This is a genomic window from Streptomyces sp. NPDC055632 (assembly GCF_053618675.1).
The window spans coordinates 1-50,771 of the sequence record NZ_JBSHHY010000041.1 but is presented as its reverse complement, the minus strand read 5'-3'; the positions used below and the strand labels follow the sequence as shown (position 1 = coordinate 50,771).

The following is a 50,771-nucleotide window of genomic DNA, read 5'->3' as shown; positions in this document are numbered from 1 at the left end:
GGGGGGGGGGGGGGGCCCCTACGGTTGTTACACCCCGCGGGGGGGCCGCCGCGGCCCCCGGCGGGGCCCCGCCCCTCTGCGGTTTTACCGGCCCCCCGCGCAAGCCCTCCCGATCGCGTCCAGCACCTCGCGCCCCGCGTCCACCAGGTACATGTGGTCGCCGGGGAACTCGACGTAGTCGAAGGACGCGGTGGTGGCCGCGTGCCACTGGCGGGCCTCCTCGGACGTGACCAGGCCGTCGACGGCGCCCCGCAGCGAGGTGATCGGCACGGGGAGCGGGTCGTCCGTGCTCGGAACGTAGTTCTCGTGCATCTCGCAGTCGGCCTGGAGCACCGGGAGGATCAGCTCGCGCATCTCCGGGTGGTCCAGGGCCTCGTGGCGGAAGCCCGCGAACTCCTCGACCCGGGCGAGGAACTCCTCGTCCTCCAGGCCGGAGGCCCGCCGCTCGCGCTGGGTCCACGGCCCCGGGGAGCCGCTGACGACCAGCCGCTCGACGCGCACGCCGCGCGCGCCCAGCAGGTGCGCGAGCTCGTAGGCGAGCACGGCGCCCAGGCTGTGCCCGAAGAGCACGGCCCGGGAGCCCTCGCCGAGGTCGGCGACGATCTCGTCGATCGAGCCCTTGGCGGCCTCCTGGACGTTCCGGTACGGCTCCTCCAGGATCCGCCGCTCCCGGCCGGGCAGCTCGACGGACGTCACCCGCCAGCGCCCCGCGGCCAGGTCGCGCCACGGGTGGAAGAACGACGGTCCGGCCCCTGCGAACGGCACGCACAGCAGCGTCGGGGCCCCGTCTTCCGCGGACTTGCCGGGCTCTGTCATCCCGACCCACCTCTTTCGTCGTTTTGAGCGTTCGCCGGGCGGCTACGCGAGTTTGCGGCCGAGGACCTCGAACATCTGGGCCACGGGTGCCGGCATGTGCATCTCGTGGTGCGTGACGCGCACGTCGTGCACCTCCAGGGAGCCGAGGACGTACGGGCGCCACAGGTGCGCGTACGACGTGTCCTCCAGCGTGGCGTTGAAATACACCACGTCGCCGCGGTAGACGGGCGACTCGTAATCCATCATCAGGGCCGTGTTGTTGGCCAGGATCCGCGCCATGGTGTCGAGGAACTCCTGCCGGTTCCCGGTGCGGATGTACTGGCCGAAGTCGTCCTCCAGCTCCGCCCGGAAGTCCGAGGAGTCCTTGCCGGCGTGGACCTCGGCGAAGCCGTGGCCGCCGGGCTGGGCGTCCAGGATCGCCACCAGGGCGACCTCGTGGCCGCGCCGGTCGAGCGCGTCGGCGACGGCCTGCACGACGGAGCCGCCGTAGGACCAGCCGATCAGGTTGTAGGGGCCCTCCGGCTGCACCTCCAGGATCCGGGCGACGTAGTCCTCGACCATCTCCCGCACCGAGGACGCCGGCGTCTCCACGCCGTCGGAGCCCCGGGACTGCAGGGCGTAGGCGGCCCGGTCCGGCAGGTGCAGGACGAAGCTGTAGTACGCCCAGCCGAGCCCGCCGCCGCCGTGGAAGAACCACACCGGGGGCTTGCCCGTGCCCGGGTCGGCGTTCAGGGGCAGCACGACCGCGAAGGAGTCGGCGTCGTCGTCGGGGACGCCGCCGGCGAGCATCAGCGCGGCCAGCTCGGCCACCGTGGGGTAGCGGATGATGGTCCGGATGGGGATGTCGATGTCGAACTCGTTGCGGACGCGGACGCTGAGCCGGGTGGCCAGCAGCGAGTGCCCGCCGAGGGCGAAGAAGCCGTCGTCGATGCCGACCTTCTCGCGGCCGAGGAGTTCGCCGAAGAGCTCGCACAGCCGCTTCTCGTAGGCGTTGCGCGGGGCCCGGCCGGCCTCGGCGTGCGCGTCCTCGGCGGGGAGGGCGCGCCGGTCGAGCTTGCCGTTCGGGGTCAGCGGGATGTGCGGCAGCGGGACCACGGCGGACGGCACCATGTAGTCCGGCAGGCGCTCGCGCAGGTAAGCGGTCAGGGCGGCGAGCCCGTCGGTGTCGAAGGCGGCGTCCGGCTGGGGGACGACGTAGCCGACGAGGCGCTTGTCGCCGTCCTGGTTCTCGCGGACCAGGACCGCGGACTGCGCCACGCCGGGGTGTCCGGCCAGGGCGTGCTCGATCTCGCCGAGCTCGATCCGGAAGCCCCGGACCTTGACCTGGGAGTCGGCGCGGCCCACGTACTCCAGGTGTCCGCCCCGGGCCCGGCGGACCAGGTCGCCGCTGCGGTACATCCGCTCGCCGGGCGCGCCGAAGGGGCAGGCCACGAAGCGCCCGGAGGTCAGTCCGGGGCGGCCGTGGTAGCCGCGGGCCAGGCCGTAGCCGGCCACGTACAGCTCCCCGGTGACGCCGTCGGGCACCGGCCTGAGGTCGGCGTCGAGGACGTGGGCGCGCAGCCCGGGGACGGCCGGGCCGATCACGCTGGCCCGGTGGCGGGCGGCGAAGTCCGCGTCCAGGTCGACGCGGGTGACGTGCACGGTGGTCTCGGTGATGCCGTACATGTTCACCAGGACCGGCGCGTCGGAGGGGTGCCGGGCGTACCAGTCGGTGAGGCGGTGCAGGTCGAGGGCCTCGCCGCCGAAGACCACGTACCGCAGGGCCAGCTCCCGGCCGGGCTCCTCGGCGTCGGCCTGGACGAGCTGGTAGAAGGCGGAGGGCGTCTGGTTGAGGACGGTGACGCGCTCGCGGTCCAGCAGCCGCAGGAAGTCGGCCGGGGAGCGGGAGACGTCGTACGGGACCACGACCAGGCGGCCGCCGTGGAGCAGCGGGCCCCACAGCTCCCAGACCGAGAAGTCGAAGGCGTAGGAGTGGAAGAGGGTCCACACGTCGTCCGCGCCGAAGCCGAAGTCCCGGGTGGCCTCGAAGAGGCCGACGACGTTGCGGTGCGGGATCAGGACGCCCTTGGGGCGGCCGGTCGACCCGGAGGTGTAGATCACGTACGCCGGGTGGTCGGCGGACAGGGGGGCGCGGCGCTCGGCGTCGGTGAGGTCGGCGCCGGACGCGGCCGGGTCGTCGTCCTCGTCCTCGTCGAGGTGGACGAGGGGGAGGTCGCCGGCGAGGTCCCGGGCGGCGGTGTCGGCGCTCGTGGTCACGAACAGGACGGGCCGGGCGTCCTCGACGATGTGGGCGACGCGGTCGGCCGGGGAGTCGGGGTCGACGGGCAGGTAGGCGCCGCCCGCCTTGAGCACGGCGAGGAGGGCGACGACCAGGTCGGCCGAGCGCTCCAGGCGGACGCCGACCAGGGACTCGGGGCCCACGCCCCGGGCGACCAGGCGCCGGGCGAGCCGGTTGGCGCGGGCGTTGAGCCCGCCGTACGTGAGGGAGGCGCCCTCGAAGACGACGGCGGTCTCGGCGGGCCGCAGCGCCGCTTGCCGTTCGAAGAGCTCGACCAGGGTGGTGTCGGGGACGGCGGGGGCGGCCCCGGCGGCCCGCTCGAGGTCCGCCCGCTCCCCCGGGGTCAGCACGTCGACGTCGCCGACGCGCATGCCGGGGTCGGCGGCGAGCTGCTCCAGGACCCGGGCGAGGCGGGCGGCGATCAGCTCGGCGGTCTCGCGGTCGAACAGGTCGGTGGCGTACTGGAGGTCGCCGCGCAGCGCGCCCTCGGCGTCCAGGGCCATGAAGAAGGTGAGGTCGACCATGGCGGTGGAGGGGATGGCCTGCTCGAAGCCCATGGTGAGGCCGGGGAGTCCGAGCTCGGGCTTCTCGTAGCTCTGCCAGGAGAAGATCACCTGGAACAGCGGCTGGTAGGCCGCGGAGCGGTCGGGGTTGATGGTCTCGACGACGACGTCGAAGGGCACGTCCTGGTTCTCGTACGCCGTCAGCGACTTGTCGCGGACCTGGGCGAGCAGCTCGGTGAAGACCGGGTTGCCGGAGAGGTCGGCGCGCAGGACCTGGGTGTTGACGAAGCAGCCGATCAGGTCGGTGAGCGCCTCGTCGGTGCGCCCGGCGATCGGCGAGCCGATCGTCACGTCGTCGCCGCCGCCGAGCTTGCGCAGCAGCACCGCGAGGGCGGCTTGGAGGACCATCGACAGGGAGGTGCCGCGCTCCTGGGCGAGCCTCTGGAGGCCGGCGGCCACCCCGGCCCCGACGGCGAGGCCGACCCGGTCGCCGTGCGAGCCGGCCTCGGCGGGGCGCGGCCGGTCGAGCGGCAGGTCGAGGGGTTGCGGGACCCCGTCGAGCTCCTTGCGCCAGTACTCGACCTGGGCGGCCGCGAGGCTCTCCGGGTCGGACACCTCGCCGAGGACGTCGCGCTGCCAGAGGGCGTAGTCCTTGTACTGCACCGGCAGCGGCTCCCAGTCGGGTGCCGCGCCCTCCTTGCGGGCGGTGTAGGCCCGGATCAGGTCGCGCATCATCGGCGCGCTGGAGCTGCCGTCGGAGGCGATGTGGTGGATGACCAGGACGAGGACGTGCTCCTCGGCGGAGCGGCGCAGCAGGCTCGCCCTGAGGGGGAGTTCGGCCGACAGGTCGAAGCGGTGGGCGACGGCCTCGTCGACGGCGGCGGCGAGGTCGTCGGGCGCCGCCTCGGCGAGGCGCAGACCGGGCGCGGCCTCCTCCGGGGAGAGCAGCACCGAGTACGGCTCGCCCCGCTCGTCGGTCCGGTAGACGGTGCGCAGGATCTCGTGCCGTTCGGCCAGGTCGCGCACGGCCGCGCCCAGGGCGGCCGCGTCCAGGTCGCCGGTGAGCCGGAACGCCGCCGAGATGTTGTAGGTGGCCGCCCCGCCTTCGAGCTGGTGCAGAAGCCACATGCGGCGCTGTGCGTAGGACAGGGGAATCATCGCTTCACTCCTTGACTATCAACGGGCGCAGGCTGCGGCGGGGCGGAGCAGCCGATTCCTCGGACCAGGCGGCCAGCGCGGCGGGCGTGGGCAGGTCGAAGATCTTGCGGATGGGGATCTCGACGCCCAGCTCGGTGCGGGCGCGGGTGATCAGGCGGGTGGCGAGCAGGGAGTGCCCGCCGAGCTCGAAGAAGCCGTCGTCGACGCCGACCCGGTCCACCCCGAGCACCTCTTCGAAGAGCGCGGTCAGGGCCTTCTCGCGCGGGGTGGCGGGGGCCCGGTAGGCGGTGCCGGTGAACTCCGGTTCGGGGAGCGCGGCCCGGTCGAGCTTGCCGTTGGGGGCGAGCGGCAGCCGGTCGAGCACGACGAAGGCGGACGGGACCATGAACTCCGGGAGGCGTTCGCCGGCGAAGGCGTCGAGCTCCTTGGGCGTCGGGGCCCCCGCGCTCCCCGCGTCCTGCGTGTCCGGGGTGCCCTGCGCGTCCGGGGCGGGTACGACGTACGCCACCAGCCGCTTGCCCGTGCCGCTCCCCGGGGCCTCGCGGGCGACGACCGCGCACTGGCCGATCCCGGGGTGGGCGGTGAGGACGGCCTCGACCTCGGCGGGCTCGACGCGGAAGCCGCGCACCTTGACCTGGGCGTCGCCCCGGCCCGCGTACTCCAGGTGGCCGTCCCCGTTGATCCGGGCCAGGTCGCCGGTGCGGTACATGCGGTCGCCGGGCGGGCCGAAGGGGTCGGCCACGAAGCGCTCGGCGGTGAGTCCGGCGCGGCCGTGGTAGCCGCGGCCCACGCCGCCGGCGACGTACAGCTCGCCGACGGTGCCCGGGGGCACGGGGGCCAGGCCGGGGCCGAGGACGTAGCCGCGCATGTTGCCGAGGGGGGTGCCGACGGGCGCGCTGCCGGCCCGGTCCGCGGCGGTGGCGGGGGTGGTGTCGGAGGCGGTGTGGGTGGTGGCGTAGAACGACTCGCTCTGGCCGTACGCGTTGACGACGCGGACGCCCGGGAAGGCCCGGCGGGTCTTCTCGACGAGCGACGCGGGCAGGGCCTCCCCGGCGAAGACGACCGTCTCGACGCGGACGCGGCCGGTGATGCCGTCGAGGAGTTCGGCAAAGGCGGAGGGCACGGTGGAGACGACGGCGCCGCTCCAGCCGTCCCGCTCGCCCAGGACCAGGACGTCGCGGACCACTTCGACGGTGCCGCCGGAGGCGAGGGTCGTGAAGATCTCGAAGGCCGAGACGTCGAAGTTGACCGAGGTGCCCGCGAGGAGGCGCTTGCCCGGCGCCATGCCGACGCGGGGGGCGAGCCGCAGGACGCCGTTGACCACGTTGGCGTGGGTGATGGCGACGCCCTTGGGCTTGCCGGTGGAGCCGGAGGTGTACATCACGTACGCCAGCTGCCCCGGGTGCACGGTCCGGGCGGGCGGGGGGACGTCCCGGGACGGGTCGAGCGCGTCGAGGAGGAGGTCGGGGGCGTCGTGCTCCGGCAGCGCTCCGGCGGTCGCGGAGTGCGTGAGGACCAGGCTCGGCCGGGCCTCCTCCAGGATCGCCCGGAGGCGGGCTCCGGGGTACTTGGGGTCGACCGGCAGGTAGGCGCCGCCCGCCCGGAGGACGGCGAGCAGCCCGACGACCAGGTCGGCCGTGCGCGGCAGGGAGACCGCGACCAGCGACTCGGGGCCCACGCCCCGGTCGGCCAGCTCCCGCGCCAGGCGGTCGGCCCGGGCGTCCAGTTCGCGGTAGGTGAGCGAGGTGTCGTCCGCGACGACGGCGAGCGCGTCGGGGGTGCGGGCCGCCTGGGCCGCGACGAGGCCGTCGACGGTGGTCGGCGGGGTCGGGACGGCGGTGTCGTTGAACGCGTCGAGCAGCCGGTGGCGTTCGGCCGGGCTCAGCAGGTCGAGGTCGGCGGTCTTCGCGCCGGGGTCGTCGGCCAGCGCGCGCAGCACGCGCGCGAGGCGGTCCGCGTACTCCCGCACCGTCTCCCGGTCGAAGACCCCGGGGGCGTACTGGAGGGTGAGCCGCAGGTGCGGTTCGACCAGCGCCATCAGGGCCAGCGGGTAGTTGGTGCCGGTGGCCAGGCGCAGGCCGGTGAAGGTGATGCCGCCCGCCGCGTCGGTGGCGGCGCCCAGGCTCCGCCGGTCGACGGGGTAGGACTCGAAGACGACCAGGGTGTCGAAGAGGGACGGCAGGCCGGTGGCCCGCTGGATGTCCGTGAGTCCGTGGTGGTGGTGGTCCAGGAGCGCGGCCTGCCGGTCCTGGAGCCGGAGCAGGACCTCGGCGAGGGTGTCGCCGGGGGCGTGCTCGACGCGTACGGGAAGGGTGTTGATGAACATCCCGACCATCGACTCGACGTCCGCGACGGCGGGCGGGCGGCCGGAGACGGTGGCGCCGAACACCACGTCCCGGCGGTTGGTGAGGCCGCCGAGCAGCAGCGCCCAGGCGCCCTGGACCAGGGTGTTGACGGTGACGCCCGTGCGGGCGGCGGTGTCGGACAGGGCGCGGGCGAGGTCGGCCGGGAGGGCGACCTCGACCTCGTCGAGCCCTTCCCCGTCCGCGTCCCCGGAGCCGGGGGCGAGCAGGGTCGGCTCCTCCAGGCCGGCCAGTTCGGCCGCCCAGGCGCGGTCCGACTCCGCCGGGTCCCGGCGGGCGCGCCAGGCGAGGAAGTCGCCGTAGTCGCGGGTGGCCGGCAGGACCTTCGGGTCGCCGTGGGAGCCGTGGAGGAGCAGCAGGTCGCGGAGGAGGAGGGGGGTGGACCAGCCGTCGAAGAGCACGTGGTGGGCGGTCATGACCAGTTCGGCCCGGTCGGGCGCGAGGACGACGAGCGACAGCCGGAACAGCGGCGGGGCCTCGCGGTCGAAGTGGTCGGCGCGGTCCCGGGCGAGGAACCGCTCGAAGGCCTCGGTGCGCTCCTCCTCCCCGGCGGCGGTCAGGTCGAGGTGGTGCCAGGGCAGCTCGGCGGTCTCCGGGACCACCTGGACGACCTCGCCGTCGGCCCGGGTGGTGAAGGCCGCGCGGAGGTTGGCGTGCCGGGCCAGGAGGGCCTGTCCGGCACGGCGCATCCGCTCGGGGTCGACCGCGCCGGAGAGGTGGAAGACCATCTGCATGTGGTAGGCGTCGAACGACGTCCCGGACAGCAGGGTGTGGAAGAGCATGCCGGACTGGGCGGGGGTGACGGGCCAGACGTCGGCGAGCCGGCCGAAGCGGGCCTCCCAGCCGTCGATCTCCGCCTGGTCCACCCCGGCCAGGGGCGCGTCGGAGGGGGTGAGGCCGCCGGCCCCGGGGGTGCGGGCGTGCCGGGCGAGGGCGGTCAGCGCCTCGACCCACAGCCCGGCGAGTTCGGTGACCTCCTCGCGGGAGAGGATCCCGGTGGGGAAGCCGAAGTGGGCGGTCAGCTCCTCGCCGGTGTCGCCGGGGGCGGCCACCGCGTTGATCTCCAGGGCGGAGAGGGCGGGCATGTCCGGGTCGGGGGCGGCGATCAGGTCCCGGCCGGCGGGGTCCGGGGTCCAGCCCAGGCCGCGCAGCTCCTCGGGGAGGTCGGCGGCGGAGGCGCGGCCCAGGTAGTTGAAACCGATCCGGGGCTCCGGCAGCGCGGCGAGCACGGGTGCGGTCTCGGGGTTCAGGTGGCGCAGCAGGCCGTAGCCGATACCGTTGTCCGGCACCGCCCGCAGCCGTTCCTTGACGGCCTTGACGGCGCGGCCGGCGGCGGGGCCGCCCGCGAAGGCGTCGGCCAGGTCGACGCCGTCCAGGTCGAGCCGCACCGGGTACATGGCGGTGAACCATCCGACCGTGCCGGACAGGTCCGCGCCGGGCACCACGTGCTCCTCGCGGCCGTGGCCCTCCAGGCGGACCAGGGGGGAGCCCCCGGTCAGGCCCCGGTCGCGGTGCCAGCGGGCGAGGGCGAGGGCGAGTCCGGCGAGGAGGCCGTCGTCGACGCCGCCCCGGAACACCGTCGGGAGGGTGTCCAGGAGGGTCGCGGTGACGTCGGCGGGGACGCGGACGCGGACCGTGTCCACGGTGGCGGCGACGTCGACGGCGGGGTCGGGGTCGCGGGCTCCCAGGACGGGGTCGCCGCCGTCGAGGATCCCCTGCCACAGGGGCAGTTCGGCGACCCGGCCGGGGGCGGCGGCCTCGTCGGCGAGGGCGTGCGTCCAGCGGCGCAGGGAGGTGCCGGGGGCGGCGGGCTCCGGGGCCGGGCCCCGGCGGACCCGCTGCCAGGCGGCGGCCAGGTCGGGCAGCAGGATCCGCCAGGACACGCCGTCGACGACCAGGTGGTGGAGGACGATCAGCAGCCGGTCGGGGCCCGTTCCGGAGGTTCCGGAAGCACCGGAGGTTCCGGAAGTGACGGAGGCTCCAGAGGTTCCGGAGCCTTCGGAGCCTTCTGAGGTGAACCGTACGAACTGGGCCATGACGCCCGCGTCGGGGTCGAGCCGGTCGGCGGCGGCGTCCAGCTCGGCCTGCGGGTCGGCGTCGTGGCGGACCTCGCGCAGCAGCGCGGCGGCGTCCACGCCGCCGGCGGGGGCCGTGTGGAGCTCCCGCCGTTCCCGGTCGAGCCGGGAGCGCAGGGCGTCGTGCCGGTCCAGCACCGACCGGAGGACGGCGAGCAGTCCGGCGCGGTCGGCGTCCTCGGGCAGGGTGAGGAGCGCGGACATGGAGAACCGGCCGAGGCCGCCGCCGCGTTCGAGGACGTGCGCGGCGGTGGGCGGCAGCGGGGACCGGCCGACGCCGCCGCCGGGCAGCTCGGCGAGGCCCGCCGGTTCCTCGTCCCGGCGGCCGTCGACCAGCTCCGCGAGGCGGGCGACCGTGCGGTGCTCGAAGACCTCCCGGGTGCCGATCCGGACGCCGCGCGCCTTGGCGCGGGCGACGACCTGGATGGAGCGGATGCTGTCGCCGCCCGCGGCGAAGAAGTCGTCGTCGACGCCGATGCCCGGGGCGTCGAGCACGTCCGCGTACACCTCGGCGAGGATCCGCTCGGTCCCGCCGCGCGGGGCCCGGTAGGCGGTCGCGGCGAACTCCGGCTCGGGCAGGGCGGCCCGGTCCAGCTTGCCGCTGGGGGTCAGCGGCAGGCGGTCGAGGACCACGAGCACGGCGGGCACCATGTAGTCCGGCAGCCGCTCGGCGGCGAACCGCCGCAGCTCCTCCGACGAGGGGGCGGTGTCGCCGGACGGGGTCACGTAGCCGACGAGCCGGGCGGTCCCGGCGCCGTCCTCGCGGACGGTGACCACGGCCCGGCCGACGGCGGGGTGGCGGCCGAGGGCGGTCTCGATCTCGGTGGGCTCGATCCGGATGCCGTTCACCTTGACCTGGGTGTCGGCGCGCCCCTCGTACTCCAGGCGGCCGTCCCGGTCGAGCCGGGCGAGGTCGCCGGTGCGGTACATGCGGGCGCCGGGCGGGCCGGCGGGGTCGGGCACGAAGCGCTCGGCGGTGACCGGGGCGTTGCGGTGGTAGCCGCGGGCCGTCAGGCCGCCGACGTACAGCTCGCCGGTCACGCCGGGCGGGACCGGGGCGAGGTCCGGGCCCAGGACGCGGGCGCGCATGTGGGCGAGCGGGCGGCCGACGGGGACCGCGCCGGTGCCGTCCCGCCCCTCCGGGAGGACGTGGGCGGTGGCGTAGAAGCTCTCGGTCTGCCCGTAGGCGTTGACGATCCGTACGCCGGGCAGGTCGGCGCGGATCCGGGCGGCCAGGTCGGCGGGGAGGGCCTCGCCGGCGAGGACGACGGTCTCCACGTCGAGCCGGTCGGCGGCGGGGCCCCCGGCCCCGAGCTGGTCGAGCAGCGCGGCGAAGACCGTGGGGACGGCGCTGACGGTGGTGCCCGACCAGTGGTCGCGCTCGGCGAGTTCGAGGACGTCCCGGACGACCTCGACGCTCGCTCCGGAGGTGAGCGCGGTGAAGATCTCGAAGACGGACACGTCGAAGGTGACGGAGGTGGCGGCGAGCGTCCGGGAGCCCTCGCCGACCCGGACGGTCCGGCGCAGGTCCCGCAGGCCGTTGACCACGGCGGTGTGGGTGACGGCGACGCCCTTGGGGGTGCCGGTGGATCCGGAGGTGAACATGACGTAGGCCAGGTCGTCCGGCCGGGCGCCCGGTCCGGGGAGCGGCGCGGGCGCGGGGCCGTCGAGCGGCAGTCCGTCGAGGTGGAGCAGGGGGAGGCCGGTCCCGGCCGCGACGGCGGCGGTGGCGCGGTCGGTGAGGACGAGCGCGGGGGCGGCGGCGTCGAGGAGCAGGGCGATCCGGGCGGCCGGGTGGCCGGGGTCGACGGGCAGGTAGGCGCCGCCGGCCTTGAGGACGCCGAGGAGGGCGACGACCAGGTCGGCGGTGCGCGGCAGGGCGACGGCGACCAGGACGCCGGGTCCGACGCCCCGGTCGCGGAGTTCGGCGGCGAGCCGGCCGGCCCGGTCCTCCAGCTCGCGGTAGGTCAGGACGGTCCGTCCGGAGACCACGGCGGTGGCGTCGGGGGTGCGGGCCGCCCGCGCGGCGACCAGCTCGTGCACGGTGGCCGCCCGGTCGGGCGCGGCGGTGCCGTCGAGCCCGGCCAGCAGCTCCCGTTCGGCCCCGCTGAGGACGTCGAGCCCGGCGAGGCGCGTGCCGGGGTCGGCGACGACCTGCCGCAGGACGCGGACGAAGCGTGCGGCGATGCCCTCGGCCGTGTCGTGGTCGAAGAGCTCGGTGGCGTACTCCAGCCGGCCGTAGGCGCCTCCGGAGGCGTCCGGGACGACGTTGAGGAACAGGTCGAACTTGGCGGTGCCGGTGTCGGCGGCGACGGGGGTGGCCCGCAGGCCGGGCATCTCGATGCGCGGCCAGACGAACTGCCAGGCCAGCATGGTCTGGAACAGCGGCTGGTACGAGGTGGTGCGCTCGGGCCCGAGGAGTTCGACCAGGCGCTCGAAGGGCACGTCCTGGTTGTCGTAGGCGGCGAGGGCCTTCTCGCGCACCTGCTCCAGGAGGCCGGCGAAGGTCGGGTTCCCGGTGAGGTCGGCGCGCAGCACCCAGGTGTTGACGAAGAAGCCGATCAGGTCGTCGAGCTGTTCGTCGGCGCGGCCCTCGATGGGGCTGCCGACGGTGACGTCCGGGCCGCCGCCCAGCTTGTACAGGAGCACGGCCAGGGCGGCCTGGGCGGCCATCGGGGCCGTGGCGCCGTGGTCGGCGGCCAGCCTGCCGAGGCCGGTGAGCAGTTCGGGTTCGAGGGTGAAGGAGACGTGGCCGCCGCGGTGGTCGGAGACCGTCGGGCGGGGCCGGTCCAGGGGCAGCGGCACCGGCTGCGGCACCCCGTCGAGCTCGCGGCGCCAGTGGTCGATCTGCTGGGCGGCGAGGCTGTCGGGGTCGGCCTCGTCGCCCAGGAGCTGCCGCTGCCACAGCGTGTAGTCCTTGTACTGGACCGGCAGCGGCTCCCAGTCGGGCGCCGTGCCCCGGCGGCGGGCGGTGTAGGCCGACACCAGGCCCTGGAGGAAGGGCGCCATCGAGGCGCCGTCCACGGCGATGTGGTGGAAGGCGAACACGACGACGTGCTCCTGCGGGGACACCCGCAGGACGGTGGTCCGCAGGGGGAGTTCCGCCTCCAGGCGGAACCCCTCCCGCAGGGCCTCGCGCACGGCCGCGTCCACCGCGTCCGCCGCGACGTCGACCACCCGGAACGGGTGGACCGCCTCCTCCGGCGGCAGGATCCGCTGCTCGGGGGTGCCGTCCTCGTTCTCGACGATCAGGGTGCGCAGGGTCTCGTGCCGGGTGGCGACGTCCTTCACGGCCGCGGCCAGGGACGCGGTGTCCAGCGGCCCTTCCAGGCGCAGCGCGAACGGGATGGTGTACGTCGGGGACGGGCCCTCCAGCCGGTGGAGGAACCAGAGCCGGCGTTGGGCGAACGACAGCGGGATCATCGGCTGTACTCCTCCACGGTCATCTGGCGCAGCTGCGGGCGGGCGGCCTTGCGCCGCCGGGGGCTGTCCGAGGAGGTCAGCCCGTCGATGTGGGCGGCCAGCCGGGCGACCGTCGGGTTCCGGAAGACCATCGTGACCTTGGAGTCGACGCCGAACTCGTTGCGGATCCGGCCGCTGAGCCGGGTGGCGAGGAGGGAGTGCCCGCCGCAGGCGAAGAAGTCGTCGTCGACGCCCACCCCGGTCCTGCCGAGGAGGTCGGCGAACAGGCGGCAGAGGATCTCCTCGGTGGGGCTGCCCGGCGCGCGGCCGGGCTCCGCCGCGCCCTGGTCGGGCGCGGGCAGCGCGCCGCGGTCGAGCTTCCCGCTCGGCGAGGTCGGGAACCCGGGGAGCGGGACGACGGCGGACGGGACCATGTACTCGGGCAGGCGCCCGCGCAGCAGCGCCGTCAGCTCCGCCGGGTCGAGCGAGGCGGGGTCGGCCTTGCCGTTCGGCACCGCGTAGGCGACGAGGCGCTGGTCGCCGGGGCGGTCCTCGCGGACCACGGCGACCGCCTGCGCCACGGCGGGGTGCTCGGCGAGGACGTGCTCGATCTCGCCGAGTTCGATGCGGAAGCCGCGGACCTTCACCTGGAAGTCGCTGCGTCCGATGTACTCCAGGCGCCCGTCGCGGCCCCGGCGGACCAGGTCGCCGGTGCGGTACATCCGCGCGCCGGGCCCGCCGAACGGGCAGGCGACGAACCGTCCGGCGGTCAGGTCGGGCCGGCCCTGGTAGCCGCGGGCCAGGCCGTCGCCGGCGATGTACAGCTCTCCCCGGACCCCGGCGGGGACCGGGCGCAGCAGCTCGTCGAGCACGTAGACCCGGGTGTTGCCGATGGGGGCGCCGATCGACGGGGTCCCGGAGCCGGGCGCGACCGGGGAGGTGGTGGACCAGACGGTGGTCTCGGTCGGGCCGTACATGTTGGTGACCTCGGCCGCCTGGTCGGCCAGGGTGGCGGCGAGCTGCGGGGGCAGGGCCTCGCCGCCGACCAGGATCCGCAGGCCGCGCGCGCCCTCGGGCTCCTCCATGAGGAGCATCTGCCAGAAGGCCGGGGTCGCCTGGACGAGGGTGACGCCGTGGCGGCGGACCGCCTCGACGACGGCCGAGGGCCGGGTGACGGTCTCCTTGCCGGCCAGGACGACGGCCGCCCCGGAGATCAGCGGGAGGTACAGCTCCAGGCCCGCGATGTCGAACGCGACGGTGGTTACGGCGAGCAGGCGGTCCTCGGGGGTGAGCGCGAACCGGCGCGCCATGGAGGCCAGGAAGTTGTCCAGGGCGCCGTAGGGGACGGCCACGCCCTTCGGCCTGCCGGTGGAGCCCGAGGTGTAGATGACGTACGCGGTGTTCTCCGGGCGGACGGCGACCCGCGGGGGTGTCGCCGGGTGGCGGGCGAGGTCGGCCGCGGCGAGCGCGTCGGCGTCGAGCACGAGGGCCGGGCGGGAGTCCTCCAGGATGTGGTCGATGCGGGTGCCGGGGTGCTCCGGGTCGATCGGGACGTAGGCGGCGCCGGCCTTGAGGACGGCGAGGAGGGCGACCACGAGCTGCGCGGTGCGGGGCAGCCGCACGGCCACGAGCGATTCGGGGCGCACGCCGCGGTCGATCAGCCAGTGGGCGAGCCGGTTGGCGCGCTCCTCCAGTTCGGCGTAGGTCAGCGTCCCGTCCTCGGCCGCGACGGCGAGGGCGCCGGGGGCGGCCTCGGCGCGCCGCCGCACGGTCTCGACCAGGCCGGCTTCGAGGGTGGGCCCGTCGGTGGCGTTGGCCCCGTGGAGCAGCAGGTCGCGTTCGCGGGCGTCGAGGACGTCGACGTCGCCGAGGCGGGTGTCCGGGTCGGCGAGGAGCTGTTCGAGGACCCGGACGAGCCGGGCGGCGATCTCCTCGGCCTCGGCGCGGTCGTAGAGGTTGTCCTGGTAGTCGAGGGAGAGGCGCAGGTAGGGGTCGGCGGAGTTGAGGGTGAGCGGGTAGTGGGAGCCGGCGAAGGGGCGGATCCGGTCGATGGTGAATCCGGCCGAGTCGTGGGCGTCGACCATGCCCTCGCGGTCGATCGGGTAGTTCTCGAAGACGATGAGGGTGTCGAACAGGGCGGGCAGCCCGACGTCGCGCTGGATGTCGGCCAGTCCGTGGTGGTGGTGGTCGAGCAGGGCGGTCTGGCGGTCCTGGAGGGCGGAGACGACCCCGCCCATGGTGTCGTCGGGCCGGCAGAACACGCGGGTCGGCAGGGTGTTGATGAACAGTCCGACCATCTCGTCGGAGCCGACCAGGTCGGCGGGGCGGCCGTTGACGGCGGCGCCGAAGACCACGTCCCGCTGCCCGGTGAGCCGGGCGAGGAGGATGGCCCAGGCCCCCTGGAGGAGGGTGTTCAGGGTGACGCCGAGTTCGGCGGCGCGGCGGGCGAGGCCGCGTCCCTGGTCGATGGAGAGCGGCACCTCGACCCGGCCGAGGGCGGAGGCGGTGCCCCGCAGGGCGGCGTTCGGGGCCACCAGGGTGGGCTCCTCGAAGCCGTCGAGCTCGGCCTTCCAGCGGGCGGCCGACGCCTCCTGGTCCTGGGCGGAGAGCCAGCCGAGGTAGTCGCCGTAGCTGCGGACCGGGGGGAGGCCGCGGGTGTCGGAGTAGAGCCGGACGAGGTCCGTGATCACCATCGGCGACGACCAGCCGTCGAAGAGGGTGTGGTGCGCGGTGACGACGAGCTTGGCCCGCTCCGGTCCGCAGCTGAGCAGGTGCAGGCGGAGCAGCGGCGGGCGGGCAGGGTCGAGCTGGTCGGCCCGGTCGTCGGCGAGCGCCCGGTCGAGTGCCGCGTCGGTCCCGGCCTCGTCGAGGCCGCCGAGGTCGGTGTGGCGCCAGGGGATGTCGACGTGTTCGGCGACGATCTGCACGGGTTCGCCGTCGGCGCCGGTGAGGAACGCGGAGCGCAGGTTGGGGTGCCGGTCGAGGAGGGCCTGTCCGGCCGCCCGCATCCGCTCCGGGTCGACGTGCCCGGACAGGTGCAGGACGAACTGCATGTGGTAGACGTCGAAGGTGCCCTCGGCGAGGGCCGCCTGGAACTGGATGCCGGACTGGCCGGGGGCCTGCGGCCAGATCTCGGCGAGCCGCCCGTAGCGCTCCTCCCAGGCGTCGATCTCGTCCTGGCCGACCTTCACCAGGGGGGCGTCGGAGGGGGTGAGGCCGCCGGTGCCGGGGCGGGCGGCGTGGGCGGCCATGCCGCGCAGCACCTCGGCCCACAGGTCGGCCAGTTCGGCGGCGCGCTCGCGGGTGAGGACGCCGGTGGGGAACATGAAGGCGGCCTGGAGGGCCGGGCCGTCCTCGGTGTCGGTGACGACCGAGTTCACTTCGAGGGCCGACAGGGCGGGCAGGTCCGGGTCGGGCGCCGGGACCAGCTCGGCGGACCAGGGCGCGGGCCCCCAGCCCTCGGCGCGCAGGTGCTCGGGCACGTCGGTGCTGGAGATGCGGCCGAGGTAGTTGAACCCGATCTGCGGGGCCGCGTAGTCGGCGAGCTGCGGGGCGGTCTCCGGGTTGAGCCAGCGCAGAAGCCCGTATCCGAGGCCCTTGTCGGGGACGCCGCGCAGCTGCTCCTTGACCAGTTTGACGGCCCGTCCGGCGGCGGCGCCGCCGGACAGGACCTCGTCGAGGTCGACGTCGCGCAGGTCGACGCGGGCCGGGTACATGCTGGTGAACCAGCCGACGGTGCGGGAGAGGTCGGCGCCGGGGACGGCCTCCTCCTCGCGGCCGTGGCCCTCCAGGCGGACCAGGGTGGAGCGGTCGTCGCCGCGCCAGCGGTTCACCGCGAGGGCGAGGGCGGCGAGCAGGACGTCGGTGCCGGTGCTCCGGAACGCGGCGGGGAGCCGGGTGAGGACCGCCTCGGTGTCCTCGGCGGAGAGCCGCACGCGGACGGTGTCGAGGGTGGACATCAGGTCCACGGCCGGGTCGAAGGAGCGCTCGCCCAGCGGGAGGTTGGGAGATTCGAGGACCTCGCGCCAGTAGTCGAGCTCGTCCTCCCGCTCGGGGGTGAGGGCCTCGGCCTCCAGGGCGGCGGCCCAGCGGCGGGCGGAGGTGCCGACCTCGGGGAGGTCGGGCTCCTCGCCGGAGCGGACGGCCTGCCAGGCCTCGGCGAGGTCCGACACGAGGACGCGCCAGGAGACGCCGTCGACGACCAGGTGGTGCAGGACCACGAGGAGCCGGCCGGCGCCGGATTCGGCGGCGAACCAGACGAAGTCGGCCATGGTGCCGGCCCGGGGGGCGAGCCGTCCGGTCGAGGCCTCCAGCTCGGTCTTCGCCGCCGCCAGGACGGCCGGGTCGTCCCAGTCGCCGGTGACGGGGACGCGGTGGAGGAGCTCCGCGGCCCGTACGGCGCCCTTCGGGCGCACCAGGAGGGTGGGCTCGTCGCCGGGCACGAGCCGGGCGCGCAGCAGGTCGTGGCGGTCCAGGACGGCGTCCAGGGTCGCGGCGAGACCGGCCTCGTCGATGCCGGCGGGCAGTTCGAGGACGATCGACATGGCGAAGCGGTCGATGCCGCCGCCGTGCTCGAAGACGTGCCGCGCCACCGGCTGGAGCGGCAGCGCGCCGACGCCGCCGCCGTCGAGCTCTTCGAGGACGGGCGTCCGGTCGCGGCGGTCGGCGGCGACCTCGGCCAGCCGGGCGGCCGTGCGGCACTCGAAGATCGCGCGGGTGGTCAGCTCCAGGCCGCGGGCGCGGGCCCGGGCGACCACCTGGATCGACCGGAGGCTGTCGCCGCCGACCGCGAAGAAGTCGTCGTCGACGCCGACGCGGTCCACGCCGAGGACGTCGGCGTAGGCCGCGGTGATGATCTTCTCGGCCTCGGTGCGGGGCTCGCGGTAGGCCTCGCCGAGGAACTCCGGCTCGGGCAGCGCCGACCGGTCCAGCTTGCCGGTGGGGCCCAGCGGCAGGGCGCCGAGGGCCACGAAGGCGGAGGGCACCATGTAGTCGGGCAGCCGGGCCGCGGCGAACCTGCGCAGCTCGGCGGCGGAGGCGCCGGCCTGCACGTCGACGTCGCCGATGCCGCCGGCGCCGTCGTCGCCGACGGCGCCCTCGCCGATGTGCACGACGTAGGCGACGAGCCGCTTGCCGCCCTGGGGGACCTCGCGGGCGACGACCACGGCCTCGCTGATGCCGGGGTGGGCGGTCAGCGCCGCCTCGACCTCGGCCGTCTCGATGCGGAAGCCGCGCACCTTGACCTGGCCGTCGCCGCGGCCGACGCACTCCAGGCGCCCGTCGGCGTTCCAGCGGGCGAGGTCGCCGGTGCGGTACATGCGCCCGCCGGCGGGGCCGAAGGGATCGGCGACGTAGCGCTCGGAGGTCAGGGCCGGGCGGCCGTGGTAGCCGCGGCCGAGGCAGGCGCCCACCACGTACAGCTCGCCGACGACGCCCCGGGGCACCGGGACCAGGCCGGGGCCGAGGACGTAGGCGCGCATGCCGCCGAGCGGGGTGCCGATGGGCGAGACGTCGCCCTCGGGCCACTCCTCGCCGGCGCCGAGGGCGAAGGCGGTGGCGTAGAAGCTCTCGCTCTGTCCGTACGAGTTGACGATCTGCGCGCCGGGCAGGGCCTCGCGGACCTGCCGCACCAGGCGGGCGGGGAGCACGTCGCCGGCGAAGACGACCGAGCGGACGTCGGGCGCCTTCTCCAGGTGGCCGAGGAGTTCGCCGAGGACCGAGGGGACGCCGCTGAGGACGTGGCCGTCCCAGGAGTCGCGCTCGGCGAGCGCGAGGGCGTTCTCCACGATCTCGGCGGTGCCGCCGGTGGTCAGGGTGGTCAGCAGCTCGAAGACGGAGACGTCGAAGTTGACGGAGGTGCCGGCGAGCATCTTCCAGCCGGCGGGGGCGTCGAGGACGCGCACCAGCTCCCGCACGCCGTTGACGAGGTTGCGGTGGGTGATCGCCGCGCCCTTCGGCTTGCCGGTGGAGCCGGAGGTGTACATGACGTACGCCAGGTTGTCCGGGTGCGGCCGCGCGGCGCGGGCGGATTCGCCGGGGGCCCCGGCGGGCCACTCGGCGCGCCGGTCGAGGTCGACGACCGGCAGGCCGTGCTCCGGCAGCTCCCGCGCGGTCGCGGTGTCGGTGACCACGAAGCGCGGGCGGGCCTCGGCGAACACGGTCGGGGCCCGGCCGGCGAGGTACTGCGGGTCCAGCGGCACGTATCCGGCGCCGGACTTGAGGACGCCGAGCAGGCCGGCGACCAGGTCCTCGGTGCGCGGCAGGGCGAGGACCACCAGGTCCTCCGGTCCCGCGCCCCGCCGTGTCAGCTCCCGGGCGACGGCGTCCGCGCGATCGTCGAGCTCCCGGTAGGTCAGCGTGCGGCCGCCGGAGACGAGCGCCGGGGCGTCCGGCGTCGCGGCGGCCTGGCGCTCGAAGAGGTCGGGGACGGTCGGCTCGGACGGCCCGGTGGCGCCGGGGACGGTGTCGAGGCCGGTGAGCAGCAGCTCGCGCTCGGCCGCGTCGAGCACGTCGACGCCGTCGACGCGGCGGCCCGCGTCGGTCACGAGCCGGTCGAGGACGCGCACGAACCGCTCCCCGAGGGTCTCGGCCGTGCTCCGGTCGAAGAGGTCGGTGGCGTACTCCAGGCGCACCCCGGCCCCGCCGGACGCGTCCGGGATCATGTTGAAGAACAGGTCGAACTTGGCCGTCCCGGTCTCCAGCGTCTCGGACGCGACGTCCAGACCGGCGAACTCCAGCCGCCCTAGCGGCTCCTGCCAGGCCAGCATGACCTGGAAGAAGGGGTGGTAGGCCGTGGAGCGGTCCGGGTTGAGCAGCTCCACCAGCCGCTCGAAGGGCATGTCCTGGTTGTCGTACGCGCCGAGGGAGCGGTCCCGCACCCGGCCGAGCAGCTCGTGGAAGGTCGGGTTGCCGGAGAGGTCGACGCGCAGCACCCAGGTGTTCACGAAGAAGCCGACGAGGTCGCGCAGCTCCTCGTCGGTGCGGCCCGCGATGGGCGCGCCGATCGGGATGTCGTCGCCGCAGCCGAGGTGGCGCAGGAGCACGGCGAGGGCCGCGTGCATGACCATGGAGACGGTGGTGTCCCGCTCGGCGGCCAGCTTCTCCACGGCCGCGAGCAGGTCGGGCCCGATCCCGAACGTCACCAGGCCGCCGTCGGAGCTCGTCCGCTTCGGGCGGGGGCGGTCCGTCGGCAGGGCCAGCGGCTGCGCCATGTCGGCCAGCGCCCCGCGCCAGTACTCCAGCTGGTGGTGGGCCAGGCTCTCCGGGTCGGACTCGTCGCCGAGCACGTCCTGCTGCCACAGGGTGTAGTCCGCGTACTGGACCGGCAGCGGCTCCCAGACGGGGGCCCGGCCCTCCCGGCGCTCGGCGTAGGCCGCGGCCAGGTCGCGCAGCAGCGGTCCGAGGGACTCGCCGTCCAGGGCGATGTGGTGCACGACGAGGACCAGGGTGTGGTCGGCCGGTCCGGTCCGCACGAGGCGGGCGCGGATCGGCACGTCGGCGGCCAGGTCGAAGGTCTCCCTGGCCGCCGCGTCGACCTCGGCGGCCCGCCGGTCCGGCGCGGCCTCGACGACCGACAGGACGGACGGCGCCCGGTCGGCCGCCAGCACCTGCTGGTGGGGGACGCCGTCGTCGCCCTCGACGATCACCGTGCGGAGCACCTCGTGCCGCTCCACGACGTCGTGGAGCGCCGACCGCAGCGCCGCCACGTCCAGCTCACCGGTCAGCCGCAGGGCGAAAGCGCCGTTGTAGGTCGGCGAAGGGCCTTCGAACCGGTCCACGAACCACAGCCGGCGCTGCGCGAACGACAACGGGATCATTGTTTCTCCAAATCGGCGGAACCAGGGAGCGGATCGGCGCTCAGCCCTGGTCGAGCAGGGTCAGAAGTTCGTCGTTGTAGAAGTCGTCGATGGAGCACGCCCCCGACAGCGTCGAGAAGTAGCGGTCGATGTGCTCCTGGTGTCCGACCAGCTTCCGCAGCATCTCGGTCCGGCCCTCGGGCTTGAGCTCGGCCACGTTGAGCGCGCCCTGGTAGTGGTTCAGCGCCTCGTCGCCGAGGTCGTTCTCGTAGCGCCGCAGCGCCGATTTGAGCCGGGCGTCGTCGTGCAGGCCGTCCCCGATGTGGTCGGTGAGGCTCTGGGCCTGGACGAAGGCCTCGGTGATGCCGCGGGCGGTGATGGAGTCCTTGTGGTTGACCGCGTCGCCGACCAGGACCCAGCCGGGGCCGTACGCCCGGCGGAAGTAGTTGTCCTGGTGGCCGGTGCCGTAGAGCTGCTCGACCCGCTCCCCCTCCCGCATCCGCTCCCACAGCTCGGGGGCGGTGGTGCGGAAGGCGTCCAGGTAGGCGGGCTCCACGTCCTTGCGGACGGCGCCGAAGTCCGCCTGCGGGAAGTAGGCCATGAGCAGCGTCAGGTCGTCGTTGGTGGGCAGGACGCCGATCCAGCGCCCCGGGCGCTCGTACAGCTCGAAGTCGGAGGGGACGCCGGCCCAGTAGCTGTAGTAGGTGCAGGTCATCCGCGGGTGCTCGATGACGTTCTCCGCACCGACCTTGCGGGCCACCAGCGAGCGCATGCCGTCGGCGCCGACGACCAGGCGGGCCCGGTCCGTCGCCTCGGCGCCGCCGGGGGTGGTGTAGCGCACGCCGACGACCCGGTCACCTTCGTGGACCAGGTCGTTGACCGCGCAGCCCTCGCGGAACTCCACGCCCGCCTCGACGGCGCCCTCGGCGAGGAGCGGGTCGAGGACGTAGCGGCGCGGCGCGTACGTGGCCCGCAGGCCGTCCATCGGGAGGGAGAAGCCCTCGATGCGGACGCCGGGGCCCTCGTAGACCTGCTTGGTGATGGGCCGGCAGCCGGCCGCCCGGAGCTTCTCCAGGAGCCCCCAGCGTTCGAGCAGCGCCACGCCCTGCATGTGCAGGTAGTGCGAGGACAGGGTGTCCTGGGGGAACTTCGCCTTCTCCAGGAGCAGCACGCGGTATCCCTGCCGCGCGAATAGCATGGCCGTCGGAGCACCCGCACAACGGGCCCCTATGACAATCACGTCGTACACGGCGCCTCCGCCTCTCCTAACAGGTGGTTTTCCATGGTTCCGGCGGAACCGGAGCGCACCGGGCGCCTCCGGCCGCCGCACGTCAACGGGCGGTCGCGCCCTGGGACTCGAGGTACGCGGAGAGCGAGGCCACGGTCGGGTTGAGGAACAGCTGGTCCATCGGGACCTCGGCCCCCAGCTCCTCCAGGAGGGCCCCCTGGATCCTGACCATGACCAGCGACTGGCCGCCCAGGGCGAAGAAGTCGTCGTCCACCGCTATGTCGTCGGTCCGGAGTTCCCGGCACCAGATGGCGCGCACGTCGTCGGCGATCATCACGTTCCTCTCGGTATCTGTTCGGGGGTCGCCGTCACGTCGCCGCCCCGCTTCCGGCGAATCGGCTGCGGAATTCGGCGAGGAGCGCCGGGCGGTCCACTTTTCCGTGCGGGCTGAGCGGAAGGTGCGGGACGTTCACGAAACGGGCCGGGACCATGTTCCGCGGCAGGTCCCGCAGGAGGCCGGAGCGCAGCTCCTCCTCCGCGGGCTCCGCGCCCGCCGGGACGAGGAACGCGATCAGCTCGGCGTCCCCCGTGTCGTACGAGACGCCCACGGCGGCCTCGCGGACCCCGTCGAGCCGGGCGAGCGCGCGCTCGACGTCGGTGGGGTCGATGCGCATGCCGCGCACCTTCACCTGGGAGTCGATCCGGCCGAGCACGACGAGGTCGCCGGCCGCGTCCACCCGGCCGCGGTCGCCGGTGCGGTAGATCCGGCGCGGCTCCCCGTCGACCTCGATGTGGGTGAACCTGGCGTTCTCGGGGCCGTTGCCCAGGTATCCGGCGCCGACGCCGAGGCCGGAGATGCAGATCTCGCCCTCCTCCCCCGGTCCGACCGGGCGCAGGTCCCCGTCGAGGAGGTGGATGTCGGTGTTGTGGGCGGGGGTGCCGACCGGCGGGATGTCGTGGACGCCGGGCCGGTAGGCGGCCAGGTCGTAGGAGGTGGCGACGTCGGTGCACTCGGCGACGCCGTACTGGTGCAGCAGGACGCAGTCGTTGCCCTCGCGCGCCGCCCACGCGGCGAGCCGCTCGACCTTGAGGGCCTCGCCGCCGAAGAGGATGTGGTCGAGCCGGGTCAGGGCGTCGCCGCCCCGGGCGGTCTCCCAGTCCACCAGCAGGTACAGCGTGCTGGAGGCGCAGTGCACGACGCGGATGTCGTGCCGGTCGAGGATGCGGTGGGCGAGCAGGGCGTCGAAGTTGCGGCTCGCCATCAGGTGCTGGGTGGCCCCGCAGAACAGCGGGGTCATCAGGCTGCGCTGGGACAGGTCGAACCCGAAGGCGCTGACGACCAGGTGGTGCGACCCGCTGTGCAGGCCGTACTCCAGGGTCAGCCAGTTCATCAGGTTGAACCAGCCCTCGTGGCGCACGGCGGTCAGCTTCGGCGTCCCGGTGGAGCCGGAGGTGAAGACCGCGTAGCAGACGTCGTCCCCGGTGACCTCGACGCCGGGGGCGGTGGCGGGCAGCTCCGCCAGCTCGTCGGCCAGCAGCTCCAGGTCGACGACCTCGGCGTCCGCCGAGGCGACCATGGCCGCGGTGGCCGGGGAGGCGGTGATCAGCGCGAGGTCGGGGACCTGGCCGAGCAGCAGGCCCAGCCGCGCCGCCGGGTACGCCGGGTCGAAGGGCACGTAGGCCGCCCCGGCCTTGAGCGTGCCGAGGACGGCCACGAGCAGGTCGATCGAGTAGTCGAGGCAGACGCCGACCTTCGCGCCCCGGCCGATGCCGCGCGCGACGAGGTGGTGCGCGAAGCGGTTGGCCCGCGCGTCGAGCTCCGCGTACGTCAGCCGCCGGTCGTTCCAGACGACGGCGACGGCGTCGGGGGCGGCCGCGACGTGCTCCTCGAACCGCTTGTGCACGACGGGCACCGCGGGCAGGGCGACCCGCTTTCCCTGAAGGATCATCAACTGGCTCCGATGTGAGTGGTGTCCGGTGCTGCGGGCCGCCGGGCACGCCGTGCGCCGCTCCGCGGAGCGCGTCGCGCGGGCCTGCCGGCGCTCAGCCCGCGGCCATGGACTCCCGCAGGCTCCGGGGACGCAGGTCGGTCCAGTTGCGCTCGACGTACTCCAGGCACTCGGCCCTGGAGGCCTCGCCGAAGGCGACCCGCCAGCCGGCGGGCACCTCGGCGAAGGCCGGCCACAGCGAGTGCTGGTCCTCGTCGTTGACCACGACGTTGAAGCGGCCGTTCTCGTCGTCGAAGGGGTTCGTGCTCACCTGGCACCGTCCTTAGCAGTCATGGGGTGGTCCGGCGTTTCGAGTGGTGTCGAGTGGTGCCGCGGCGGGGACCCGTGCCGTCCGGGCCGGCGCCGTGCGCGTACGGGCCCGCCCGCCCGTGTGGCCGGGCGGGAGACTCGTCGCACTGTATCCACGGGCCCGTGGGGGCCCGGTCGAGTCCCGCTCAACGCTGCGGGACCCGGCCGGGAGGGGGCCCGTGCCCCGCCCCCGGCGGATGGGCCGGGCCGTGGCCGGGTACGGGGGCCGGGTGGTGGTCCGGCACGATCTCCGTGCCGGTGCCCCCGTCGGTGAAGACCTGCGCCAGGACCGCGTGCTCGACCCGGCCGTCGATGACGCGGGCCGTGCGCACGCCGTTGTTCACGGCGTACAGGCAGCCCTCCGCCTTGGGGATCATCCCGGCGGAGAGGCGCGGGGCGAGCGCCGTCAGTTCGGCGGCGGTCATCCGGGGGACGACCTCGCCGTGCGGCCAGTCCGCGTACACGCCCTCGACGTCCGTCAGGACCAGGAGCGTCTCGGCCCCGAGGGCGGCGGCGAGGGCCGCGGCCGCCGTGTCGGCGTTGACGTTGAACACTCCTCCCCCGGCCGCGTCCTTGGCGTCCTCGGACCGGGCGACGGAGGAGATCACGGGGATCCGCCCGTCCTCCACGAGGGTCCGCACGATCCCGGTGTCGACGCGGGCGACCTCGCCCACGCGGCCGATGTCCACGGCCTTGCCGCCGGCCTCGGCGTAGTGCCTGACGGCGGTCATCAGGCGGGCGTCCTCGCCGGTCAGGCCCACGGCGTGCGGGCCGTGGCCGTTGAGCAGTCCGACCAGCTCGCGCTGCACCTGCCCGGCGAGCACCATCCGGACGACGTCCATGGTCTCGTCGGTGGTGACGCGCAGGCCGGCCTCGAAGCGGGACTCCAGGCCCAGCCGGTCGAGCTGGGCGCCGATCTGCGGGCCGCCGCCGTGCACCACGACCGGCTTGAGGCCGGCGTGGAGCAGGAAGAGGACGTCCTGCGCGAAGGCCGCCTTGAGCCGCGCGTCGACCATGGCGTTGCCGCCGAACTTGATGACGACGGTCCGGCCCCGGTGGCGCGCCAGCCAGGGCAGCGCCTCGGCGAGGACGCGGGCCTTGGACAGGGCGGTGCGCTCGGTGTGCTCGGTGTGCTCGGCGGGGGTGGAGGAGCAGGAGCAGGGGGCCGCCGGGGGCGGGGGTGAGGGCGGTGCCGGGGGCGGTGCCGGGGCCGGGGCCGGTGCCGGTGCCGGGAGGAGGGGAGACGGAGGAGCGCTCATGAGGCGTACTCGCTGTTCTCGTGGACGGGGTCGGCGGGGTCGTACGCGTGCGCGGCGGTCTCGTGGACGCGGGTGGCGTCGTCGTGGACGTGCGCGGCGGTGGGGCGCGCGGCGGTCACGGTGCGGTTCCGGTCGTGGGGAGGCCCAGCGCCTCGGGGAGGCCGAGGGCGACGTTCATGCTCTGGACGGCCCCGCCCGCGGTGCCCTTGGTCAGGTTGTCGATGGCGCTGATCACGACGATCCGGCCGGCCGCCGGGTCGAGGACCGCCTGCACCTGCGCGCCGTTGGAGCCGACGACGGACGCCGTGGCCGGCCACCGGCCCTCCGGCAGCAGCCGGACGAACGGCTCGTCGGCGTACGCCTTCTCGTACGCGGCGCGGACGTCCTCGGCCGTGGTGCCGGGCCGGGCGGCGGCGGAGCAGGTGGCGAGGATGCCGCGCGGCATGGGGGCCAGGGTCGGGGTGAAGGAGACGGTGACGGGCCGGCCGGCGGCGGCGGCGAGGTGCTGCTGCATCTCGGGCGTGTGCCGGTGGCCGCCGCCGACGCCGTACGGCCGCATGGAGCCCATGACCTCGCTGCCGAGCAGGTCGGCGCGGGCCGCCCGGCCGGCGCCGGAGGTGCCGGACGCGGCGACGACCACCGCCTCCGGCTCCGCGAGCCCGGCCGCGTACGCGGGCAGGAGCGCCAGCAGGACCGCGGTCGGGTAGCAGCCGGGGACGGCGATCCGCCGGGCGCCCGCGAGGGCGGCCCGGGCGCCGGGGAGTTCGGGCAGGCCGTAGGGCCAGGTGCCGGCGTGGGGCGAGCCGTAGAACCGTTCCCAGTCGGCCGCCCGCGCGAGGCGGAAGTCGGCGCCGCAGTCGACGACGAGCGTCTCCTCGCCCAACTGCTCGGCGAGCGCGGCGGACCGGCCGTGCGGCAGGGCGAGGAAGACGACGTCGTGGCCCCGGGCCGCCTCGGCGGTGGTGGGCAGCACCTCCCGGTCGGCGAGCGGGGCCAGGTGCGGCTGGAGGTCGCCCAGCCGGTGCCCCGCGCCGGAGTGCCCGGTCACCGCGCCGATCTCCACCCCGGGATGGGCCAGGAGCAGGCGCAGGAGCTCGCCCCCCGCGTATCCGGTCGCTCCCAGCACGGCCGCTCTGACGGACATGGACCCTCCTGGTCGACGGGCGTGCGGTGGTTCCGCGCCCCGCATCAGCGGGTGCGCGGGGCCGAGTCGCAGAACTCGGCGCTGAGGATGGGGAGGAGGTCGTCCGCCCGCCAGTCGCTGTTGTAGTTGAACGTGAACTGGCGGCGGCCGTCCTCGGTGAGCGCGACCATCGAGAGCCAGCCGACCGTGCCGCCGTCGCGGTACCAGACGGTGGTGCCGCAGCCGAGCGTCAGCCGCTCGATGCCGAGGCCGTAGGCCGCGATCGGGACGTCGGGGTTGACGACGGTCGTCTTCATCGCCCGGAGCTGCTCGGGCGGCAGCAGGGCCCCGCGCATCAGGGCGCCGTAGAACCGGTTCAGGTCCGCCGCGCTGGAGATGATGTCGAGGTTGCCCCAGTTGTGCGAGCCGTTCAGCTCGGTGACGTCCTCGATCCGGTCGGGCTGGGTGAGGAAGTAGGGCTTGGAGTAGCCGCGGCCGCTCGGCCGGGGCAGGTGGACGCTGTCACCGGGGGTGGTCGTCGCTGTGAGGCCCAGGGGCTTGACGATGCGGCGGCGCACCTCCTCCTCGTACGTCCTGCCGCCGGCCTTCTCGACCACCATCGCGGCGATGACGTCGTTGGTGTTGGAGAACCCGTGCCGGGTGCCGGGCGGGAAGAGCGGCGGGTGGGCGAGGGCCACCCGGACGCGCTTGTCGTGCGGCATGGTCTCGTAGCGGTGCGCGAAGAACCCGTCGCCGAGGACGTACGTGTCGACGTACGCGGCGTCGGAGAAGTAGTCGGGCAGACCGCTCGTGTGGTTGAGGACCTGCCGGACGGTGATGGCGCGGCCGTCGTTGCCGTTGCCCGTGACCAGGCCGGGGAGGTGGCGCTCCACGCTGTCGTCGAGGTCGAGCTTGCGCTCCGCCTCCATCTGGAGGAGGACCGTGGCCACGAAGGTGCTGGTGAGGTGCCCGACGCGGAACCGGTCGTTCTCGCCGCGCGGTGCGCGCGTGGTCAGGTCGCCGACGCCCGCGGCGGTCTTCCAGACGCCCCGGGAGTCGCGCGCCTCGGCGGTGATGCCGGGGATGCCGGCGGCGACGGCGGCGTCGATCGCCCGCCGCGTCGCCTCGTGGCCGCCCGCGGCGGGCCCGGTCGCCCGCGACGCCTGGGCGGACCCCGTGAAAAGGGTGGCCGTCAGGGCGAGGGCGAGGAATCCGGCCGTCGCCGTTCCCGGTCTCTTCCGCATCGTCCGCATCGTGTTTTCCCCGTTCTGAGAATCGTCTGAGGGAGGCCCGTCGGGCCGGTTCCGCGTTTTCGGGAACACCGGCGGCGGGGCGATTCGCCCGTGCCGCGCACGCATTGATCGACAGGGGCCGCGAAAAGGCGGCGCCGGGCCGCGACGGCCGAATCCGACCGGGCCGAGGACGTCTTTCCGGCCGGAAATCACCGAATGGAGAAGGGCGCCCGGTCCACGGCGGCTGCGCCGGCCTCGCGGCGTCCTGTCGACGGTACATCTCGTTGGCCGATTCCGTATCCCCGTACGGGCTCGAACGCTGCTCCGGCGCCGTTCCAGCCGGGGCGACGAAACTTCTCGCCGGACATGTGGACCCTTCTCATGGAGGCATGATGGCGCGTCAGGCCGGTCGGACCGCGGGGTCGTACGACGGTCCGGAGGACCCCCTTCCGCAGACCGCGACGCAGTCCCCGGCCCCGTCCCCGGCACAGCCGCCGGCACAGGTCCCGGCGCGGCGGCCGCGCCACGACCGGCAGGTGCTGACGACCAGGGTCGGCCTGCAGATGCCGGTCTCCATGGCCTACGACGAGTGGGAGCGGACCGGGCTCCGGCTCGCCGGGGTCGTCGACTCCTCCTGCTGGTGGCTGGGCGACTGGCTCGTCTACGGCAAGGACCACTACGCCGACCGGTACCAGCGCGGGATCCGCGCCGTGGGCCTCTCGTACCAGACCCTGCGCAACTACGCCTGGGTCTCGCGCCGCTTCGGCCTGGACCGGCGGCGGTCCGCGCTGAGCTTCCAGCACCACGCCGAGCTGGCCTCCCTGCCGCCCGAGGAGCAGGACGCCTGGCTCGACCGGGCCGAGCGGCTGCGGTGGACCACCAAGCAGCTGCGCGGCGCCCTGCGCGCCGGGCGCGGCACCGAGCGGCCGGCGCCCGCCGCCACCGCCGGGCCGAGCGGGCGCCTGGAGCTGCCCGGCGGGCGCCTGGAGTGGTGGCACAGGGCCGCGGAGCAGGCGGGGATCGGGTTCGAGCAGTGGGTGACGAGCGTCCTGGACAGCGCGGCCGCGGACGCGCTGGACGGGCCGGCGGAACCACGGGACGAACGGCCCGGGGCCTCTCTCGGGAGCGTTCCCGGGATCGCTCCCGAGGCCGTTCCCACGCCCGTTCCCACGCCCGTTCCCGAGGCCGTTCCCGGGGCCGCCGAGACCTCCGGTCAGACCCTGGTGGCGGCGGCCGTCGCCGGCTGACCCCCGGCCGGACGGGCCGTGCCGGCGCGCCCTACAGGCGGCCCATCAGCCCGGCGGTCTCCCGCTTGTACGTGCACGCGCTCTGCCCGAACGACTCCCGCACCCGCTCGCGCACCTCGCCCGGCTGCTCCTGGCTGAGCTTGAACATCCCCTCGACGCCGGTGACCGTGACGCTGAAGGCCCCGGCGGCGGGCACGATCTTGCGGAAGTAGCCGAGCGACTCGGTCATGTCCCAGCCGTCGCCGAAGTCCTTCTCGAAGGCGCGGACGGTGGACTCCACCACGCTCAGCGTCTCCTCGGCGGAGCCGAGCATCCTGACCACGCCCCGGACGTGCACGGCGGTGAAGTTCCAGGTCGGGGCGGCCGGGGACTTCCGGTACACGGTGGGCGAGACGTAGGAGTGCGGCCCGGTGAAGGTCAGCAGCAGGACGCTGCCCGTCTCCAGGGCCTTCCAGTGCGGGTTCGCCTTGTTCATGTGCCCGAGCAGCGTGGTCCCGCGCAGGTCCCCGGACGGCTCGGCCGGGGCCTCGGGATCGAAGATGACCGGCAGGTGGGTGGCGAAGGGGCCGTCCTCGGAGCCGCCGTTGGACACCGCGAGCGCCAGTGGATTGTCGCGGATCACGTCGACCATCCACGAGCTGTCGGGCTCGCGGTAGAAGCTGGGTACGAACATGCGGATTCACCTTTCGGTATTTCCCTCGGGGCGAGACTCCGGCTCGGGACGCGACGGGGCGAAAAGCCCCGGCACGAGGTCCACTCAAGCCGGACTTGTGGAGTTCTCGAGAATCCGGGCCGACCCTAACGACGTCCTGTCGACGGGACAACGCTTACGGGCCCCGAGCGGCTCCAGCGGTCTCCTGATTGCCTTCATGTCGTCTTCGAGTCGCCTTTGAGTTGCCTTCGAGCGACTTTCACCAGCAGACTGCAGAGCGGTCTCTCGGGCCATCGGCCGAGTTTTCCAGACGTCATCGGGAGAATTTCCATGGGCATAAAGGGCAGGCGCATCCAAGAGATTCACGACGTGGTCGGCATCGGGTTCGGCCCGTCCAACCTGTCGCTCGCGATCGCCTTGGAGGAGCACGGCGAGAGCACTCCCGGGCGTCCGGTCACGTCCCACTTCTTCGAGAAGCAGCCGGCGTTCGGCTGGCACCGCGACATGCTGCTGCCGTCGGCGACCATGCAGATCTCGTTCCTCAAGGACCTGGTCACCTTCCGGAACCCGCTGTCCCGGTACAGCTTCGTCTCGTTCCTGCACGCCTCGAACCGGCTCGTGCAGTTCGTGAACAACCAGGACTTCTTCCCGACCCGCCAGGAGTTCCACCAGTACCTGGAGTGGGCGGCGGCCGGTCTCGGCGACCGGGTGTCGTACGGCACCGAGGTCACCGCGATCCGGCCCGTGACCGAGGACGGCGGGGACGGCCCGCCGGACCTCCTGGAGGTCGAGGTGCGCGACGGCGACGGCGCCGTCCGCGTGGTCGCCGCGCGCAACGTGGCCGTCTCCACCGGCCTGGTGCCGCGCCTGCCGGACGGCATGGGCGGCCACGAACGGGTCTGGCACAGCTCCGAGTTCCTGAGCAGGTTCAACGCCCGGGACCCGGAGGAGCTCCGGCGGGTGATGGTGGTCGGCGCCGGCCAGAGCGCGGCCGAGATCACCCGGTTCCTCCACGACGCGCTGCCGCACGCAGAGGTCAGCGCGGTCATCCCGTCGTACGGCTACTCCATCGCCGACGACACCCCCTTCGCCAACCAGGTGTTCGACCCCTCCGCGGTGGACGAGTACTACTTCGGCACCGACCGGGCCCGGGACTCCTTCTGGCGCTACCACCGCAACACCAACTACTCGGTGGTCGACGCCGACGTCATCCGCGCCCTGTACCAGCGCTCGTACGAGGAGCAGGTGCGCGGGAGCCGGCGGCTCCACTTCCGGAACCTGACCCGGGTCGACGGGGTGAAGGGCGCCGGGGACGAGACGCGCGTGATCCTGCGCTCGCTGCTCGACGACACGGTCGAGGAGACGGCCGTGGACGCCCTGGTGTTCGCCACCGGGTACGACGGCCTGGACCCGGCCCGGCTGCTGGGCGGGTTCGACCGGTGCTTCGAGCGCGACGCGGCGGGCAAGCACCGGGTGGAGCGCGACTACCGGCTCGTCAGCGCCTCCGGGATGACCTGCGGGGTCTACCTCCAGGGCGGCACCGAGCACACCCACGGCCTGACCTCGGCCCTGCTGTCGAACATCGCGGTGCGCAGCGGCGAGATCGCCGACTCGATCGTGCTGCGGCGCACCGAGCGGGAGCTGGGCCGCGCCGGCTCCGCGCAGAAGGCGTCCTCGGCGGCCTGAACCGGCCGGTCCGGAACCACCGGAGGGTGGTCCCGGACCGGCCGGACGACCGGGCGGGCGGGTCGGACGGCCCGCCGGGCGGATCAGGCGGCGGCTTCGGCCTCCGCCGTACGGCCCCCGGCCGCCCGCGGGCGGGTGAGGCACTCCTCCATGTACGCGAGGCAGTTGTCGCGGCTCTCCTCGCCGAACACGATCCGCCAGCCGGCGGGCACGTCGGTGAACGAGGGCCACAGGCTCTGCCGCTCCTCGCCCGCCAGCACGTAGAACCGGGTCCCGGCGTCCCCGGGCGGGTTGCTGCTCATCGTTCCACTCCCCTTTCTCTTCGTCACACGTCACCGGCCGGGTCAGCGGCCGGGGTCCTCATCGAAGGAGTCGTGCCATGCGCGCCAACCGTCCGGCCGGCGGGTTCCGCCCGGCGCCCAGCGGTCTCGTCCGCCTGCGGTTCTCCGACGCGGCGGACCTCGGGCGCGCCGAGGCCGCCTTCCGGGCCGGACCGGCCCCGGTCCTCGGCGACGCGTGGAGCGATCCCGAGGCGCTCGCCCTGACGATCCGCGGCGAGGCGGCGGTGGAGACGGTGCGGGCCGTGCTCGGGGTCCTCGACGCCGCCGCGCTCGTCCCCGAGGCCTTCACCGTCCACTCGCACGAACTGGACGACGTCCTGGCCTCGTTCGGCGCCCTGTCCTGAGGCGGGGTGCTCACGCCAGGTCGTCGCGCGTCACCCGGCGGTGCGCGACGCGCCACGTGCCGGGGGCGCGGACCAGGACGTCCTCCATGGCGTACACGTACAGGACCGGGGGTCCGCCGCCGTGCGGCGCGGCGTGCACGAGGGCCGAGCAGCGGGTCCGCAGCGTGCCGTCCTCCCGGGGCCGCACGTCGAGCATGCCGACCCAGTGGTCGAGGCGGCCGTGCGCCCGCCGCCGGGCCGCGCCGGCGCGCACGTAGCGGCCGAGTCCGGAGCGGGCGGCCAGGGGCGGGGCCGGGGAGGGGAGTTCGATGACGGCGTCCTCGGTGAAGGTCTCGGCCCAGCGTCCGGTGTCGTGGGTGTCCAGGATCTCCATCTGGCGCGCGTAGAACCGCTGCACTTCGGCGTACAGGGCGGGGAACCCCTCGTTCCGGAGCGGGTCCCCCTCGGTGCGGACCAGTTCGACGGTCATGAGTCTGCCTCCGCTTCCGGCCGTGGCCCGGGGTGCGGGGCCGGCCGAGGGGACCCGGATTCGGTGCGGACAGTCTCCGGCGGCCGGATCGAGGATCCTTCAAAGACCCCTCAAGCGCTCCCGTGGCGGTCCCGTCCCGTCGCCCGGCGGGGGGCGGGGGTCAGGCGCTCGCCGCCGGGAGCACGAGCCGGCGCGGGGCGGCCCGGCCCCACGGGAAGCCGTGGTGGAGGTGGACCGGGGGCGGGCGCACCCCGTCGACCTCCAGCGCGACGGCGGCCAGCACGTCGGGGACCGGTTCGAACTCCAGGAACCGCCAGCGGGACGCCGAGTCGTCCTCCGGCGGCCGGAAGCGGAGCACGCCCCGGTCCTCGGCGAGGGTGAAGGCGAAGGAGTCGAAGGGCAGTCCGAGGCCGAGCCCGCGGGCCTTGGAGTACGCCTCCTTGAGCGTCCACAGGCGCAGCACCCGCTGGTCGCGGGGGCGGCCGGGGGCCAGGCGCGCGATCCAGTCGCGCTCGGCGGGGGTGAAGGTGCTCACGATGGTGGACAGGCCCACGTCGGAGCGGTCGAGCCGCTCGACGTCGACCCCGATCCGGTGCCCGCGGGCGACCCCGAGCAGGTTGTACGTCTGCGAGTGCGAGAGGTTGAAGTCGAGGGCGTCGCCGCCGCGCGGCAGGCCGCCGGCCGGGGTCTGGAGGTGGGGGCGGCCGCGCGAGGAGCGCCAGATGACGGCCTCCGCCTCGGGGATGCCGGTCTCCAGGGCGAGGACGCGGCGCACGAGCGCGTGCGCGACCAGGTACTGCCGGCGGTCGCGCTCGAAGAGGAAGCGGCCCGCGATCTCCTGCTCGTTCTCGTCCAGCCAGTGGGTGCAGAGGGTGGCGGCGACGGCGGGCGCCAGGTCGTCGTTGGGGCAGAACCAGAGGTTGACCGGGGGCGTCCGCTCCTCCGCCGGCGCGGTCGCCGCGCTCATCCGCCCTCTCCCGCGCCGGGGAGCCACAGCGGCGTGCGCAGGAACGCGGAGGGCGGCAGCGGCACCGCTACGGCGCCGGGGCCGGCCGCCGGTTCCAGGGCGGCCCAGTCGGCGTCCACCCCGGCCAGCCAGAGGTCGCGCAGCTGGGGCAGCCGGCGGGCCTCCCAGAGTCCGGCGAGGTAGGCGCGGGTCTCGGGCACCGCGCCCAGGCCCAGCGGGTCGGCCGCGCCGCCCCGCAGGTCGGCGACGCCCCGCATGGCGCCCGCGGCCAGTCGTTCGAGGGCGGCGGAGAGTTCGGCGAGGTCGTGGACGAGGACGGCGAAGCGGCAGTCCATCGGGGCCCGCCCGGTCCGCAGGGAGCGGGCGAGGACGGCGAGCGGGGGCGCGTCGCGCCCGGCGATCCGCCCGAGGAGCCGGGCGGCGGTGGCCGCGAGGTGGGCGGGGGTGGGGGCGGACAGCAGGACCAGTTCGCCTTCGGGGGCGGGGGTGGCGGCGGTCGTGCCGGGGGCGGAGGTGGCAGCGGTCGTGCCGGGGGCGGTCCGTGTTTCCGGACCGCCTGCTTGGTTCGGGAGTTCGGGGAGGTCGGGGCGTTCGAGGGGTGCGGGCAGTTCGGCGAGCGGGGGCGGCTCCGGGCGGAACTCCTCCAGGATCACGTGGGCCTCGACCCCGCCCGTCCCCCGCAGGGTCGCCGAGGCGCGTCGCGGCTCCGGTCCCGACCGGGTCCAGGGCTCGGCCTCGGGGCGGTCCGGGCCGGGCAGCAGGACGCGGTGGCGCAGTTGGAGCACGGCGCGGGTCAGGACGGCGACGCCGGTGGCCGCGCCGGCGTCGCCCACCGAAGCGGCGGCCGTCCCCGCGTCCTCCCGGAGTCCGGGCTCCTCCGCCCCGGGCCCGGTCCGGCGCAGCGCGGCCCGGGCCAGGCGCCGCGGGGCGTCCGCGCCCCCCGTGTGGGCGACCGCGCCGCCGAGGACCACGGCGTGGACGGTGTCGCCGTCGGCCAGGGCCCGGCCGAGCGGCTTCAGGAGCAGCGCGCCCGCGCACTCCCCCGCTCCGGGGCGGCGGCTCGCGGGGTGCAGCAGCAGCTGGGCCCCGCCCACGAGCGCGGCCTCGCACTCACGGCGGCGCAGGGCGGCGAGGGCCAGGTCGAGGGCGACGAGCACGGAGGACTCCGCCGTGTCGACGCTCTGGCTGGGGCCGGTCAGGCCGAGCAGGCCGGAGAGCCGGTTGGGCAGGCTCCAGTGGCCCCGGCGGGGCATGGCGCGGGCGCCCCGGGCCCAGGCCTCGGCGGCCAGCAGCGCGTAGTCGCCCGCGCTCGCCCCGACGAAGACGCCGACGCTGCGCGGGGTTCCGTCCGGCGCGGTCAGCGCGTCGAGGCGGCCGCCGGTGCAGCCCGCGTCCTCGAACGCCTCCCAGGCGGTCTCCAGGAAGATCCGCTCCTGAGGGTCCATCAGGGCCGCCTCGGCGGGCTCGATCCCGAAGAACACCGGGTCGAAGTCCTGCACGCGGTCCAGGTAGTGGCCCGTCCCGGCACCGCCGCCGCCGGGGCGGTCCCGCGGGAGCGGGCCGGGACCGGCGGCGCGTCCGGCGCGCAGCCTGCGCCAGAGGGCGTCCGGGTCCGGGGCCCCGGGGAAGCGGCCGGAGACGCCGACGACGGCCACGCGGCCGGTGTACGGAGCGTCGTGGGCCTCCCGGGTGCCTCGGGGGTCACCGGTGCTTCGGGTGCCTTCGGTGCTCCGGGCCTCCCCGGCGCCTTGGACGTCCCGGAGGTCCCGGAGGTCCCGGGTGCCCCCCGTCTCCTCGGTCTTCTCGGTCCCCCCGGCCGTACCGGGGTTCGGGACCGGGGCGAGGGACGGGACCGGGGCAAGGCCCGAGGCCGGAGGCGGCACGGGCGCCAGGACGGGCGCGCTCCCCGCCCGGGACCGGTCCCGGGCCCGGCCCTCCGGCCGGCCCGTCGACCGGCCCTCGGCCCGGCCTTCCGACCAGCCCTCGGTCCGGCCTCCCGTACGGCCCCCCGCCCGTCCCTCCGCCCCCGCCGCGAGCAGGGCGGCGGCCCGGGCGCGGTCCAGGGTCCCGTCCTTGAAGCGGGTCAGTATCTCCTTGTCGTCCATCCGGACGCGTCCCTCCCTCGGACGAAAGCGCCGGCGGCGACACGGTCGCGCGCACGGCGCACCACGGCGCGCTCGCAGTAGAAAACAATCACCGCGATCGGGGGAACAGGGTTCGGCTGAATACAGAGCTCATTCCCAGGAATTGTCGAGCGTTTCTCCACCGGAAATCGAGGGAGACTCCAGCGGGTCTCCCCGGAGGGGCGCCCCGAGCGCATGAAAAAGGGCCGCCGCGATCCCCCGGGGGTGGGATCGCGACGGCCCTCCGAAAGGCCCGTGCGGGCTCAGCCGGCCTTGCGTCGGAAATTCCGGCTCTGACGGTTGAGGCCACTGGCCCCGTTGATCTTCAGACGCGCCTCGTGGTGCGCCTGCTGGGATCGGGCGTTGCGGGACTTGCGCTCCAGAGCCTCCTGGAACTTGCGCTTGGCGTCGGTCTCGGCGGCGTTGTTTTCCGGCGTAGCAGTCATGCGTTACCTCCTGGGCATGTTCTAGAGCGGTTTTATTGTGGCATCCGAGTGACCTCCCGGCGAGCCTCTTCCCGGCCCGGGGGAATACTTTTCGCCACTCGCCGGAATTTCTCGCGGACCTGATGAAGTCGACCGGCGCTCTGCCGATTCGACGTGTCTCCGGGCCTAGGCTCACGGTTCCGTCAGCGGTGCCTTCAGGAGGGAACGACCATGGGCGAGACCAAGGACCGGATCGCGGAGCTCGTCCGTGAATACCACCGGGAGCAGGCTCCCGGTCCCTTCGAACCCGGGGTCTCCCCGGTCCAGGTCTCCGGCGCCGTGCTCAGCGAGGAGGACCGGCTCGCGCTGGTCTCCGCGGCGCTCGACATGCGGATCGCCGCCGGCGTCAGCTCCCGGCGCTTCGAGCGGGACTTCGCCCGCTTCATCGGCACCCGCAAGGCCCATCTGACGAACTCCGGCTCCTCCGCGAACCTGCTGGCCCTCAGCTCCCTGACCTCCCCGCAGCTGGAGGAGCAGCGCCTGAAGCCGGGCGACGAGGTCGTCACCGTCGCGGCGGGCTTCCCGACCACCGTCAGCCCGATCCTGCACAACGGCCTGGTGCCGGTCTTCGTGGACGTCGAGCTGGGCACGTACAACACGACGCCCGAGCGGATCGCCGCGGCCATCGGGCCGAAGACACGCGCGATCATGATCGCGCACTCCCTGGGCAACCCGTTCCGGGTGGAGGAGGTGGCGCAGCTCGCCGAGGAGCGCGGCCTGTTCTTCGTCGAGGACAACTGCGACGCGGTCGACTCCACGTACCGGGGGAAGCGCACCGGCTCCTTCGGCGACCTGGCGACCACCAGCTTCTACCCGGCGCACCACATCGCGATGGGCGAGGGCGGCTGCGTCCTGACCAGCAACCTGGTGCTGGCGCGGATCGTGGAGTCCTTCCGCGACTGGGGCCGGGACTGCTGGTGCGAGCCGGGCGAGGACAACCGCTGCATGAAGCGCTTCGACCAGCAGATGGGGAAGCTGCCGCACGGCTACGACCACAAGTACATCTTCTCCCACGTGGGGTACAACCTGAAGGCGACCGACCTCCAGGCGTCCCTGGGCCTGAGCCAGCTCGGGCGCGTCGAGGAGTTCAGCGCGGCCCGCCGCCGCAACTGGGCGCTGCTGCGCGCCGGGCTCGACGGGCTGCCGGGCCTGCTGCTCCCGGAGCCGACCCCGGACAGCGACCCGAGCTGGTTCGGCTTCCTGATCACGGTGGACCCGGACGCGGCCTACACCCGGGCCGCGCTCGTGGACTTCCTGGAGTCGCGGCGGATCCACACGCGCCGCTTCTTCGCGGGCAACCTCACCCGCCACCCCGCGTACGCCGAGAAGCCGCACCGGATCGCCGAGCCGCTGGTCAACAGCGACCTGATCACGGACCAGACCTTCTGGATCGGCGTCTACCCGGGCATCACCGAGGAGATGGTCGACTACGTCGTCTCCTCGATCCGCGAGTTCACCACCCGCTCCCACTGACCCCACCGGGTCACGCCGACGGGCCGGCCCCCTCCCCGCGTGCTCGGGAGGGGGCCGGCCCGTCGTGCGCGTCAGGCCGCGTAAGCGGCCAGTTCGGCGGCGAGGGAGGCGTCGACGTTCGCCTTCAGGCGGGTGCCGTTCTCCTCGTGCGTCTCCTCCAGGACCTCGCCCGACTCGTGGACGCGGGCCACGAGCTGCCCCTCCGTGTAGGGGACGAGCACCTCCACCTCGATGTCGGGGTGCGGGAGTTCCTCCGCGATCCGGGCCAGGAGGTGGTCGATGCCCTCGCCGGTGCGGGCCGACACCGTGATCGCCGTCGGCTCGGCGCTCCTGAGCCGCTCCAGCACGTCGGCCGGCGCGGCGTCCGCCTTGTTGATGACGACGAGCTCCGGCACGCCCTCCCCGCCGATCTCGCCGATGACGCTGCGCACGGCCTCGATCTGGGACTCCGGGTCGGGGTGCGAGCCGTCGACCACGTGCAGGATGAGGTCCGCCTCGGCGACCTCCTCCAGGGTGGAGCGGAACGCGTCGACGAGCTGGTGCGGCAGGTGCCGCACGAAGCCGACGGTGTCGGCCAGGGTGTAGGCCCGTCCGCCGGCCGTCTCGCTGCGGCGCACGGTCGGGTCGAGGGTGGCGAACAGGGCGTTCTGGACGTGGACCTCGGCGCCGGTGAGGCGGTTGAGGAGCGAGGACTTGCCCGCGTTGGTGTAGCCCGCGAGGGCGACCGACGGGACCTTGTTGCGGCGGCGCTCCTGCCGCTTGAGGTCGCGGGCGGTCTTCATCTCCTCGATGTCCCGGCGCATCTTGGACATCTTGTCGCGCAGTCGGCGCCGGTCCGTCTCGATCTTCGTCTCGCCGGGGCCGCGGGTGGCCATGCCGCCGCCCGCGCCACCGCCGCCGCCCATCTGCCGGGACAGCGAGGCGCCCCAGCCGCGCAGCCGCGGCAGCATGTACTGCATCTGCGCGAGCGCGACCTGCGCCTTGCCCTCGCGGGAGGTGGCGCGCTGGGCGAAGATGTCGAGGATCAGGGCGGTCCGGTCGACGACCTTGACCTTGACGAACTCCTCCAGGCGGACGAGCTGGGCGGGGCTCAGCTCGCCGTCGCAGACGACGGTGTCGGCGCCGGTGGTCTCGACGAGGGTGCGCAGCTCCCCGGCCTTGCCCGAGCCGATGTACGTGGCCGGGTCCGGCTTGTCGCGGCGCTGGATGACGCCGTCGAGCACGAGGGCGCCCGCCGTCTCGGCGAGGGCCGCGAGCTCGGCGAGGGAGCTCTCGGCCTCCGCGACCGTGCCGGAGGTCCACACGCCGACGAGCACCACGCGCTCCAGGCGGACCTGGCGCTGCTCGACCTCGACGACGTCCCGGAGTTCGGTGGACAGGGCCGCGACGTGGCGCAGGCCGGTGTCCTGGGTGGTGTCGATGGCGTCGGCGGCGGCGATGCGGCCGCCGGTGGGGGCGGGGGTGGAACCGTGTTCTGTCGCGGTCATGCGTTTCCTCTCACTGGGTGGGGGGTTCAGGGGGCGAGGCGGCCGGTGAGGCGGATGTCCGCCGAGGAGGAGCCGACCTTGACGGTCCGGGCGCCGGGGGCGTCCCGCCAGGAGTGCCGGGCGGTGTCCCAGTACTGGAGCTGGCGGGCGTCGACGGTGACGGCGACCCGCTTCTCCTGGCCGGGGGCCAGGGTGACCTTGGTGTAGCCGGCGAGCTTCTTGACCGCCTGCGGGGCGGTGATCCGGTCGCTGGGGCCGAGGTAGGCCTGCACGACCTCCTTGCCGGTGGAGCGGCCGGTGTTGCGGACGGTCACGCGCACGGTGGCGCCGGTGGCGGTCCGTTCGACGGCGAGGTCGCGGTAGGAGAAGGAGGTGTACGACAGACCGTGGCCGAAGGGGAACAGCGGGGCCACGCCCTCCCGCTCGTACCAGCGGTAGCCGACGTGGATCCCCTCGCTGTACTCCTGCTTGCCCGCGACGCCGGGGAAGCGCTCGGGGCGGCCGGCCATCGGGTGGGCGTCCTCGGCGGCGGGGAAGGTCTGGGTGAGCTTTCCGCTGGGGTTGGCGTCCCCGTACAGGAGCGCGGCGGTGGCGCGGGCGCCCTCCTGGCCCGGGTACCACATCTGGAGGACGGCGCGGGTGGAGCCCAGCCACGGCATCAGCACGGAGGAGCCGGTGTTGAGGACGACGACCGTGTTGGGGTTGGCGGCGGCGACCGCGGCGATCAGGGCGTCCTGGCCGTCCGGCAGGGAGAGCGAGGGGCGGTCCCAGCCCTCGGAGCCCTCGTCCTGGGCGAAGACGACGGCGGTGTCCGCGGCGGCCGCGGCGGCGACGGCCCGCTGGATGTTCCGGCTCGCCCGCTCGGGGGTGACCCAGGTGAGGTCGACGGAGAGCGGGCGGTCGGGCCAGGCCCAGCCGCTCATGGAGAGCTTGTGGGTGCCCTTGGTGAGGCTGAGGACGACGCTGGTGGTCTCGCTGAACGAGTCGGCGGCGTAGACGGGGGCCTGGCCCTCGATCTGGAGGATGGCGAGGCCGCCGTCGACGCGGACGCCGATGCGGTAGTCGCCGTCCGCCGGGACGGTCAGGGTGCCGTCGTAGAACGCGCGGTCGCCGCCCGGGTCGAGCTGCCTGCCGTTGTGGAAGGCGGGGCTGAGTTCGGTCGCGGTCAGCGGGGCGCCGAGCCGTTCGATGCCGGGCTCGTAGGCGACCGCGGCGTTCGCGCCGGCGCGCTCGCGCAGGGCGTCCAGCGGGGACTCGGCCGCGTCGGGCACCACGTGCGCGCTGCCCAGGCCGGAGACCTTGGGGTGCAGGGCGCTGTCGCCGATGACGGCGAGGGAGGTGGCGGCGGTCCCGGTGAGCGGGAGGGCGGGGCGGCCGGCGGTGGTGGTGTTGCGCAGCAGGACGGCGCCGTTCTCGGCTATCTCGCGGGCGGTGGCCCGGCCCGCCTGGGCGTCGCGCGCGGGCCGCGCGGGGCCGCCGGCGGGGTCGAGGAGGCCGAAGCGCTCCATCTGGCCGACGATGCGGACCACGGAGCGGTCGAGCGCGGCCTCGGGGACCGTGCCGGCGGTGACGGCGGCCTTCAGGGCGGCGCCGAAGTGCTTGGAGTCGGGGACCGGGTCGGTGGGCTTGCCCATCTCCAGGCCGAGTTCCTGGTCGAGGCCCTTGGTGATGTCGGTGGTCGCCTTGGTGGCGAGCCAGTCGGACATCACCCAGCCCTTGAAGCCCCACTGCTCGCGCAGGACCTTCTGCAGGAGCTGGTCGCTGCTGCAGGCGGGGGTGCCGTTGACGCCGTTGTAGGCGCACATCACGGAGGCGGCGCCGGCCTCGACGGCGCCGCGGAAGCCGGGCAGTTCCGTCTCGTGGAGGGTCTGCTCGTCGATGGCCGCGTCGACGGTGAAGCGGTCGGTCTCCTGGTTGTTGCCCGCGAAGTGCTTGACCGTGGCCATCAGGCCCTGGCCCTGGATGCCCCGGATCTCGGCGGCGGCGGTGCGGGAGGTGACGAGCGGGTCCTCGCTGAAGGTCTCGAAGTTGCGGCCGCCGTGCGGCACGCGGATGTTGTTGACCATCGGGGCGAGGATCACGTCCTGGCCCAGGGCCCGGCCCTCGTGGCCGATGACCTTGCCGTACGCGGTGGCGAGGCCGTCGTCGAAGGTGGCGGCGAGCGCGGTGGGCGTGGGCAGCGCGGTGGCGCGGCTGCCGTTGATGCGCACGCCCACCGGGCCGTCGGCGGCCTGAAGCGGGGGTATGCCCAGACGGGGCACGCCGGGCAGGTAGCCGACGCCCCGGGCGAGCGGGCCGTTCTCGGCCCCGGCCGTCCAGTGGACGAAGGACAGCTTCTCGTCGAGGGTCATCCGGGCGACGAGCGCGCGGACGCGCTGGCTGCCCTCCTCGGCCGCGACCCTCGGGGCGGCGCCGTCGGCCGTGGTGCCGTTGGCGGTGGTGAGCAGGCCGCTCGTACAGAGCAGGGCCACGGTGAGGGCGAGCAGCCGCGGTGCGCGGCCCGGGCGCCCGCGCCCGTCGGTCCGGAGTCTGGTGGGGGGGCGGGACGTTCGCTCCGCCGGCCTGCGGGACAGCATGCGGTCTCCTGTTGTTTCGGTGCGTCGGTGCGCGCGCGTGGTGCGCGTGCCTCCACGCTCACGGAACGGGCCGCGGGAGACGAGGTCGGCCCGTCACACTCTACGGAGTTCGGGGGTTTTGCTCCGTGTCGTAAGGGAGTTGGCGCTTGAGGATCGCTCGAGACCGGCGGACTCGGGGCGCCGCCGGGGCGGCGGAGCGGCGGAGGCGGGCGCGCGGTGCCGGGGGGTGGTGGCCCGGCCACCACCCCCCGTGGGCGCGGGGCGCGCGCCGGGGCGTACGGGGGGCGGGGGCGGTGCGGTCCGGGAAGTGTGTCCCCGGCCTACCTGGGCCGTGGCCGGGCCGCCGGGGACGGTGGAGGGGTCCAGCGAGCGCAGCCCCGGCCCGGCGGGTCCCGGGGCGCCGAGACCCCGAGGAGCGTCATGAGGGCCACTCTCCAGGCGGTGGAAGCCCCGAGCCTTCCGTACGACCCGGCGGCGGGCGCGTCGCGGGCCCTGGTCGCGTCGGTGCTGTCCTCGCTGCGCCGCCGCGACCAGCGGCACAAGGGCGAGCTGTACGTGCACGGGCTGCTGCACGCCCCGGGCCGCAAGACCATGCGGAACCTGGCCGCGAGCACGGACGAGCGGTCGGCGGAGCAGAGCCTGCACCACTTCATCAGCTGCTCGACGTGGGACTGGTCCCCGCTGCGGGCGGAGCTCGCGGCCCGGGTGGACCGGCTGCTCGCGCCGAAGGCGTGGGTGGTGCGCCCGCTGGTCATCCCGAAGACGGGCCGTCACTCGGTGGGCGTGGGGCGACGGTTCGTCCCGCAGCTCGGGCAGGTGGTCAACAGCCAGCACGGGTACGGCCTGTGGCTGGCCTCGGGGGCGGCGGCGGCCCCGGTGAACTGGCGCCTGTCGCTGTCGGGCGACTGGCTGGAGGACGCCGAGATGCGCCGGCGGGCCGCGATACCGGACTCGGTGGACGCCGGGTCGGCGGAGGGCCTGGCCCTGGACATGGCGCTGGAGACGGCGGGCTGGGGGATCACCCGGCTGCCCGTGGTGACGGACGCCCGCGAGGAGGCCGTGCCGTCGATGGTGGGGGCCTTCTCCCGGGCCGGACTGCCCTTCCTGCTGCGGATCGGCGGCGGTACGGGCCTGCTGGCCCCGGCGCTCTCCGGCGGGGGGAGCCGGTCCGTGTCGGCCTCGGCGGGACGCCTCGCGGAGCTGGCGCGCTCCCAGGGCCGGCCGGTGGAGTGGTTCGAGCCGGCGGGCACGGGACTGCCGAGGACCTCGCTGGTGTCCCTGCTGCCCGTACGGCTGCCGGGGCCGGCGGTGCCGGGGCCGCGCCGGGCGTTCGGCGGGACGCCGCCGGCGGGGGCCCCGCTGACGCTGGTGGGGGTGTGGTCGCCGAACAGCCGCGAGGCGTCGGAGCTGTGGCTGACGAACCTGACCGGTGCGAGCCGGAGCACGCTCCTCGGCCTCGGCCGGCTGATCGGGCGGGCCGACGCCGACTTCACGGGCACGAGCCTGCCGGTGGGCGCGCTGGACTTCGAGGGGCGCTCGTACCACGGCTGGCACCGGCACGTGACGCTGGTGTCGCTGGCTCACGCGGTGCGGCTGCTGGGCCCGGGGGCGCGCCGGGGCCTCGGCGCGGTCACGCCGGTTCCCATGACCGGGGGCCGTCGGGCGCGAGGCCGTGGAAGACGCGCGCCCGCTGCAGGCGCAGGGCTAGCTGAAGCTCCAGCGAGCGTTCCGGCCGCTGCCAGTCCGGGCCGAGCAGCTGGGTGATGCGCTCCAGGCGGCGGGAGACCGTGTTGGGGTGCACGTAGAGGAGTTCGGCGGCCCGGGTGGGGCTGCCGGCCGCGCGGAACCAGCCGTCGAGGGTCTCGACCAGGTTGCCGAACCGCTCGGCGTCGTGGTCGAGGAGCGGGCCGAGGGTGCGCTCCACGAAGCCGGGGGCGTCGTGCTCCTCGGCGAGCAGCATGCCGATGAACCCGAGGTCGCGGGCGGCGGCGGAGCGCCCGGTGCCGCCGAGCGCGGTGAGCGCGTCCAGGCAGCGGACGGCCTCCCGGTGGGCGCGGCGGACCGCGTCCGGGCCCCGGCCGAGCCGGGCCGCGCCGGCCGTGACGGGGGCGCCGGTGGCCTCGGCGAGTTCGGCGCGGACGCGGTCGGCGCAGGCGGCCGGGTCGTCCCCGGGCAGGAGCAGGGCGAGCCGGTCGCCCTGGACGGTCTTCATGCCGCGGTGGCGGCGGGCGTGTCCGGCGGCCCAGCTCTCGACCAGGTCGGCGGCCTCGCTCCGGGGGCGGGCGACGACCATGACGTGGGGGCGTTCCAGACGGGCCGCGAGGCGGCGGGCGCGCCGCTCCAGGCCCTCGGCGGGCCCGTCCCAGGTGACGAGGTCCTCCAGGAGGTCGTCGTCGGCCCGTCCCCCGGCGTCCGTGGAGCGCTGGAGGACGAGCAGCAGGGACACGGTGCGCGCGTAGGAGAGCAGGACCTGTTCGCCGGGCCGGTCGTCGCCGTCGGTGCCCGTGCCGGGTCCGGTGGCCGGTTCGGCGGGGTGGAGGAGGAGCGTGCCGACGTCCTCGGAGCGGACGGAGAGCGGCACGACCAGGGTGCCGTCGCTCAGCGGGCAGGCGATGCCGGTGGCCGCGGCGTTGAGCCGCACGCGCTCCAGTTCGGCGGCGTCGGGGACGGACGTGCGGCCGTGCCCGGCGAGGCGTTCGCCGCCCTGGCCCCGGACGGAGAGGCCGCCGCCCAGCTCGGCGGCGGCGCGGGCCAGGAGCTCGTCCAGGCCGGTGCCCTCCAGGACGAGCCGGACCAGGTCGTCCTGGAGGTCCTTGGCCCGCAGGGCGTCGCTGAGTCCGGCGCGGGCCCGGGTCCCGGCGTCCTCCAGGACGGTGTTGGCGGCCCGTACGTTCTCCAGGAGCCGGGCGGTCTCCACGGCGGCGGCGGAGAGGTCGGCCAGGGAGCACATGAGCGACACGTCGTCGGGGGTGAAGTGCCGGGTCCTGCGGTCGGCGACGTAGAGGAAGCCGAGGCAGCGGTCGCCGGCGCGCAGCGGCACGCCGAGGACGGCGTGCAGCGACTCGGCCTCCAGGAGGTCTCCGAGGGCGGCCGTGTGGCCGGCCCGGTCGTCGGTGAGGTGGTCGGCGGTCCGGAAGGGGCCGGGCAGTTCGCCGGGGGCGCCGGGCAGCGCGGCGGCGGGCACCCGGTGGCCGGTCGTGCGGGCGCTGACGGCACCGTCGGCGGTGCCGACGACCAGGTCCCCGGTGGCCTCGTCGGCCAGGGCGGTGCAGGCGAGGTCCGTGTTGAGCAGCAGCCGGGCGCGGCGGGTGATCAGGCGGAGGGTGGCGTCGAGCCGGGCCGGCGCGGTGAGTTCGAGGGCGGTGTCGACGAGCGCGGCGAGTTCGGCCTCGCGCTGGCGGCGCCGGTCGAAGAGGGCGTTGACCTCCAGGGCGAGGCCCTTGGCGCGGGTCAGCCGGTCGATCCGCTCGGGGTCGGCCCCGGAGCGGCGGGCCTGGGCGACGAGCTGCTCGTACGCGTGGGCCGGCGCCTCCTCCGCGAGGAGTTCGAGGACGCGCAGGACCTCGGTCCCGGACTGCGGTTCCTCCCCTGTCATCCCAGCCCCCCAGCGGACGAATCGACCTTGTCCCGACGACCCGGGGAACGTAACCGGCCTGCTGAAGGGGCGTCAACCGGCCGCCGGTCGGCCGGACGGCGGCGGACGCGGTGACCGGGCCACCGCCGGCGGGCCGTTCCGGGGCGCCGCGGTGTGCTCCGCGCACCTTGGACGGCGGCACGGCCCGTACCTACGCTGGCCGGTTCGCTCCGGGGCGGGGACCGGGCGGGGCCGGGGGCGGGGGCGCGGGAGGGGCGGGCGGGCGTCGGCGGGCCGGACGGCCCGGGGCGGGGACGGGGTGTTCCTCCACCGGTTCACGAGCCGTTCTGTCCCGGGGCGCGAACGGCTTCCGAGGGGCCCGGGCGGTCCTCCGGAGACGCCAGTCGGTTTCCCGGAGAGGCCTGGCGGTCTCCCGCAGACGCCTGGCGGTCTCCCGCAGACGCCGGCCGGGGGCCCGGGACGGCGACCGCGGTCAGGAGGAGTCCGTCCGTCACCGTCCACCGGCCGGTCAGCTCGGTCAGGGCCCGGCCGTCGAGCACCGGCCCGGGGATCCGCAGCCGGGCGGTGAACGTCCGGGCGGCCGGGTCGAGCGCGAGCTCCGCCGAGTCGAAGTCCAGGGCCCGGCGGGTCAGCGGGGACCAGGCCTTGAACAGGGACTCCTTGGCGCTGAACAGCAGCCGGTCCCAGCGGGTGCCGGGGTGGCGGCGGGCCAGCTCGCGCAGCCGCTCCCGCTCGGCGGCCGAGGCGACCCCCCGGGTCACGCCCGGCGGCAGCGGCAGGTGCGGCTCCGCGTCGATGCCGAGGGACCGCCAGTGGTCGGCGGACGCCAGGGCGGCGCCCCGGTAGCCCTCGCAGTGGGTGAGGGAGCCGACCGTGCCGGCGGGCCACAGGGGCTCGCCGCGGTGGCCGGTGAGCACCGGTTCGGCGGCCCGTCCGAGGGCGGCGAGCGCCCGGTGGGCGCACACCCGGACCGTGGCGAACTCGCGGCGCCGCTCCTCGACGGCGTCGCGGATCAGGGCCCGCTCCCCCGCGAAGAGCAGCTCCGGCGGGTGCTCACCGGCCGTGTCGGCCGAGACCGTCCCGGGCGGGAGGATCTCCTCGATCACGCGGCCGTCACGCCCGGACGCCGACGAAGAGGCCCCGGCCGGACGGCCCGCCCTCCTGGAACTCGACGGCGAGGCCGGCGCGGACGAAGGCCCGCTCGTAGGCCTCGCGCGTGAAGAGGGTGATGAGGTGGGTCTCGGAGAGGTGCGCGATGTCCCGGCCGGGCTCGGCGATCAGGTAGTGCACGTCGATGCGGGTGGCCTCGCCCTCCAGGCGCGAGTGCGAGACGCGGGAGACGGTCTTGCCCTCGGCCTCGGTGATGGACGCGCCGACGAAGCCCGGCGTGAACGTGGCGGGGAACCACCAGGGTTCGACCACGACGACGCCGCCCGGTTCGAGGTGGGCCGCGAAGCGGGCCAGGGCCGCGTCGAGTTCGGCCTGGTCGCGCATGTGGCCGATGGAGCTGAACATGCAGGTGACGGCGGAGAAGGTGGTGCCGAGCGCGAAGTCGCGCATGTCGCCGAGGTGGACGGGCACGCCCGGGTTGCGGCGTACGGCGATGTCCCGCATGTCGGCGGAGATCTCCACGCCCTCGACGGTGTCGAACGCCCGGGTGAGGTGCTCCAGGTGGAGGCCGGTGCCGCAGGCCACGTCGAGGAGGCTGCGGGCGCCGGGCGCGCGGGAGGCGACCAGGGCGGCCAGGTCGGCCGCCTCGCGCGCGTAGTCCTTGCCCTTGCCCTGGTGGACCAGGTCGTAGAGGCGGGCGATGCCGTCCGCGTAGCCGCTGTGCGCGGGGGCTCCGGTGGTGGTCACGTCGTCTCTCCTTGGCTGGGGTGGGCGGTGCTCGGGCGGGCCCGGCGGGCCGCGAGGCGTTCGAGGGCGGGGACGAGCTGCGCCGGCGAGGGGTCGGCGAGGGCCTCGTCGCGCAGCCGGTGCGCGGCCGCCGCGATCGAGGGGTCGGTGAGGGCCCGTACGACCGCCTCGCGCAGGGACGCGGCGTCGAGCTTCTCGGGCGGCAGGTCGATGCCGGCGCCCTGCCGTTCGTGCAGGCGGGCCTTGAGCGGGGCGTCCCACAGGGAGGCCACGATGATCTGCGGCACGCCGTGCAGGGTGGCGGTGTAGCCGGTGCCGGCGCCGCCGTGGTGGACGATCGCGGCGCAGGTCGGCAGCAGGGCGTCCATCGGGACGAAGTCGACGACGCGGATGTTGGCGGGGAGGGCGTCGCGGTCCCGGAGCTGGGTGGCGTCGAAGGTGGCGACGATCTCGGCGTCGACGTCGCCGAGGGCGTGCAGCAGGTCCTCGAAGGGGACCGCGTCGCGGCCGAAGGTCTCGCGGGCGGAGACGCCGAGGGTGACGCAGACCCGCGGCCGGGCGGGCGGGGCGTGCAGCCAGTCCGGGACGACGGCGGGGCCGTTGTAGGGGACGTAGCACATCGGCAGGAGTTCGCCGGGCACGGGGATCCGCAGGCTCGCGGGGGCCGGGTCGACGGTGGCCTGCCCCCGGACGATCTCCTCGACGGCGTCGGCGTCGGGGACGGTCCCGAAGCGTTCGAGGGTCCAGGTGACCCATTCGCCCATCGGGTCCTCGCGGCGCTCCTCGGGCTGCGCGGCGAGCAGTTCGAGGAACTGGCGGCGCGCGTTGAGGACCACGTCGGGGCCCCACAGGAGGCGGGCGTGGGCGGCGCCGGTGACGTGCGCGGCGATGGGCCCGGCGTAGGTGAAGGGCTCCCAGAGCACCAGGTCGGGCCGCCAGGAGCGGGCGAACGCCACGATGCCGTCGATGGTCGTGTCGCCGTTGAGCGGCGCGAACGACATGGCCGTCATCATGGTCTGCTGGCCGAGGGCGTGCTCCCAGCCGATCGGCTCGGTGACCGTGTCGGCGAAGTCGAAGCCCGTCTGGTACGGGGTGGGGTCGCCGCCGATCTGCGTCATCAGCTCGACGATCGAGTCGAGGTCTCCGACGGGCACGGCGGTGAGCCCGGAGCCGTTGATCACCTCGGTGAGCGCCGGCTGGCTGGCCACCCGGACCTCGTGCCCGGCGGCCCGCAGCGCCCAGGCCAGCGGCACCAGGTTGTAGTAGTGGGTGTTGTGCGCGAAGCACGTGATCAGTACGCGCATGGGGTCGTCCGCCCTCGTCTGGCTCGTTGCGGTCGGGGTCGTGGTCGTCGGCGGTCGTGGTCGTCGGCGGTCGTGGTCGTCGGGGGCCGGGCCGTCGTCAGGCGGCCTTGGCGACGGGGAGGCGGGCGGGGGCGGCCAGGACCGGTGAGCGCGGCCGCGTGACCTCCTCGCCGACGGTGCGCAGGGCGGGCAGGGCCTCGGCGAGCGCGCCGAGCGCCGCGCGGGCGATCACCGTGACCAGCCGGCCGGAGAGCGCGAAGTGCAGGTCGCCGGGGAGGCCGAACGGCGCGGCGTCCGCGGGGGCCGCCGGGTCGCGGTTGACGGCGGCGACGAGGAGGGTGACGTGGCTGCCGGCGGGCAGTCCGGTGCCCGCGAGGACGGTGTCGGCGCGTGCGGTACGGGTCTCCAGCCGGACGGGCGGGGCCAGGCGCAGGGTGTCCTCGACGGCTCCGGCGGCCAGGGCCGGATCGGCGGCCAGCCGCTGCCAGGCGCCGGGCTCGGCGAGGAGCCGGCGCACGGCGTTGGCGACGAGCACGACGGTGGTCTCGGCGGCGCCGACGGAGAGGATCCGGGCGGCCCGGACGCTGTCGGCCCCGGCCTCGTGGAGGCCTTCGGCGAGCACCGCGGAGAGGGCGGCCTCGGCCCGCTCGGCGGCGCGGACGACGGCGTGGGGCTGGGGGCAGAGCAGCCCGTCGAGGGCGTGCCGGCAGTCGGGCAGGATCCGGACGAACCGCTCGTGGGCGACCTCGGGCAGGCCGAGCTGTTCGCCGATCACCTGGCCGACGAGCCGGCGCGCGAAGTCCTCGGCGAGGTCGAAGCGGTCGCCGAGCCCGGCGAGGAGCGCGCGGGCGAACTTCACGGTCCGCTTCTCCACGCACTCCTCCTCGGGGGCCCACAGCATGGGGCCGCCGAGGGCGGTGAGCGGGGCCAGGCGGGCGGCGGTCTCCCGGTCCACGGCGAGGACGGCGCTGCGGTACGGGAGCCCGTCCCCGGCGGCGGCCTCCGGCCCGGGGCGGGGGCCGTCGAAGGCGGGGTCCGCGACGACCGCCTCGGCGACGGCGCGGTCGGCCGTCACCCAGGTGTCGAGCGGCGCGCTGTGGAACAGCGGCCCCCCGGCGCGGACGCGCTCCTCGTGGGGGCGGGGGTCCTCGGTGCCGGAGCGCAGGATCAGGCCGTAGGGGTCGTTCCGGGTCCCCGCGAACCACTGGGCGGCACGGGTGAGCTGGTTGCCCCGGGCGCGTCGGGGGTCGGTCGGGGCGGCCTCGGGGTAGGGGGCTGCCTCGGGGTACGGGGCGGTCCCGTGGTCCGGGGCGCCGGTGGGGACGGCGCCGTGGCCCGTGGCGGTCCCGTGGCTCGGGACGGTCCCGTGGTCCGGGGTGATCGCCCGGTCCGGGGTGCCGGCCGGGGCGGTCGCGCGGCCCGGGGCGTCGGTCAGCGGCTCCGCTGTCATGTGCGACTCCTCGTCATCGGTCACCGCCGGGCAGCGCGTCGAGCCAGGCGTCGACGGTGCGGGCCGTGGTCGGGGCGTGCTCGGTCATCATCGTGAAGTGGTTGCCGGGTACGTCGGCGACGGCGCGGGCGCCGTCCCAGACGGACCGCCAGTCCGTCAGCGGGTCGGTCCACGGGGCCATGGGCTCGCCGGCCCGCAGGTGCAGGACGGGCGCGCGGGTGGGCCGGGGGGCCCAGTCCAGGAGCAGCCGGTGGAACGCGCCCATGGCGGTGAGCCGGGTGTCGTCGAGCGCGACGACCGCGCGGTCCGTCGCCCAGCGGAGCATGACGTCCCGCCAGACGCCCATGGCCCCGGGGGCGCCGGGGGTGTAGACGTCGGCGAGGACCAGGGCGGCGGGCCCGGCGCCGCGCGCCTCCAGGTGGCGGGTGAGCGCGTGGGCGACGTTGGCCCCGGCGGAGTGCCCGACCAGGGCGTACGGCCGTCCGGCGGCGTACCGTTCGACGGCCTCGGCGTGGGCCGCGCACAGCGCTTCGAGGGTGCCGGGCAGCAGTTCGCCGGACCGGAAGCCGGGCTGGGGCAGCGCGACGACGGTGCGGCGGCCTGCGAGGGCGGCGGCGAAGGCGGCGAACTCGGCGGGGCCGGAGACGGCCGCGGTGCCGGTGACCGCGAAGAGCAGCGGGCCCTCGTCCCCGGCGGGGCCGTCGGCCAGCCGGACGGGGACGACGGGCTGCCGCCCGGGATCGGTGAAGGCCGGGCGCAGGGCGGAGACGGCGCCGAGGGCGTCGACGGCCTCGGCGACCCGTCCGTCGGCGACCGCGGAGCGGTAGACCGCGACCAGCGTGGTGTCGCCGGAGCCGGAGCCCCCGGCCGGGGCGCCCGCCGCGCCGGCCGGGTCCCGGAGGAGTTCCAGGAGGTGGGCGGCGAGCGCGTCCGGGGTGTTGTGGTCGTAGAGGGCCTCGGGCGGCAGGTCGGTGGCGGTCGCGGCGGTGAGCCGGCGCCGGAGTTCCACGAGGGCCAGGGAGTCGAACCCGGCCGGGGTGAAGGGCTCGTCGGCGGCGACCTCGTCGGGGCTCTCGTACCCGAGCACGGCGGCGGCCTCGGCGCGGACCAGGGCCCGGACGGCGGCGGCGCGCTCGGCGGGGCCGAGGGCGGCGAGTTCGGCGCGCGGGTCGCGCGGCCGGGCGC

At 75.1% G+C, this 50,771-nt stretch carries 30 protein-coding genes and 1 pseudogene; 5 read left to right on the top strand and 26 right to left on the bottom strand.

Annotated features, from left to right (window positions below; translation table 11 throughout):
- Positions 1-84 precede the first annotated feature (84 nt).
- The 12 genes from ACWGSR_RS32950 to ACWGSR_RS32895 all read right to left on the bottom strand — a co-directional run bounded on the left by ACWGSR_RS32950 (position 85) and on the right by ACWGSR_RS32895 (position 27,542).
- Complete coding sequence (locus ACWGSR_RS32950; RefSeq protein ID WP_453572226.1) at positions 85-816, bottom strand: thioesterase II family protein; 732 nt, start codon at positions 814-816, stop codon at positions 85-87.
- 42 nt (positions 817-858) lie between these two features.
- Positions 859-4,755, bottom strand: a complete 3,897-nt coding sequence (locus tag ACWGSR_RS32945; RefSeq protein WP_453572224.1) for a non-ribosomal peptide synthetase — start codon at positions 4,753-4,755, stop codon at positions 859-861.
- Positions 4,756-4,759: 4 nt separating this feature from the next.
- Positions 4,760-12,616 (bottom strand): amino acid adenylation domain-containing protein, encoded by a 7,857-nt coding sequence (locus tag ACWGSR_RS32940; protein WP_453572221.1) that lies wholly within the window; start codon positions 12,614-12,616, stop codon positions 4,760-4,762.
- Positions 12,613-20,412: an amino acid adenylation domain-containing protein gene (locus tag ACWGSR_RS32935; protein ID WP_453572218.1), complete on the bottom strand. Its 7,800-nt coding sequence runs from the start codon at positions 20,410-20,412 to the stop codon at positions 12,613-12,615. The genes ACWGSR_RS32940 and ACWGSR_RS32935 overlap by 4 nt, the downstream gene beginning before the upstream one ends.
- Positions 20,413-20,452: 40 nt before the next feature.
- Positions 20,453-21,631 carry an NAD(P)/FAD-dependent oxidoreductase gene (locus tag ACWGSR_RS32930; protein WP_376328634.1) on the bottom strand — a complete coding sequence of 393 codons (1,179 nt, stop codon included), beginning with the start codon at positions 21,629-21,631 and terminating at the stop codon, positions 20,453-20,455.
- Positions 21,632-21,722: 91 nt separating this feature from the next.
- Positions 21,723-21,953, bottom strand: coding sequence for a phosphopantetheine-binding protein (locus ACWGSR_RS32925; RefSeq protein ID WP_376233242.1), 231 nt, complete (start codon positions 21,951-21,953; stop codon positions 21,723-21,725).
- A 34-nt stretch (positions 21,954-21,987) separates the two neighbouring features.
- Positions 21,988-23,568, bottom strand: a complete 1,581-nt coding sequence (locus ACWGSR_RS32920) for an amino acid adenylation domain-containing protein (protein WP_376233244.1) — start codon at positions 23,566-23,568, stop codon at positions 21,988-21,990.
- A gap of 94 nt (positions 23,569-23,662) precedes the next feature.
- A complete protein-coding gene (locus ACWGSR_RS32915; RefSeq protein WP_366378510.1) occupies positions 23,663-23,878 on the bottom strand; it encodes an MbtH family protein in 216 nt (71 codons plus the stop codon).
- A gap of 184 nt (positions 23,879-24,062) precedes the next feature.
- Positions 24,063-25,175, bottom strand: coding sequence for an acetylglutamate kinase (gene argB / locus ACWGSR_RS32910; RefSeq protein WP_453572213.1), 1,113 nt, complete (start codon positions 25,173-25,175; stop codon positions 24,063-24,065).
- Positions 25,172-25,294, bottom strand: coding sequence for a hypothetical protein (locus ACWGSR_RS32905; RefSeq protein ID WP_376233250.1), 123 nt, complete (start codon positions 25,292-25,294; stop codon positions 25,172-25,174). The genes argB and ACWGSR_RS32905 overlap by 4 nt, the downstream gene beginning before the upstream one ends.
- On the bottom strand, positions 25,291-26,319 hold the full coding sequence (argC, locus tag ACWGSR_RS32900) for an N-acetyl-gamma-glutamyl-phosphate reductase (protein ID WP_453572210.1): 1,029 nt from the start codon (positions 26,317-26,319) through the stop codon (positions 25,291-25,293). Before argC ends, ACWGSR_RS32905 begins: the two co-directional genes overlap by 4 nt.
- A 44-nt stretch (positions 26,320-26,363) precedes the next feature.
- A complete protein-coding gene (locus ACWGSR_RS32895; RefSeq protein WP_453572207.1) occupies positions 26,364-27,542 on the bottom strand; it encodes a serine hydrolase domain-containing protein in 1,179 nt (392 codons plus the stop codon).
- A 524-nt stretch (positions 27,543-28,066) separates the two neighbouring features.
- On the opposite strand from ACWGSR_RS32895, the gene ACWGSR_RS32890 reads away from it, so the two are divergent.
- Positions 28,067-28,777, top strand: a complete 711-nt coding sequence (locus tag ACWGSR_RS32890; RefSeq protein WP_453572204.1) for an LmbU family transcriptional regulator — start codon at positions 28,067-28,069, stop codon at positions 28,775-28,777.
- A 31-nt stretch (positions 28,778-28,808) separates the two neighbouring features.
- Here ACWGSR_RS32890 and ACWGSR_RS32885 read toward each other — a convergent pair whose 3' ends face one another.
- Positions 28,809-29,450, bottom strand: coding sequence for an FMN-binding negative transcriptional regulator (locus tag ACWGSR_RS32885; RefSeq protein ID WP_376233261.1), 642 nt, complete (start codon positions 29,448-29,450; stop codon positions 28,809-28,811).
- Between the two features lie 309 nt (positions 29,451-29,759).
- On the opposite strand from ACWGSR_RS32885, the gene ACWGSR_RS32880 reads away from it, so the two are divergent.
- Complete coding sequence (locus ACWGSR_RS32880) at positions 29,760-31,115, top strand: lysine N(6)-hydroxylase/L-ornithine N(5)-oxygenase family protein (protein ID WP_376233264.1); 1,356 nt, start codon at positions 29,760-29,762, stop codon at positions 31,113-31,115.
- An 83-nt stretch (positions 31,116-31,198) separates the two neighbouring features.
- Here ACWGSR_RS32880 and ACWGSR_RS32875 read toward each other — a convergent pair whose 3' ends face one another.
- A complete protein-coding gene (locus ACWGSR_RS32875) occupies positions 31,199-31,417 on the bottom strand; it encodes an MbtH family protein (protein WP_453572200.1) in 219 nt (72 codons plus the stop codon).
- Positions 31,418-31,494: 77 nt separating this feature from the next.
- On the opposite strand from ACWGSR_RS32875, the gene ACWGSR_RS32870 reads away from it, so the two are divergent.
- Complete coding sequence (locus tag ACWGSR_RS32870) at positions 31,495-31,800, top strand: hypothetical protein (protein WP_376233269.1); 306 nt, start codon at positions 31,495-31,497, stop codon at positions 31,798-31,800.
- 10 nt (positions 31,801-31,810) lie between these two features.
- Here the strand turns inward: ACWGSR_RS32870 and ACWGSR_RS32865 are convergent, their stop codons facing one another.
- The 4 genes from ACWGSR_RS32865 to ACWGSR_RS32850 all read right to left on the bottom strand — a co-directional run bounded on the left by ACWGSR_RS32865 (position 31,811) and on the right by ACWGSR_RS32850 (position 35,805).
- On the bottom strand, positions 31,811-32,269 hold the full coding sequence (locus ACWGSR_RS32865) for a nuclear transport factor 2 family protein (RefSeq protein WP_376233271.1): 459 nt from the start codon (positions 32,267-32,269) through the stop codon (positions 31,811-31,813).
- Positions 32,270-32,429: 160 nt separating this feature from the next.
- Positions 32,430-33,236 carry a 4'-phosphopantetheinyl transferase family protein gene (locus ACWGSR_RS32860; protein WP_376233274.1) on the bottom strand — a complete coding sequence of 269 codons (807 nt, stop codon included), beginning with the start codon at positions 33,234-33,236 and terminating at the stop codon, positions 32,430-32,432.
- On the bottom strand, positions 33,233-35,341 hold the full coding sequence (locus ACWGSR_RS32855; RefSeq protein ID WP_453572196.1) for a beta-ketoacyl [acyl carrier protein] synthase domain-containing protein: 2,109 nt from the start codon (positions 35,339-35,341) through the stop codon (positions 33,233-33,235). Before ACWGSR_RS32855 ends, ACWGSR_RS32860 begins: the two co-directional genes overlap by 4 nt.
- A gap of 281 nt (positions 35,342-35,622) precedes the next feature.
- On the bottom strand, positions 35,623-35,805 hold the full coding sequence (locus ACWGSR_RS32850) for a DUF5302 domain-containing protein (RefSeq protein WP_376233278.1): 183 nt from the start codon (positions 35,803-35,805) through the stop codon (positions 35,623-35,625).
- 210 nt (positions 35,806-36,015) lie between these two features.
- Between ACWGSR_RS32850 and rfbH the strand changes: the two genes are divergently transcribed.
- A complete protein-coding gene (gene rfbH / locus ACWGSR_RS32845; protein ID WP_453572193.1) occupies positions 36,016-37,317 on the top strand; it encodes a lipopolysaccharide biosynthesis protein RfbH in 1,302 nt (433 codons plus the stop codon).
- Positions 37,318-37,388: 71 nt separating this feature from the next.
- Here rfbH and hflX read toward each other — a convergent pair whose 3' ends face one another.
- A complete protein-coding gene (hflX, locus tag ACWGSR_RS32840) occupies positions 37,389-38,804 on the bottom strand; it encodes a GTPase HflX (RefSeq protein WP_376233284.1) in 1,416 nt (471 codons plus the stop codon).
- A 26-nt stretch (positions 38,805-38,830) separates the two neighbouring features.
- Positions 38,831-41,380, bottom strand: coding sequence for a beta-glucosidase (locus ACWGSR_RS32835; RefSeq protein ID WP_453572190.1), 2,550 nt, complete (start codon positions 41,378-41,380; stop codon positions 38,831-38,833).
- Between the two features lie 420 nt (positions 41,381-41,800).
- Between ACWGSR_RS32835 and ACWGSR_RS32830 the strand changes: the two genes are divergently transcribed.
- On the top strand, positions 41,801-43,144 hold the full coding sequence (locus ACWGSR_RS32830; RefSeq protein ID WP_453572187.1) for an IS701 family transposase: 1,344 nt from the start codon (positions 41,801-41,803) through the stop codon (positions 43,142-43,144).
- Here ACWGSR_RS32830 and ACWGSR_RS32825 read toward each other — a convergent pair.
- The 6 genes and pseudogenes from ACWGSR_RS32825 to ACWGSR_RS32800 all read right to left on the bottom strand — a co-directional run.
- Positions 43,134-44,975, bottom strand: a pseudogene (locus ACWGSR_RS32825) (helix-turn-helix domain-containing protein); the annotation flags it as partial. The gene ACWGSR_RS32830 and the pseudogene ACWGSR_RS32825 overlap by 11 nt on opposite strands.
- Positions 44,976-45,289: 314 nt before the next feature.
- A complete protein-coding gene (locus ACWGSR_RS32820) occupies positions 45,290-46,081 on the bottom strand; it encodes a 4'-phosphopantetheinyl transferase family protein (protein WP_453572184.1) in 792 nt (263 codons plus the stop codon).
- Positions 46,082-46,088: 7 nt separating this feature from the next.
- A complete protein-coding gene (locus tag ACWGSR_RS32815; protein WP_453572181.1) occupies positions 46,089-46,832 on the bottom strand; it encodes a class I SAM-dependent methyltransferase in 744 nt (247 codons plus the stop codon).
- Positions 46,829-48,136, bottom strand: coding sequence for an activator-dependent family glycosyltransferase (locus ACWGSR_RS32810; RefSeq protein ID WP_453572179.1), 1,308 nt, complete (start codon positions 48,134-48,136; stop codon positions 46,829-46,831). Before ACWGSR_RS32810 ends, ACWGSR_RS32815 begins: the two co-directional genes overlap by 4 nt.
- 97 nt (positions 48,137-48,233) lie before the next feature.
- Positions 48,234-49,586, bottom strand: a complete 1,353-nt coding sequence (locus ACWGSR_RS32805; protein WP_453572176.1) for a hypothetical protein — start codon at positions 49,584-49,586, stop codon at positions 48,234-48,236.
- A gap of 13 nt (positions 49,587-49,599) precedes the next feature.
- Positions 49,600-50,771: thioesterase domain-containing protein (locus tag ACWGSR_RS32800; protein ID WP_453572173.1), on the bottom strand; the 1,172-nt coding region annotated here is incomplete at its 5' end.

Bases quoted from the DNA above. Each gene is read 5' to 3' on its own strand.
- ACWGSR_RS32875 (WP_453572200.1), bottom strand. From the start codon at position 31,417: ATGAGCAGCAACCCGCCCGGGGACGCCGGGACCCGGTTCTACGTGCTG.
- ACWGSR_RS32830 (WP_453572187.1), top strand. From the start codon at position 41,801: ATGAGGGCCACTCTCCAGGCGGTGGAAGCCCCGAGCCTTCCGTACGAC.
- ACWGSR_RS32870 (WP_376233269.1), top strand. From the start codon at position 31,495: ATGCGCGCCAACCGTCCGGCCGGCGGGTTCCGCCCGGCGCCCAGCGGT.
- hflX (WP_376233284.1), bottom strand. From the start codon at position 38,804: ATGACCGCGACAGAACACGGTTCCACCCCCGCCCCCACCGGCGGCCGC.
- ACWGSR_RS32935 (WP_453572218.1), bottom strand. From the start codon at position 20,412: ATGATCCCGTTGTCGTTCGCGCAGCGCCGGCTGTGGTTCGTGGACCGG.
- ACWGSR_RS32880 (WP_376233264.1), top strand. From the start codon at position 29,760: ATGGGCATAAAGGGCAGGCGCATCCAAGAGATTCACGACGTGGTCGGC.
- ACWGSR_RS32810 (WP_453572179.1), bottom strand. From the start codon at position 48,136: ATGCGCGTACTGATCACGTGCTTCGCGCACAACACCCACTACTACAAC.
- ACWGSR_RS32920 (WP_376233244.1), bottom strand. From the start codon at position 23,568: ATGATCCTTCAGGGAAAGCGGGTCGCCCTGCCCGCGGTGCCCGTCGTG.
- ACWGSR_RS32855 (WP_453572196.1), bottom strand. From the start codon at position 35,341: ATGGACGACAAGGAGATACTGACCCGCTTCAAGGACGGGACCCTGGAC.
- ACWGSR_RS32945 (WP_453572224.1), bottom strand. From the start codon at position 4,755: ATGATTCCCCTGTCCTACGCACAGCGCCGCATGTGGCTTCTGCACCAG.
- ACWGSR_RS32950 (WP_453572226.1), bottom strand. From the start codon at position 816: ATGACAGAGCCCGGCAAGTCCGCGGAAGACGGGGCCCCGACGCTGCTG.
- argB (WP_453572213.1), bottom strand. From the start codon at position 25,175: ATGAGCGCTCCTCCGTCTCCCCTCCTCCCGGCACCGGCACCGGCCCCG.
- ACWGSR_RS32860 (WP_376233274.1), bottom strand. From the start codon at position 33,236: ATGAGCGCGGCGACCGCGCCGGCGGAGGAGCGGACGCCCCCGGTCAAC.
- ACWGSR_RS32940 (WP_453572221.1), bottom strand. From the start codon at position 12,616: ATGATCCCGCTGTCGTTCGCCCAACGCCGGCTCTGGTTCCTCCACCGG.
- ACWGSR_RS32925 (WP_376233242.1), bottom strand. From the start codon at position 21,953: ATGATCGCCGACGACGTGCGCGCCATCTGGTGCCGGGAACTCCGGACC.
- ACWGSR_RS32850 (WP_376233278.1), bottom strand. From the start codon at position 35,805: ATGACTGCTACGCCGGAAAACAACGCCGCCGAGACCGACGCCAAGCGC.
- ACWGSR_RS32885 (WP_376233261.1), bottom strand. From the start codon at position 29,450: ATGTTCGTACCCAGCTTCTACCGCGAGCCCGACAGCTCGTGGATGGTC.
- ACWGSR_RS32895 (WP_453572207.1), bottom strand. From the start codon at position 27,542: ATGCGGAAGAGACCGGGAACGGCGACGGCCGGATTCCTCGCCCTCGCC.
- ACWGSR_RS32835 (WP_453572190.1), bottom strand. From the start codon at position 41,380: ATGCTGTCCCGCAGGCCGGCGGAGCGAACGTCCCGCCCCCCCACCAGA.
- ACWGSR_RS32805 (WP_453572176.1), bottom strand. From the start codon at position 49,586: ATGACAGCGGAGCCGCTGACCGACGCCCCGGGCCGCGCGACCGCCCCG.
- argC (WP_453572210.1), bottom strand. From the start codon at position 26,319: ATGTCCGTCAGAGCGGCCGTGCTGGGAGCGACCGGATACGCGGGGGGC.
- ACWGSR_RS32865 (WP_376233271.1), bottom strand. From the start codon at position 32,269: ATGACCGTCGAACTGGTCCGCACCGAGGGGGACCCGCTCCGGAACGAG.
- rfbH (WP_453572193.1), top strand. From the start codon at position 36,016: ATGGGCGAGACCAAGGACCGGATCGCGGAGCTCGTCCGTGAATACCAC.